67 protein-coding genes, 2 tRNA genes and 3 pseudogenes (2 of these 72 cut by a window edge) are annotated in these 57,671 nt (G+C 31.2%); 59 read left to right on the forward strand and 13 right to left on the reverse strand.

Features of this window, described 5'->3' with window-relative positions; genetic code table 11:
• The 4 genes from KPL54_RS15630 to KPL54_RS15645 form a co-directional block, all read left to right on the forward strand.
• Positions 1-41 carry the 3' end of a cation transporter gene (locus KPL54_RS15630; RefSeq protein ID WP_216107441.1) on the forward strand. Its footprint begins 178 nt before the window's first position, so the window shows 41 of its 219 coding nt (coding positions 179-219); the start codon falls outside the window, past its left edge; it ends in the stop codon at positions 39-41.
• A gap of 143 nt (positions 42-184) precedes the next feature.
• A complete protein-coding gene (locus tag KPL54_RS15635) occupies positions 185-2,068 on the forward strand; it encodes a heavy metal translocating P-type ATPase (protein ID WP_216107442.1) in 1,884 nt (627 codons plus the stop codon).
• Between the two features lie 26 nt (positions 2,069-2,094).
• The gene (locus KPL54_RS15640) at positions 2,095-2,394 is read left to right on the forward strand and encodes an ArsR/SmtB family transcription factor (protein ID WP_169829546.1); all 300 of its coding nucleotides are present in this window, start codon (positions 2,095-2,097) and stop codon (positions 2,392-2,394) included.
• Positions 2,395-2,471: 77 nt separating this feature from the next.
• Positions 2,472-4,109 carry a methyl-accepting chemotaxis protein gene (locus tag KPL54_RS15645; protein WP_216107443.1) on the forward strand — a complete coding sequence of 546 codons (1,638 nt, stop codon included), beginning with the start codon at positions 2,472-2,474 and terminating at the stop codon, positions 4,107-4,109.
• Between the two features lie 81 nt (positions 4,110-4,190).
• Here the strand turns inward: KPL54_RS15645 and KPL54_RS15650 are convergent, their stop codons facing one another.
• Positions 4,191-5,210 (reverse strand): helix-turn-helix domain-containing protein, encoded by a 1,020-nt coding sequence (locus tag KPL54_RS15650; RefSeq protein ID WP_216107444.1) that lies wholly within the window; start codon positions 5,208-5,210, stop codon positions 4,191-4,193.
• A gap of 346 nt (positions 5,211-5,556) precedes the next feature.
• On the opposite strand from KPL54_RS15650, the gene KPL54_RS15655 reads away from it, so the two are divergent.
• The 11 genes and pseudogenes from KPL54_RS15655 (at position 5,557) to KPL54_RS15710 (ending at position 14,388) form a co-directional block, all read left to right on the forward strand.
• A complete protein-coding gene (locus tag KPL54_RS15655) occupies positions 5,557-5,919 on the forward strand; it encodes a C-GCAxxG-C-C family (seleno)protein (protein WP_216107445.1) in 363 nt (120 codons plus the stop codon).
• A gap of 293 nt (positions 5,920-6,212) precedes the next feature.
• A complete protein-coding gene (locus KPL54_RS15660) occupies positions 6,213-6,350 on the forward strand; it encodes a hypothetical protein (protein WP_309245393.1) in 138 nt (45 codons plus the stop codon).
• An 11-nt stretch (positions 6,351-6,361) separates the two neighbouring features.
• Positions 6,362-6,454, forward strand: a pseudogene (locus KPL54_RS26545) (MurR/RpiR family transcriptional regulator); the annotation flags it as partial.
• A gap of 302 nt (positions 6,455-6,756) precedes the next feature.
• Positions 6,757-8,145, forward strand: coding sequence for a 6-phospho-beta-glucosidase (locus KPL54_RS15670; RefSeq protein WP_216107447.1), 1,389 nt, complete (start codon positions 6,757-6,759; stop codon positions 8,143-8,145).
• Entirely contained in the window at positions 8,135-8,335 is a 201-nt protein-coding gene (locus tag KPL54_RS15675) for a hypothetical protein (protein WP_216107448.1), read from the forward strand. The genes KPL54_RS15670 and KPL54_RS15675 overlap by 11 nt, the downstream gene beginning before the upstream one ends.
• Positions 8,336-8,791: 456 nt before the next feature.
• Positions 8,792-10,603, forward strand: coding sequence for a beta-glucoside-specific PTS transporter subunit IIABC (locus KPL54_RS15680; protein ID WP_309245394.1), 1,812 nt, complete (start codon positions 8,792-8,794; stop codon positions 10,601-10,603).
• 167 nt (positions 10,604-10,770) lie between these two features.
• Positions 10,771-12,225 (forward strand): glycoside hydrolase family 1 protein, encoded by a 1,455-nt coding sequence (locus KPL54_RS15685; RefSeq protein ID WP_216107449.1) that lies wholly within the window; start codon positions 10,771-10,773, stop codon positions 12,223-12,225.
• A complete protein-coding gene (locus KPL54_RS15690; RefSeq protein ID WP_216107450.1) occupies positions 12,222-12,530 on the forward strand; it encodes a hypothetical protein in 309 nt (102 codons plus the stop codon). Before KPL54_RS15685 ends, KPL54_RS15690 begins: the two co-directional genes overlap by 4 nt.
• Before the next feature lie 35 nt (positions 12,531-12,565).
• Positions 12,566-13,159: pseudogene (locus KPL54_RS26115) on the forward strand (cytidylate kinase-like family protein).
• Between the two features lie 234 nt (positions 13,160-13,393).
• Positions 13,394-14,173 (forward strand): sulfite exporter TauE/SafE family protein, encoded by a 780-nt coding sequence (locus KPL54_RS15705; RefSeq protein ID WP_216107453.1) that lies wholly within the window; start codon positions 13,394-13,396, stop codon positions 14,171-14,173.
• Between the two features lie 47 nt (positions 14,174-14,220).
• Positions 14,221-14,388 (forward strand): hypothetical protein, encoded by a 168-nt coding sequence (locus tag KPL54_RS15710; RefSeq protein WP_216107454.1) that lies wholly within the window; start codon positions 14,221-14,223, stop codon positions 14,386-14,388.
• Between the two features lie 111 nt (positions 14,389-14,499).
• On the opposite strand, the gene KPL54_RS15715 is transcribed toward KPL54_RS15710, so the two are convergent.
• The 7 genes from KPL54_RS15715 to KPL54_RS15740 all read right to left on the reverse strand — a co-directional run bounded on the left by KPL54_RS15715 (position 14,500) and on the right by KPL54_RS15740 (position 19,213).
• Positions 14,500-15,276 carry an MBL fold metallo-hydrolase gene (locus KPL54_RS15715; RefSeq protein ID WP_216107455.1) on the reverse strand — a complete coding sequence of 259 codons (777 nt, stop codon included), beginning with the start codon at positions 15,274-15,276 and terminating at the stop codon, positions 14,500-14,502.
• 87 nt (positions 15,277-15,363) lie between these two features.
• On the reverse strand, positions 15,364-15,837 hold the full coding sequence (locus KPL54_RS15720) for a GNAT family N-acetyltransferase (RefSeq protein ID WP_216107456.1): 474 nt from the start codon (positions 15,835-15,837) through the stop codon (positions 15,364-15,366).
• Between the two features lie 177 nt (positions 15,838-16,014).
• Positions 16,015-16,521 (reverse strand): cysteine hydrolase family protein, encoded by a 507-nt coding sequence (locus tag KPL54_RS15725; RefSeq protein WP_216107457.1) that lies wholly within the window; start codon positions 16,519-16,521, stop codon positions 16,015-16,017.
• Positions 16,522-16,871: 350 nt separating this feature from the next.
• The gene (locus tag KPL54_RS15730) at positions 16,872-17,306 is read right to left on the reverse strand and encodes an Rrf2 family transcriptional regulator (protein WP_216107458.1); all 435 of its coding nucleotides are present in this window, start codon (positions 17,304-17,306) and stop codon (positions 16,872-16,874) included.
• A 344-nt stretch (positions 17,307-17,650) separates the two neighbouring features.
• Positions 17,651-18,511 carry a radical SAM protein gene (locus tag KPL54_RS15735; protein WP_071613658.1) on the reverse strand — a complete coding sequence of 287 codons (861 nt, stop codon included), beginning with the start codon at positions 18,509-18,511 and terminating at the stop codon, positions 17,651-17,653.
• A 131-nt stretch (positions 18,512-18,642) separates the two neighbouring features.
• Complete coding sequence (locus KPL54_RS26550; RefSeq protein WP_268037572.1) at positions 18,643-18,765, reverse strand: hypothetical protein; 123 nt, start codon at positions 18,763-18,765, stop codon at positions 18,643-18,645.
• Between the two features lie 4 nt (positions 18,766-18,769).
• Entirely contained in the window at positions 18,770-19,213 is a 444-nt protein-coding gene (locus tag KPL54_RS15740; RefSeq protein ID WP_224616895.1) for a MarR family transcriptional regulator, read from the reverse strand.
• Between the two features lie 286 nt (positions 19,214-19,499).
• Here KPL54_RS15740 and KPL54_RS15745 point away from each other — a divergent pair, with 286 nt between their 5' ends.
• Positions 19,500-19,970: a pyridoxamine 5'-phosphate oxidase family protein gene (locus tag KPL54_RS15745; protein ID WP_216107459.1), complete on the forward strand. Its 471-nt coding sequence runs from the start codon at positions 19,500-19,502 to the stop codon at positions 19,968-19,970.
• A 137-nt stretch (positions 19,971-20,107) separates the two neighbouring features.
• On the opposite strand, the gene KPL54_RS15750 is transcribed toward KPL54_RS15745, so the two are convergent.
• The 3 genes and pseudogenes from KPL54_RS15750 to KPL54_RS15760 all read right to left on the reverse strand — a co-directional run.
• Positions 20,108-20,356, reverse strand: coding sequence for a hypothetical protein (locus KPL54_RS15750; protein WP_071613655.1), 249 nt, complete (start codon positions 20,354-20,356; stop codon positions 20,108-20,110).
• Positions 20,357-20,425: 69 nt separating this feature from the next.
• Positions 20,426-20,791, reverse strand: coding sequence for an ArsR/SmtB family transcription factor (locus tag KPL54_RS15755; protein ID WP_216107460.1), 366 nt, complete (start codon positions 20,789-20,791; stop codon positions 20,426-20,428).
• Between the two features lie 146 nt (positions 20,792-20,937).
• Positions 20,938-21,350 (reverse strand): annotated as a pseudogene (locus tag KPL54_RS15760) (P-type ATPase); the annotation flags it as partial.
• Between the two features lie 291 nt (positions 21,351-21,641).
• On the opposite strand from KPL54_RS15760, the gene KPL54_RS15765 reads away from it, so the two are divergent.
• The 9 genes from KPL54_RS15765 (at position 21,642) to KPL54_RS15805 (ending at position 29,154) form a co-directional block, all read left to right on the forward strand.
• Positions 21,642-22,094 carry an Lrp/AsnC family transcriptional regulator gene (locus KPL54_RS15765; protein WP_309245392.1) on the forward strand — a complete coding sequence of 151 codons (453 nt, stop codon included), beginning with the start codon at positions 21,642-21,644 and terminating at the stop codon, positions 22,092-22,094.
• Positions 22,095-22,768: 674 nt separating this feature from the next.
• Positions 22,769-23,545, forward strand: a complete 777-nt coding sequence (locus KPL54_RS15770; RefSeq protein WP_216107461.1) for an MBL fold metallo-hydrolase — start codon at positions 22,769-22,771, stop codon at positions 23,543-23,545.
• Between the two features lie 249 nt (positions 23,546-23,794).
• On the forward strand, positions 23,795-25,102 hold the full coding sequence (locus KPL54_RS15775) for an esterase/lipase family protein (protein ID WP_216107462.1): 1,308 nt from the start codon (positions 23,795-23,797) through the stop codon (positions 25,100-25,102).
• Positions 25,103-25,788: 686 nt separating this feature from the next.
• Positions 25,789-26,025, forward strand: coding sequence for a hypothetical protein (locus tag KPL54_RS15780; RefSeq protein ID WP_216107463.1), 237 nt, complete (start codon positions 25,789-25,791; stop codon positions 26,023-26,025).
• 149 nt (positions 26,026-26,174) lie between these two features.
• Positions 26,175-26,462, forward strand: a complete 288-nt coding sequence (locus KPL54_RS15785) for a hypothetical protein (RefSeq protein ID WP_216107464.1) — start codon at positions 26,175-26,177, stop codon at positions 26,460-26,462.
• On the forward strand, positions 26,459-26,737 hold the full coding sequence (locus KPL54_RS15790; RefSeq protein ID WP_216107465.1) for a hypothetical protein: 279 nt from the start codon (positions 26,459-26,461) through the stop codon (positions 26,735-26,737). The genes KPL54_RS15785 and KPL54_RS15790 overlap by 4 nt, the downstream gene beginning before the upstream one ends.
• 136 nt (positions 26,738-26,873) lie before the next feature.
• Entirely contained in the window at positions 26,874-27,959 is a 1,086-nt protein-coding gene (locus tag KPL54_RS15795) for a Shedu immune nuclease family protein (protein WP_216107466.1), read from the forward strand.
• A gap of 157 nt (positions 27,960-28,116) precedes the next feature.
• A complete protein-coding gene (locus tag KPL54_RS15800) occupies positions 28,117-28,770 on the forward strand; it encodes a hypothetical protein (RefSeq protein ID WP_216107467.1) in 654 nt (217 codons plus the stop codon).
• 189 nt (positions 28,771-28,959) lie between these two features.
• Entirely contained in the window at positions 28,960-29,154 is a 195-nt protein-coding gene (locus KPL54_RS15805) for a hypothetical protein (protein ID WP_216107468.1), read from the forward strand.
• Between the two features lie 83 nt (positions 29,155-29,237).
• Here the strand turns inward: KPL54_RS15805 and KPL54_RS15810 are convergent.
• Positions 29,238-29,324 (reverse strand) — tRNA-Leu (locus KPL54_RS15810).
• Between the two features lie 296 nt (positions 29,325-29,620).
• On the opposite strand from KPL54_RS15810, the gene polA reads away from it, so the two are divergent.
• The 33 genes from polA to KPL54_RS15970 all read left to right on the forward strand — a co-directional run bounded on the left by polA (position 29,621) and on the right by KPL54_RS15970 (position 55,634).
• Positions 29,621-32,236 (forward strand): DNA polymerase I, encoded by a 2,616-nt coding sequence (polA, locus tag KPL54_RS15815; protein ID WP_216107469.1) that lies wholly within the window; start codon positions 29,621-29,623, stop codon positions 32,234-32,236.
• A 78-nt stretch (positions 32,237-32,314) separates the two neighbouring features.
• Positions 32,315-32,923 (forward strand): dephospho-CoA kinase, encoded by a 609-nt coding sequence (coaE, locus tag KPL54_RS15820; protein ID WP_216107470.1) that lies wholly within the window; start codon positions 32,315-32,317, stop codon positions 32,921-32,923.
• Positions 32,920-33,480, forward strand: coding sequence for a lytic transglycosylase domain-containing protein (locus tag KPL54_RS15825; protein WP_216107471.1), 561 nt, complete (start codon positions 32,920-32,922; stop codon positions 33,478-33,480). Before coaE ends, KPL54_RS15825 begins: the two co-directional genes overlap by 4 nt.
• A gap of 116 nt (positions 33,481-33,596) precedes the next feature.
• Positions 33,597-33,678: transfer RNA gene (locus KPL54_RS15830), tRNA-Leu, on the forward strand.
• Between the two features lie 145 nt (positions 33,679-33,823).
• Positions 33,824-33,949, forward strand: coding sequence for a hypothetical protein (locus KPL54_RS26555; RefSeq protein ID WP_264174136.1), 126 nt, complete (start codon positions 33,824-33,826; stop codon positions 33,947-33,949).
• 115 nt (positions 33,950-34,064) lie between these two features.
• Entirely contained in the window at positions 34,065-34,580 is a 516-nt protein-coding gene (locus KPL54_RS15835; protein ID WP_216107472.1) for a hypothetical protein, read from the forward strand.
• Positions 34,581-34,737: 157 nt separating this feature from the next.
• On the forward strand, positions 34,738-35,466 hold the full coding sequence (locus KPL54_RS15840; protein ID WP_216107473.1) for a hypothetical protein: 729 nt from the start codon (positions 34,738-34,740) through the stop codon (positions 35,464-35,466).
• A 112-nt stretch (positions 35,467-35,578) separates the two neighbouring features.
• Positions 35,579-35,839, forward strand: a complete 261-nt coding sequence (locus KPL54_RS15845) for a DUF4321 domain-containing protein (RefSeq protein ID WP_375372998.1) — start codon at positions 35,579-35,581, stop codon at positions 35,837-35,839.
• 10 nt (positions 35,840-35,849) lie between these two features.
• Positions 35,850-36,425 carry a Maf-like protein gene (locus KPL54_RS15850; RefSeq protein ID WP_216107474.1) on the forward strand — a complete coding sequence of 192 codons (576 nt, stop codon included), beginning with the start codon at positions 35,850-35,852 and terminating at the stop codon, positions 36,423-36,425.
• An 11-nt stretch (positions 36,426-36,436) separates the two neighbouring features.
• Positions 36,437-37,123 (forward strand): RadC family protein, encoded by a 687-nt coding sequence (gene radC / locus KPL54_RS15855; protein WP_216107475.1) that lies wholly within the window; start codon positions 36,437-36,439, stop codon positions 37,121-37,123.
• Between the two features lie 20 nt (positions 37,124-37,143).
• Positions 37,144-38,151 (forward strand): rod shape-determining protein, encoded by a 1,008-nt coding sequence (locus KPL54_RS15860; protein ID WP_216107476.1) that lies wholly within the window; start codon positions 37,144-37,146, stop codon positions 38,149-38,151.
• Between the two features lie 2 nt (positions 38,152-38,153).
• Positions 38,154-39,002, forward strand: a complete 849-nt coding sequence (gene mreC / locus KPL54_RS15865) for a rod shape-determining protein MreC (RefSeq protein WP_216107477.1) — start codon at positions 38,154-38,156, stop codon at positions 39,000-39,002.
• 10 nt (positions 39,003-39,012) lie between these two features.
• Positions 39,013-39,504, forward strand: coding sequence for a rod shape-determining protein MreD (gene mreD, locus KPL54_RS15870; protein WP_216107478.1), 492 nt, complete (start codon positions 39,013-39,015; stop codon positions 39,502-39,504).
• Between the two features lie 267 nt (positions 39,505-39,771).
• The gene (gene minC, locus KPL54_RS15875; RefSeq protein ID WP_071613640.1) at positions 39,772-40,404 is read left to right on the forward strand and encodes a septum site-determining protein MinC; all 633 of its coding nucleotides are present in this window, start codon (positions 39,772-39,774) and stop codon (positions 40,402-40,404) included.
• Between the two features lie 13 nt (positions 40,405-40,417).
• Entirely contained in the window at positions 40,418-41,221 is an 804-nt protein-coding gene (gene minD, locus KPL54_RS15880; protein ID WP_216107479.1) for a septum site-determining protein MinD, read from the forward strand.
• Between the two features lie 12 nt (positions 41,222-41,233).
• Positions 41,234-41,497 (forward strand): cell division topological specificity factor MinE, encoded by a 264-nt coding sequence (minE, locus tag KPL54_RS15885; protein ID WP_216107480.1) that lies wholly within the window; start codon positions 41,234-41,236, stop codon positions 41,495-41,497.
• A 91-nt stretch (positions 41,498-41,588) separates the two neighbouring features.
• Positions 41,589-42,704: a rod shape-determining protein RodA gene (rodA, locus tag KPL54_RS15890; RefSeq protein ID WP_216107481.1), complete on the forward strand. Its 1,116-nt coding sequence runs from the start codon at positions 41,589-41,591 to the stop codon at positions 42,702-42,704.
• A gap of 65 nt (positions 42,705-42,769) precedes the next feature.
• The gene (locus KPL54_RS15895; protein WP_071613636.1) at positions 42,770-43,144 is read left to right on the forward strand and encodes a methylglyoxal synthase; all 375 of its coding nucleotides are present in this window, start codon (positions 42,770-42,772) and stop codon (positions 43,142-43,144) included.
• 142 nt (positions 43,145-43,286) lie between these two features.
• Entirely contained in the window at positions 43,287-43,670 is a 384-nt protein-coding gene (locus tag KPL54_RS15900; protein ID WP_216107482.1) for a hypothetical protein, read from the forward strand.
• Between the two features lie 48 nt (positions 43,671-43,718).
• Positions 43,719-44,579: a M50 family metallopeptidase gene (locus KPL54_RS15905; protein ID WP_216107483.1), complete on the forward strand. Its 861-nt coding sequence runs from the start codon at positions 43,719-43,721 to the stop codon at positions 44,577-44,579.
• A 163-nt stretch (positions 44,580-44,742) separates the two neighbouring features.
• Positions 44,743-46,596, forward strand: a complete 1,854-nt coding sequence (locus tag KPL54_RS15910; protein WP_216107484.1) for a TIGR03960 family B12-binding radical SAM protein — start codon at positions 44,743-44,745, stop codon at positions 46,594-46,596.
• Entirely contained in the window at positions 46,541-47,275 is a 735-nt protein-coding gene (locus KPL54_RS15915) for a TIGR03936 family radical SAM-associated protein (RefSeq protein ID WP_216107485.1), read from the forward strand. Before KPL54_RS15910 ends, KPL54_RS15915 begins: the two co-directional genes overlap by 56 nt.
• A 25-nt stretch (positions 47,276-47,300) precedes the next feature.
• Positions 47,301-48,743, forward strand: a complete 1,443-nt coding sequence (locus KPL54_RS15920; protein WP_216107486.1) for an Rne/Rng family ribonuclease — start codon at positions 47,301-47,303, stop codon at positions 48,741-48,743.
• A gap of 128 nt (positions 48,744-48,871) precedes the next feature.
• The gene (gene rplU, locus KPL54_RS15925) at positions 48,872-49,183 is read left to right on the forward strand and encodes a 50S ribosomal protein L21 (RefSeq protein ID WP_171296599.1); all 312 of its coding nucleotides are present in this window, start codon (positions 48,872-48,874) and stop codon (positions 49,181-49,183) included.
• A 2-nt stretch (positions 49,184-49,185) separates the two neighbouring features.
• The gene (locus KPL54_RS15930) at positions 49,186-49,518 is read left to right on the forward strand and encodes a ribosomal-processing cysteine protease Prp (RefSeq protein ID WP_216107487.1); all 333 of its coding nucleotides are present in this window, start codon (positions 49,186-49,188) and stop codon (positions 49,516-49,518) included.
• A 4-nt stretch (positions 49,519-49,522) separates the two neighbouring features.
• Positions 49,523-49,828: a 50S ribosomal protein L27 gene (gene rpmA, locus KPL54_RS15935; protein ID WP_216107488.1), complete on the forward strand. Its 306-nt coding sequence runs from the start codon at positions 49,523-49,525 to the stop codon at positions 49,826-49,828.
• Positions 49,829-50,044: 216 nt separating this feature from the next.
• Positions 50,045-51,328 (forward strand): GTPase ObgE, encoded by a 1,284-nt coding sequence (obgE, locus tag KPL54_RS15940; RefSeq protein ID WP_216107489.1) that lies wholly within the window; start codon positions 50,045-50,047, stop codon positions 51,326-51,328.
• A 42-nt stretch (positions 51,329-51,370) separates the two neighbouring features.
• Positions 51,371-51,661 carry a YhbY family RNA-binding protein gene (locus tag KPL54_RS15945; RefSeq protein ID WP_071613626.1) on the forward strand — a complete coding sequence of 97 codons (291 nt, stop codon included), beginning with the start codon at positions 51,371-51,373 and terminating at the stop codon, positions 51,659-51,661.
• Positions 51,662-51,759: 98 nt separating this feature from the next.
• The gene (gene nadD, locus KPL54_RS15950; protein WP_216107490.1) at positions 51,760-52,359 is read left to right on the forward strand and encodes a nicotinate-nucleotide adenylyltransferase; all 600 of its coding nucleotides are present in this window, start codon (positions 51,760-51,762) and stop codon (positions 52,357-52,359) included.
• A 91-nt stretch (positions 52,360-52,450) separates the two neighbouring features.
• Positions 52,451-53,035: a bis(5'-nucleosyl)-tetraphosphatase (symmetrical) YqeK gene (yqeK, locus tag KPL54_RS15955; protein ID WP_216107491.1), complete on the forward strand. Its 585-nt coding sequence runs from the start codon at positions 52,451-52,453 to the stop codon at positions 53,033-53,035.
• Positions 53,028-54,284 (forward strand): LCP family protein, encoded by a 1,257-nt coding sequence (locus KPL54_RS15960; protein WP_253203496.1) that lies wholly within the window; start codon positions 53,028-53,030, stop codon positions 54,282-54,284. The genes yqeK and KPL54_RS15960 overlap by 8 nt, the downstream gene beginning before the upstream one ends.
• Before the next feature lie 26 nt (positions 54,285-54,310).
• On the forward strand, positions 54,311-54,691 hold the full coding sequence (locus KPL54_RS15965) for a RidA family protein (RefSeq protein WP_216107492.1): 381 nt from the start codon (positions 54,311-54,313) through the stop codon (positions 54,689-54,691).
• Complete coding sequence (locus KPL54_RS15970) at positions 54,684-55,634, forward strand: RluA family pseudouridine synthase (RefSeq protein ID WP_216107493.1); 951 nt, start codon at positions 54,684-54,686, stop codon at positions 55,632-55,634. Before KPL54_RS15965 ends, KPL54_RS15970 begins: the two co-directional genes overlap by 8 nt.
• Before the next feature lie 67 nt (positions 55,635-55,701).
• On the opposite strand, the gene KPL54_RS15975 is transcribed toward KPL54_RS15970, so the two are convergent.
• The gene (locus tag KPL54_RS15975; protein ID WP_216107494.1) at positions 55,702-57,003 is read right to left on the reverse strand and encodes a D-alanyl-D-alanine carboxypeptidase family protein; all 1,302 of its coding nucleotides are present in this window, start codon (positions 57,001-57,003) and stop codon (positions 55,702-55,704) included.
• A 152-nt stretch (positions 57,004-57,155) separates the two neighbouring features.
• Between KPL54_RS15975 and KPL54_RS15980 the strand changes: the two genes are divergently transcribed.
• Positions 57,156-57,671 carry the 5' portion of a helix-hairpin-helix domain-containing protein gene (locus KPL54_RS15980; protein ID WP_216107495.1) on the forward strand. It continues 195 nt past the right edge of the window, so only the first 516 of its 711 coding nucleotides appear in the window; it begins with the start codon at positions 57,156-57,158; its stop codon lies off the right edge, out of view.

The raw sequence follows: 57,671 nt of genomic DNA on the forward strand, positions 1-57,671 counted from the left end.
ACTGTAAAAAGGTAGAAGATGACTGTGAAATCTTCCTTTAATTCAATTGGATAAAAAATAATATGACATATTTGTATGCACCCTTATATTTGGCTAGGCCAGAGGGGTGCAAAAAAAGAGACTTATATATGAACAATTGTTCATGTATTTAATTGATAATTTCAAAAAGAAAGAAGGAATTAATATGAATAAGAAGCAGAAAAAGATGTTAGTAAGAATCATTGTAGCAACTGTTCTTATGATTGCATTGAATTTTATACCAGCGAAAGGTGCTACGAGATTTCTGTTATATCTAATTCCATATATTATTATTGGCTATGACATTTTGATTAAAGCTATAAAAGGAATTAAGAACGGACAAGCATTTGATGAAAGTCTTTTGATGGCGATTGCAACGATAGGGGCCATGGCGCTTGCGATATACGAGGATGGCGATTATATGGAAGCAATTGCAGTTATGTTGTTTTACCAGATTGGCGAATGGTTCCAGAGTTATGCGGTCGGTAAAAGTCGTAGAAATATCAGCAGTCTTATGGATATACGCCCAGATTATGCTAATATTGAGAAGAATGGAAAGCTAGAGCAGGTTGATCCAGATGAAGTTGGAATTGGTTCAGTTGTTGTTGTACAGCCTGGCGAGAAGGTTCCAATTGATGGAACAGTTGTAGTGGGAAGCTCAAGTCTTAACACCAGCGCGTTAACAGGTGAAAGCCTTCCTCGTGAAGTGAGTGTAGGCGATGAAATCATCAGCGGATGCATAAATATAACTGGCGTGCTTAAGATTAAGACATCCAAGGAATTTGGCGAATCCACAGTATCCAAGATTCTTGAGCTTGTGGAGAATGCAAGTTCTCGAAAGTCAAAATCAGAGGACTTTATCACAAAATTTGCAAGAATTTACACACCTGTAGTTGTATATAGCGCAATTGCACTTGCAATTATTCCACCACTTGTCCGCATGTTTGGTATGGGACTTGGCGCTGATTGGGGAACATGGATTTACCGTGCATTGACCTTCCTTGTAATCAGCTGTCCATGTGCTCTTGTAATCAGCATCCCGCTAAGCTTTTTCGCGGGTATCGGTGGAGCAAGCAAAGAAGGTGTTCTCGTAAAAGGTTCTAATTATTTGGAGATTTTAGCACAAACGAAATATGTCGTTTTCGATAAGACAGGAACTTTGACTCAGGGTGTATTTGAGGTAAATGGTGTACATCACAATAAGATGGAGGAGAAAATGCTGTTAGAGTATGCGGCTCTTGTAGAGAGTGCCTCTTCTCATCCAATTAGTAAGAGTTTACAGCATGCTTATGGTAAGGAGATTGACCGCTCAAGGGTCACAGATATTCAGGAAATCAGTGGAAATGGTGTTACCGCAAAAGTAGATGGAACTACCGTAGCAGCAGGAAATGCGAAGTTGATGAAGAAACTTGGTATTAAGTACATGGAGTGTCATGATGTAGGAACAATCATTCATATGGCTGTGAATGAAGAATACGCGGGACATATAATCATTTCAGATATTGTAAAGCCACATTCAAAAGAAGCTATTGCAGCATTAAAGGCTGCTGGAGTAGAAAAGACGATCATGTTGACAGGAGATTCAAAGAGAGTTGCAGACCAGGTAGCAGGATATTTAGGACTGGATGAGGTATATAGCGAATTACTCCCTGCTGACAAAGTGTCAAAGGTTGAGGAACTTTTGTCTTTGAAGTCGGATAAAGCAAAGCTGGCATTTGTAGGTGATGGTATCAATGATGCGCCAGTATTGACAAGAGCAGATATTGGTATTGCGATGGGGGCCATGGGTTCTGATGCAGCAATTGAAGCAGCAGATGTGGTTCTTATGGATGATGATCCACTAAAGATTGTCAAAGCTATTAAGATTTCACGTAAATGCCTTAGAATTGTGCATCAGAATATATGGTTTGCGATTGGTATTAAGTTGATTTGTCTGGTACTTGGAGCGATAGGTATTGCAAATATGTGGCTTGCTATCTTTGCCGATGTGGGAGTTATGATTATTGCGATATTAAATGCAATTCGTGCGCTATTTACAAAAAAACTATAGGAAAAGTTGAAGCGGAGGGGAAGATTTTGATAAAAGAAAATACAGATTTATTAGAAGAATCCTATCGCATCGCAGATTTATTCAAAGTATTTGGAAATACTACTAGGATAAGGATACTACATTATCTTTTTCTAGAAGAAAGTTCTGTGGGTGATTTGGCAATGGCTCTTGAAATGAGCCATTCAGCCATATCACACCAATTACGGGTTATAAAAGAAAGCAGACTCATAAAAAGCCGAAGAGAAGGGAAATTCATTATTTATTTTCTGGCAGATAATCATGTAAGAGCAATTATCTCGCAGGGAATCGAACATATTGAAGAATAAGATGGAAAGTATATGTAACTTCAAAAGGACTATTTCATGATAAAATAGTTCGAAAGACAACAGAGGTGGAGGATTATATGTTTAGTTCTATAAGAAAAAGATTGATTTTTAACTTTGTTTTAATTGCAGCAATAATAATTTTGATTTGTACATCTTTCCTTACATATCAAATGATAAATGGAATACAAAATCAAATGAAAGCTGATGGAATTACTTTGGCAAATAATATAAGAGCGAATATTGAGAAAACAGGAATAAAAAATATAGATAAAATACAGGATATAGTAGATGGTATATACGATTATTCGGATGGGCAATTATGTTATATTGATGTAGTGTCAAAAGATAAAACCCTTGTTGCAGGAACATCAAAGAATTCTATTGGCCAAAAAATTAATTCGAATGAATTAGGAAGTGTATTTGAAGGGAAAACAAGCGGAAACATCTATGAGTGGAAAGGAATATCAGCATATAATGTAGGAATGCCTATTAAAGATGGAAATAGCGTAGAGTATAGTCTTTCGGTTGGTATTTCTATTGATAGTATGCAAAAAGCTATTAAAGATACAATTATAAAAAGTATAATCCATGCTATTACAGTTCTAATTCTAGCTGCCATTGCAGGAATATGTATAGGCAAACGAATTGCGAGGCCTATAGAAAGTCTTAAAGAGACTATTGAAAAAATAGGTGAGGGAGATTTAACTGCTGAGTATAAAGTTACAGGTAAAGATGAAATAGGAAAACTTGCAGCTGTCAGTAAAGAAACTACAAAAAGTATTAGAGAACTTGTTAGAAAAATTAAAGTGATATCAGAAAGTTTAAGTGATTTATCTAAAAATATTAATGAGGGCGGAAATACAGTAGCGTTATCTAGTGAAGAGATTGCTTCTTCAGTAACAAGTGTATCTGAAGAAGGAATAAAACAAACAGAGTCTTTAGAGGATGCAGTTAGATTACTAGAGAATTTTTCGGTAGATTTAGATAATGTTGAAAATGAACTAGCTATATTAGCTGATATAGGAAATACTATAAAAGAAGATACAAATATAGGAGCAGATACTGTAAATAAATTAACCAATACTATTGATGAAATGTTAAATTCATTTTTAATAGGAAAAGCAAAAGTAGATAATTTAGATAAAACTATATTTCAAATTAATTCTATAGTTGATGTTATAAATGGTGTAGCTAGTCAAACTAATCTTTTGGCTTTAAATGCATCCATTGAAGCCGCAAGAGCTGGCCAGGCGGGAAAAGGATTTTCAGTAGTAGCAGAAGAAATACGAAAACTTGCAGAAGAAGTTCTAAATTCATCAAAAAGTATAACTCAATTAATAAATACGGTAATAGAAGAAACGGAAGGTGTTTCTTCTGCAACAAAGCATGCAACTAAGATGGTGGAAGAAAGTAGGAATGAGGTTAATAATGTTGCGAATTCATCTAAGAGAACTATTGAGAAAGTAAATGAGATTTCTAAAGAAATTAATAAAGTGCGTTTAGTAATTAAAGGAACAATGGAAGGCAGAAATAAGATTTTAAATACAGTTGAAAATATAGCTTCAAAATCACAAGAAATTTCAGCTCTTTCAGAAGAGGTAACAGCATCGACAGAAGAACAAACAGCTATAACAAATGAATTAGCCATAACTTCACAAAAAATAGTTACTATATCATCTGAATTAAAAAATGATATTTCAAGTTTTAATGTATGATTTTTAGAATATGATAAAAAACTTATGTAACAACACGATTGATAAATACCTCATTTTTTATAAGTTTATATCAGAATGGAATCATGTTTTCGGAAGATCCGTATTTTTCATTTTGTATCGTGTTCTGTATTCTACAGGAGGAATTTGCATGATTTTCTTAAACGCGGTGGCAAACTTACTCTGACTTTCATAGCCCATCATCTCAGAAATTTCGCCTACCGTCATAGTAGTTTGGCACAACAGATTTGCAGCATGATGCATACGATAATCCTTCATATACTGGGCAATCGGCTGACCATAAATCGCTTTGAATGCTTTCTTTAACGTAGAGGTGTTAATTAAGAAATCTTTGGAAAGCAATTCTATTGTCGGATGTTCTTTTAAGTCGGAAGTTAGTTTTTTATGCATTTTCTTAATCGTGCTTATGATTGCAGCTGGATATGGGTCTTTACCTTTAGACTTTGATAAGTCATATATATTTAAAAATAACAATAATTCTTGTAGTTTAAGCTGCAAATATGACAATTGATAAGCGCTAGGCACTGTATCCCAAAGATGAAATAGTGTGTCCATTTTTGTAGTGGCTGGCAGGACAGTAATCTGACCGGCGTCGCAAAACTTTGTTTTCAATTCAATAGGATTGTATCCTATTGAACATAACGCTTGTGGCAAATGATTTTTAAATTCACCCAAATCCAAAAAAATGGTAATTCCTTTATAATATTCTAAAGGGAGGGCCATAGAAGATGTGGCACAATGATCCATCATATGTATAGAAATATCGCCAGCTCCAAGGTAAATACAATCACCATTATGCAAAGTCCACCCCATCCGTCCCTCAAGGCAAAAGTTAATCTGCATAACTTGATCCATAGGGTCATGATTAAAATCAAAGGCTGTTCCCTTATATTCATTCAATATAAGCTCTGCTCCTGGAAAAACAGGATAGCCAGTAAGTAAACCTACTCCGCTACAAAACATTATCTTATATGTTACACAAGGTAATTGTTTTTGAGTAGTGGTTGGAATTTTTTTTAGAAAATGCAATCTGTCTAACAGAGTCATGTTTTTGTTTGGCATTTCATTATTATCTCGCTTCATTTTAACCATCTCCATTTAAAGATATAACTGTTAAGAAAATTATATAAGATTTTGTCGGATATAGCAAATAAAAAGGCTTGCTAGCACCAAAGTCAGTTTTTTAGAATTCTGGGCTAAATATATCGAAATATTTATTTTATTATTTCACTGTACTGGTGGATGTCAGGTGAATAATTTCAATTGAATATTACTTATGAAATTGGATGCAAAATGCAGAAGGAAAAAATTGAGTGTGCAATTGCATTAAAAGTTGTAGAAAACTAATAAATTAAAGTAAAATCAAGATTTAATTATCAGATCATAGACAAAAAAGTATTAAATATTTAGTTATAGAGGAGAAGATAAAATGGAAAAAGTAGTTAAATTTCATAAAGAAGGTTATAATTGTGCAGAATCTGTTCTTAAAGCATTTAATGATGATACAGGATTAGACATTCCAGTATCGATTGCTAGCCCTTTTGGATCTGGCATGACTGTTGGAAGTACATGTGGAGCGATTATAGGAACACTAATGGCAGTTGGTGCATTAAAAGGAAGAAATACGAGTGAAGAGAAAAATAATTCAAGAGCATTATCAAGAGAAATAATAAATAAAGTTAAAGAAAAATATGGAACTTTAGAATGCATTGAACTTAAGAAAAAAGGTGTAGCTTGTGATGAAATAATAAAATACGCTTATAATACATTAAAAGAATATACAGAGGTATAATGAAATTTATAATAGAAGGTTATAGTTATACAACTCTTTTGGGAAAAGTTTTGTATAAAGGTGAAAGACTTGAAATAATTTGAAAGACTGCCCTTAAATTCCCATACATTTGCCAAGTGTTTTATGCAAAAAAAGTAGTGCAATTAATAAAAATTTAAATTAGTAAAACAGAGTAACCATGGGATTTAAAGAGTTTCTGTGGAAACTCTTACTTATTAGGGGGTGATGCTTTGGATAATTGTAAAACAATATAAATATCAGATACATATGTAATTTTATTTCAAGCAATAAGGATTAGTGCATTGCTACATGATGTTGGACATCCGCTATTTAGTCATGTTACTGAATTTGCATTAAAGGATGTATGGAAAATAATAAATGAAATTAATAAGGAAAATAGAACTGAAAGACAAGAAAAGTATATAGATTAGATCTCGCCGAGAAAACATTTGTGTCAAAATCTGCAATTCATCGTTTTTGCAAAAAGATTGGTATTGATGGGTTTAATGAACTTAAGGTAAAACTTAATTGTTGATGATAGAAATATTAGTGAAGAGAAATAAAATATATTATATTGAATTATTTTAAAGCTCATCAGAAAAAAGCTGATGAGCTTTTGCAGTTGTATATGTGAAGAATAATATAAAGTATCAAAAAGTTTCAATATATTATCAAAATACTAAAAATTTTTAGAAAAAATGACCAGAATAGCTTGATCCCATTGAGTTACTTGGTTATAGCATCTATATTATAAATATAATAAAAGTCTAACGTTTAAAAAATTTAGTCAAAAGCATTTTGAAAAAAGAAATGTGAAATCGATTGGAGGGAAAGAGTGTGAGAAAGGCTATAAAAATAGTAACAATTGGTGGGGGCAGCAGCTATACACCAGAATTAATGGAAGGTTTTATTAAAAGATATGATGAAATGCCAATAAGTGAAATTTGGCTAGTAGATATTGAAGAGGGAAAAGAAAAAGTAGAAATAATAGGAAAACTTGCACAACGTATGTGGGATGCAACACCATATAATGTACAAGTATTCACAACCTTAGATAGGAGAGAAGCATTAAAAGGTGCAGATTTTGTAACAACACAATTTAGAGTTGGTTTACTGGATGCAAGAATTAAAGATGAAAGAATACCATCATTACATGGGATGTTAGGACAAGAAACTAATGGTGCTGGTGGAATGTTTAAAGCATTTAGAACAATTCCAGTAATAAGAGAAATTGTTGAAGACATGAAGGAATTGTGTCCAGTGGCATGGTTGATTAATTTTACTAATCCTAGTGGAATCATTACGGAAGCTGTAATTAAGCATTTCGGATGGAAAAAGTGTATTGGTTTATGTAATGTACCAGTTATAGCTATGATGAACGAACCAAAGGTTATTAGAAAAGAAACTTCAGAATTAAATTATCAATTTGCAGGATTAAATCATTTCCATTGGCATAAAGTGTTTGATACAGAAGGAAATGAAGTAACTGGACAGTTAATAGATCATATTAATGAAAAAAATGGGGGGACACCAGCTAATATTTTTCAAGCTGAATTTTCCTTAGAATTATTACATTCTATGAATTTACTGCCTTGTGGATATCATCGTTATTACTATGTAGAAAGAGAAATGCTTGAGCACAGCATAGAGGAATTCAAAAAAGGTGGAACACGTGCTGAGCAAATGAAAGAAGTGGAAGCATCTCTTTTTGAAATATATAAAAACCCAGATTTAAATAAAAAGCCTGAAGAAATTAATAAACGTGGCGGTGCATTTTATAGTGATGCGGCTTGTGAATGCATAAGTGCAATATATAATAACAAAGGAATTCATATGGTAGTAAGCACACAAAACAATGGAGCTATACCTTGTCTAAATTCAGATTCTATAGTTGAAATTTCATGTAGAATTTCTGCTAAAGGAGCAGAACCAATTGCATGGGGAGAAATGGGTTCATTTGAAAAAGGACATCTTCAAATTATGAAAGCAATGGAAGAATGTACAATAAATGCTGCGTTATTAGGGGATTATGGAATGGCATTACAAGCATTTACAATAAATCCATTGGTTCAAAAGGGAAGTGAAGCAAAACAAGTACTAGATGAATTATTGGTAGCACATGAAAAATATCTTCCACAATTTAAAGAAAAGATAGCTGCGTTAAAGAAACAAGGCGTGGCATCAAAAGATCCTGTAGTAATCGAGTTAATGAAAAATGGACATTAAAAGAGGGTTATTTGGAGCGACGAAAGAAGAAAAAGAAGCCTATATATTTACACTTGAAAATTCAAAAGGAATGAAAGCACAGGTGACAAATTATGGAGCAATACTAGTTTCGTTGTTTAGAGTTGTTTACAAAAAAAATGAGGAGGTTTCTGTATGGAACCACAGTTTTACCACAATAGTATTAATATAGATAACATTAAGTCACCGCTTTTCGATAAAGGAGAAGAATTTAAAACTACAACAATATATCAGTTTTTATAGATAAATTATAAATATTTTAGAAGATTTAAGTTTGTCAAAGGCGATTAAAATAAATGCGGAGGTTTTACGACATAAATCTACTGAAAAACATAAAAAAATAGTTGCTGGAAAGCAGGCTATACCCACCAGATAGGAAGAAGATTTAATTTTTAAATTATCTTTTTTCTACTGGTGGGTTTTTGTTTGAAAAATTTCAATAAAATATGTATTTAGTTGAAAAAATAGTAAAGTGTTTTAGGAATTTTGATATTTATTATCTTACTATTATACCAATTGTAATGTTATGAATTCTAAAAAAATTAATTTGTTGAGGAGGAAAAAATTATGGATTACAAAAAAATTGCATCCACGATTTTAGAAAAAAGTAGGTGGAGAAAAAAATGTTATATCAGTAGGACATTGTGCTACGCGTTTACGTTTTAACTTAAAAAATGATAAAAAGGCAGATACAGAATTTCTTCAAAATCTTAAGGGTGTTGTTGGAGTTGTAAATAAAGGCGGGCAATATCAAGTTGTCATTGGTAGTGATGTTAAAAATGTTTATAAACAACTTTTAGAGTTAGGATCATTCAATAATAATGATGTGTCTAGTGAAAAAGGAGAAGATAAGGGTATTATAACAAAGGCCTTAGATACGATTGCGGGTATATTCTTTCCAATTGTTCCCGCACTAACTGGTGCTGGTATGTTAAAAGCTGTAATGGCTATAGCAGTTGCACTTGGATGGCTTTCTTCTAAATCAAGCACATACCAATTTATAAACTATATTGGTGATACTGCTTTCTACTTTTTACCAATATTACTAGCAAATTCTGCTGCAAAGAAATTTAAATGTAACGAATATGCGGCAATGGCTATTGGTGGTGTATTATTACATCCAACATTTACTACAATGGTGGCTAATGCGAAAAAAGCAGGAGAAGGATTACAGCTTTTAGGGTTACCAGTTTCCTTGGTTTCTTATGGATCCTCAGTTGTTCCTATTATTTTAGCTGTTTGGTTTATGTCTTATGTTGAGAGATTGGCAGATAAAATTATTCCAGGTACTATTAAATTATTCGGTGTGCCATTACTTACTTTAATGATTGTAGCACCAGTAACTTTAATTGCTATTGGTCCATTAGGAAATATCTTAGGCGTAGGATTAGGAGCAGGAGTTACTTTCTTAAATGCATATGCTAGCTGGCTTGTTCCTCTATTAGTAGGTGCATTAACTCCATTAATGGTTATGACTGGAATGCATTATGGATTAATTCCAATTGGAATTAACATGCTTGCAACAACAGGATATGATACAGTAGCAGGTCCAGGAATGATGGTTTCAAATATTGCTCAAGGTGGAGCTTCACTTGCAGTAGCAATACGTGCAAAAAACAAAGATGTAAAACAACTTGCAGGTTCGGTATGGATTACAGCAGTTCTAGGTATTACAGAGCCAGCTATGTATGGTATTAGTTTAAGATTCAAAAAGCCATTATATGCTGCCATGATTGGTGGAGGTGCTGCTGGTCTATTCATAGGTGTTATGGGTGTTGGAAGATATGCTCAGGTTGCACCAGGGTTACTTGCATTACCAAGTTTTATTGGACAAGATGGATTTGCTAATGTAATATATGCAGCTATTGGATGTGCTATTGCGTTTATAGTTTCATTTATTGCTTCTTTTATGCTTGGAATAGACGAACCAGAGCAAGATACAAAAGGATCAGGAGACAAAGCTGAAGTGGTAATAGATGTGGCTTCAAGTGGTGTTATCTATGCTCCTATTAAAGGAAGAACAGTAGATCTTAAAGAAGTTAGTGATCCAGTTTTTGCTGATGGTATTATGGGTCAAGGTGTAGCAATTATACCAGAGGAAGGAGCTGTTTATGCCCCAGTAGATGGTGTGGTTTCAGCATTGTTTGACACTAAGCATGCTATTGGAATTACTGGTGATGATGGTGTGGAAATACTAATTCACATTGGTATAGATACAGTTAAAATGAATGGACGTTGTTATACAGCTCATATTCAAAAAGATCAAAAAGTAAAAAAAGGTGATAAGTTATTAGAATTTGATATGAAGGCAATTAAAGAAGAAGGTTATGATCTAATTACTCCTGTTCTTATTTTGAACTCTTCTGATTATGCTGAAGTTTTAGGTATAACTGATAAAGATATTAAGGTAGGAGATGCTTTAATCAAAATAGCAAAATAAAACCTTCTTATTAAAGATATTAAATAATATGGTTTCGGTTGTTGTGAATCCAATAATGAGACAACAATCGATCCAACTAATTAGGAAATATATAACCTGAAGTTAACTATAAAAGATAGAAATAATATTATTACTACATCATTAAAAAAATGAAAGAGGGTTTGAAGATGAGTTTTTCAAAAGATTTCTTATGGGGTGGAGCAACGGCAGCCAATCAATATGAAGGCGCATATTTATCAGGAGGCAGTGGATTAAGTACTCTTGATGTTCTTACTGTAGGAAGCCATACAAATCCACGTAAGGTAATTTTAAAAACTAAAGAAGGTGAAATAAAAGAAGCAGGAAGACTTGATGCTCTTCCAGAAGGAGCTGTAGGATACATAGATTTAGATACATATTATCCAAGCCATAAAGCTGTTGATTTTTATGGACATTTTAAAGAAGATATTAAATTGTTTGCTGAAATGGGCTTTAAATGCTTTAGAATGTCTATAAGCTGGACAAGAATTTGTCCTAAAGGAACTAAAGAATTAAATGAAGAAGGCTTAAAATTTTATGATGAAGTATTTGATGAATTATTAAAATACGGAATTGAGCCTATCGTTACAATAAATCATTTTGACGTTCCAATGTACCTTGCTGACAATTATGACGGATGGTCAAGCAGAGAAGTAGTTGATTATTATGTATTCTTCTGCGAAATGATCTTTAATAGGTATAAGGATAAAGTTAAACATTGGATGACGTTTAACGAAATAAATTTTCTTAGATGCTGGGTTCATATTGGTATACACAATACTGATGATCAGACTAAATATCAAGCAGTTCATCATTTATTTGTAGCTAGCGCAAAAGCTGTTAAGCTAGGTCATGAGATTAATCCAGATTTCAAAATAGGAACTATGGTAGCGTATATTCCTAGCTATCCAATGACCTGCAAACCAGAAGATGTTATGAAAAATCTAGTGTTCCAAAGACAAGTAGAATTCTACCTAGATGTTCAATGCAAGGGATATTACCCTGCTAATAAGATTAAAGAATTTGAAAGAAAAGGAATTACGATAAAGAAAGAGCAAGGGGACGATGAAATAATCAAGAAAGGTATCGCAGATTACATTGGCTTTAGCTACTATATGTCTACGGCATCAACAACAGATAAAAATGCAGAAAAGACAGGTGGAAATAATATGATGGCATATAAAAATCCATATCTAGAAGTATCGGATTGGGGCTGGTCAGTTGATCCACTAGGATTACGTATTTCGTTATGCCAAATGTATGAACGCTATAATATTCCATTATTTGTAGTTGAAAATGGTTTTGGAGCTGTTGACCAAGTAGAAGTTGATGGTTCAATTAATGATGACCATAGAATTGATTACTTAAAGGAACATATCAAAGCTATGAAAGATGCAGTTGAATTAGATGGTGTTGATTTAATGGGATATACTCCATGGGGATGTATTGATTTAGTATCTTGGAGTACAGGAGAAATGAAAAAACGTTATGGTTTCATTTATGTAGACATGGATGATGCAGGAAATGGAACTCTTAATCGTAGCAAGAAAAAATCCTTTGAGTGGTATAAACAGTGTATTGAATCCAATGGAGAAGAATTATGAAGAAAATGAATATTGAAATTGTAGAGCTTGAAGAAAATTATGAAAAGTCTGAGTTCTGTGGTGTGTTCCGCTATAATCCTATGAAGGAAGGTAATATAAAGATTGCTCCAAATTATTTTGTAAAGCAGATGGAAGGTAAACTTGAACTTCGTACTGAAGAAGAGCAGCAAAAGCTTATGGAAGAACATTGCTCACAGTATACAACAGATAGAGTAGTTTGTTACTGTAATTCTTGTTTAAGAGGTGTTAAGCAAGGTGTGGGAAATGGTGTTCATTTAATGGATTTAATTATGCAGACTGCTTAAATAATTAATTGTTTATTTTTTAGGAGGTATTAGGTATGACAAAAAAATATATAGTGTTTACTAGTGAGTATGCAAGTGCAGCGAGATATATAGCAAAGGAACTAGAAAAAAAGCTTGGAATAAAATTTTATGGTGAAGAAGATTTATTGATTAGGACTGCAAAGGAATCTGGAATTGATGAGAAAGTTTTAAGTGAATATGATGAAAAACTTGCAAATAGTAAGTTTGATGAAACTTTACAGTCGAATGAACTTGATTTAGGACTTAAGATTTATAATGCATACTCAGATACTATTTTGAAAATAGTTGAGGAAGGTCATTGTATTCTTATGGAAAGAGGTGCAGATATAGTCTTAAGGGGTAAGGTAGATTTTTAAAATGTATATGTTTATAGCAAAGATATGGATAAAAAAGTAGACCGATGCGAAAGAGTTGTTGGAATTCCAAAGAAAGATGCACCTGAGTACATTGATAGACAAGTTATGCAGAGAAAAATTTACTACAGTACATTTTCGAGCATTGAAAGAGGCAAGATGAGTGAATATGATTTATGTATTAATACTGATACATTTACTGTAGATTCCTTAGGAATGGAAAAGTGTGCTGAAATAGTAAAAGCAGCTTTATAAAGTGAAACTTGATTTAGGTGGAGGATTCCAGCTAAATCTTAGTTGAACTAATCCAGGAGCGTGCAGCCGTTATCTCACATTGATAAAAGTAGATATTTCAAATTTAAAACTCGGAATAGTCACGTTCACAGTGCACGTGTAAGTTTTACGGATGCTAGCTATCGGATAAATATTTAAAAAATACTTATGCTTCAAATCATGGCGCTAAGTATTTTTAATAAGGGGATAATTGTAATGATAATATTAATGTATGTAAGTATTATATTAATTGCCACCATTTCAGGTGCAACTTCTGGTCTTGGCGGAGGGGTAATAATTAAACCATTATTTGATATGATTGGTTATCATAATGCAGCTGCAATAGGATTTTACTCATCAGTTGCTGTTTTTACCATGAGTATTGTATCAATAATTACACAATTGAAAAATGGTTTTATTTTTCAATTAAAGACTGTTTTATGGATATCTATTGGTTCGCTAATCGGGGGAGTAGCAGGAGAAGGGGTTTTTAATAGAGTTGCTTCTTCTTATGAAAATAGTGTTGTTAAAGTCATTCAAGCATCTTTACTTGCAATTATTTTAATTTGTATATTAATTTATACAATAAATAAAGATAAAGTTAGATCTTTTCATTTAAAAAATTTCCTTTCTATATTCTTAGTTGGTTTTTTCTTAGGTTCAATTTCAGTCTTTTTAGGAATAGGAGGAGGACCATTAAATGTTGCTCTTTTGATGCTTCTGTTTTCTTATACGATTAAGGATGCGACAATTTATTCAATTGCTACTATTTTCTTTGCACAAATATCAAAATTAAGCAGTGTAATAATTTCAAATAAATTATTTGAATATGATTTATCTTTAATCCCATTTATGTGTGTCTCAGCAGTTATTGGAGGGTTTATAGGTACCTTAATTAATCTGAGATTAGAGGAAAGAAAAATTGAAAAATTTTATATATTTCTAATTGGATTATTATTGATTATATCTGGATATAATGTAATTACAAATTTATAATTTGGGATGGTTTTGTTCAATTTAATATACTCATTTGGAGGTAAGTTATGGAGGGAGAAAGTAATATTTATAATCTTAACCTAGAAGAGAAAAATAACAGGAATAGGACTATTAGCTATAGCAATTTCATTATATTAGCAATTACTCCCATAGTTTATGGAATATATAGATATAGAAAAATCAATAAAAAGATAGAGAAGGTAGTTTATAAATAAAAAAGGCTCAACACATATTTTATAAGGCAGTGCAAAATGAACTGCCTTATTTTTAGTCTGCCAATGCTGAATAGCAAATTAGCAGGGATTAATTTTATTGTTTATGGAATATTAAAATGTATAATCTTCTCCATCATCTGGGATCAATACATTGGAAGATATTCCTTTTTCATTAACAAAATTCTTTAATTCTTCTCTTGATAATGTCCAATGGTTTACAGCTTCCATGTGGCTAGCAATAATTTTTGCATTAGGAGCAGCCTTATGAACTTCATAAACATCTTCTTTTCCCATAATTACTGGATCGTAGTCAGTAAACTTATTACGTCCAGCATTTAAAACAATAACCTCTGGTTTATGAGTATCAATTTCTTCTTTTACACCATCATACCATATAGTATCACCAGCTACATATAAAGTTTTTTCAGTGGAGTGTTCGAAGACAATACCACATACGTTACCAGCAGATTTTAGCATTTCACCGCTTCCATGATGGCCTTTTGTTTTAGTTAATTTAATATCATCAAAACTTGTGTCTTCAGTTAAAACTTCTATATTTTTAAAGCCAGCATCTTTTAATTCTTTAGCATCTATTTCGTCTTGAACAAACATTTTCATATCTTTAGGTAAGATTTCTTTGGCAGCATCATCAAAGTGATCAGGATGTAAATGAGTTATTATTACTGCATTGACATTAATAACTTCATTAATTGATATTGGCAAGCTAACTAAAGGATTATTTTGGTCTTGTCTTGGTGCATCTGGGAGGCCAAGACGTGGTCCGAATGGTGGATAACTACCTTTGTCTGCTAAAATTGGATCAATCAAAAATTTTTTACCTGCATATTCAATTATTATTGTAGCATTTCTAATTTGTTTAATATTCATATTTATATACTCCTTTTTAACTATAAAAAAATTTAATATATCTGTTGATATAAATTAACGCTTTTTATTTCAAGCAGAAAAATATTGTTATTTGTTCTCTTCTCTTGATTTCATCATTAAATGTTCAGTTATCCCTTCCATATATAAACTAGGTATAGTACCTACTTGAATGTAACCAATTTTTTTATAAAGTCTTTCTGCATCTGGATTAAAATCTGCAACTACTAAAAATATTTTACTGTAATCTTTCAAACAACTATCCTCAAAGAACTTTAATAGGGTTTTACCTGTTCCTTGATTACGACTTTCTTGCTTTACTGCAACAATATGCAGATAGGGGAATGAATGAAATATTCCATCCAAAATGATCCATATGAATCCTTTATAATTTTGATTAATATCCATAGCAATGTATATTTCTTCTTTAGCAAATCCTTCTTCTAATGCAGTTCTAGCACTTCCTTTTTTAGGAAAATATCTTATCCCTAGTTCAGAATTTACTAATGTATCTTCACAATCATTTATATAATCTATACTTCCCTTTACTATTTTTATTTTCATATGACACCTCTTTCTTAAATTTTATTAACTATATGAAGTATAATTTATTACGCAAAAAAATTACAACTGTTCACGTATTCTATTCAATAGTGCAAGATTGGGAATTTTAAAATATTTATCATACACTTAGTGTAAAGTCCGTAAAAGTCTTTCGGCAGAATATAATTTAGTAACTTTCTATATAACCTCATTATAACTTAATAGTTCCATACGTGTTGATACTCCTTGGAGTGCAATTTGGTGTGTAGGCTCATTTAACGTTGTGCAGCAGTCAGATAGTATTTTTACACTATATTTTTCTGCATTTTTAGAAATAGCGGTAAAAACAACACAATTTTGTGTCATCATTCCACATACAAGAATTTCTTCTACTTCAAGCTGTGATAATACTTCATCTAATTTAGTCTTATGAAAACTATCTGCAAAGGTCTTAATAACTTTCATTGCATTTGGAGCAGCTTTTAATATTCTTGGATGAATTTCTACTCCTTCCGTGCCTTCATTAAAAAAGGGCGAACTACTATCTGCAATATGTTGAATTAAAACTACTGGGATATTAGTAGCAGTTGCTTTTTCAACAGCTTTTTCCACATTATTTAAAGTATTTTCGGCATTCCACAGAGGGAATTTTCCATTTTTAAAGTAATCATTTTGTATATCAATAACTATAAGAGCTTTTTTCATTTTTATAACCTCCTGAATTTAACATCATTTTATGTTTTGAAAAGTATACTATTTCATCTAAATCATTCAAATTTTATTACTACAATTAGTTCATGAACCCTTGTTGTATTAATAATAGCATGGATTATTGTATTGTGAAATTACCCACTTTTTCGTGTGTATTATATAATATTTCGAGTTACCGCTCCGCTGATTGATGTACAACTAGTCGAAACAGCAATTCTCTATTAACTACACGACTAAAGAACTACAACAGTCGGTTATAAAGGATGAGAGGTCGAAAAACAAAAAAATGTTTTCCTCCTACTCGATTCTCCTAAAAATACTGAAATTCAGAATTATTCAGTTTGTTATATATAGAATTGATCTACATTTTTATAGTATAGGTTAATGATATGATCCAAAGTAATTTCTTTCATTTTATGTTCAGCAGTTTCTTGGATTTCATCATAATATTTCTGTAATGAAAGCTGAATATTCATACCCACACCACAATCAGGATTGGTTTGCGTATCAAGGTGCAATAGAGGCTTGGTACCTTCTACGGCACGATAGAGATCTAGAAGTGTGATATCAGCAGGTTCTTTTGCTAACGATGGTTTAGCGTGCCCAGTAACACTGTTTAGTAAACCGGCTTCTCGTAATTTCATCATGATTTGTCTTACGCATCCAGGATTTGTCTGAATGCTCTTGGCGATAGCTGTACTGCTTAAATCATAACTTGGATTAATTTTAATAAAAACTAATATGTGTACTGCATGACTTAGTTTGGTTGAATATTTCATAAAAGTAATACTCCTTTATGTTAAAATATTATTAACAGCTACTTGAGTTTATAGAAGTGTGATGCTACACTGAAGTTGCTGTTAATTAGATTTTATCAGCAATAGAAAAAGAAGTCAAGGTAGCTAATAAAAAAATTTACTTAAGAAAGGAAGAGTGATTAAATGTGATTAAAATAAAAGAAAATTTATGGACTTATGTTTCTAACTATAGTCAGATTAATTCTTCTAAGCTCAGTGACAAACAGTATAACTTTATTATTGGCAGGTGCTTTGATGTATTATACAATTTTGAATAATACTATTTTAAGTGGAGTAGGAACCATCTAATGGACTCCAGACACCTTTCACACATTATCATTTTTAATTCTGATATTTTTATTTTCTAACTTATTTTTGACAAGCTGTTCATGATAAAAGAAATTCACATACTTTACTCCAGCTGCTTTACAATAAATATCAATATCTTTGGATAAAAGTTCCCAATAATTCATGTCTTTCTTAATATAAATTTCTTTATACTTGTCTATAAAGTGAGGATATTTCTCCTCAATATAGTTTAGGATTCTATACTTATAATCCCCTCTTAAATTTAGATTTTCAAACCAATACTCATTAACATAATCTTTACTTGTTTCTATAATACTTTTAAAATCGGTAATGTATGGAAATATTGGAGACATAAATAACACAACATAAATGCCGTTTTCGTGTAGTGTCTTTAGAGTGTTTAGTCTGTCTTTTATACTACTAGCACGATCCATATCATTTTTAAAGTCTTCGTCTAATGTATTAATAGAAATTGCTACTGTAAGATTTTTTATTTGTTTTAGAATATCAATATCTCTTAGTATTAATTTTGATTTTGTAACAATACCTAAAATTACATTTGAACCTTTAAATTGCTCTAAAATTCCTCTAGTGATTTGGTATTTAGCTTCTAGAGGGTTATAGCAGTCAGTTACTGAGGACAGTGAAACTGTCTTATTCTCTAATTTTTTTATATTTATTTTATTATCACAAACTTTAACATCTATAAATGATCCCCAATCTTCTTGATTGTGATTTGTAAATCTCTTCATAAAGCTTGCATAGCAGTATTTACATGCGTGAGGGCAGCCTACATAAGGATTTATAACATAATCATAAGTAGGGAGATTAGATTTTGATACATAGTTTTTTACTTCTTTTATATTTTCTTTTATCATGGAAGTTTCTCCTTTACAAAACAATTTATTTGCGAAAGTCTTTTGGAAGTTCTTGAATCATATTTTCTTCACCTACGATGTCTGCACGATATCCTTTCATAAAAACGGGAATATTTTTTGCTTTAGTTTATTTAGTTAGGTGTTATCTTAAAACGATTGTTAATTCCCTTTGCATAGCAATAATTACAGCCTACTGTACATCCGTTTACAGAATTCAAACCTCGAATTAGTTTTTCTATATCACAAATTTTCATAGCTTTATTCCTCTTGTTTTTGCTTTAAATTTTTTAATATTCTTGATAAATAGTTTTCAAGCTGTAGTATTTCATCATCACTAAAACCATCATAATAAATTTCGTTCATTTGAGATGAGACTTCATCATATTTATTTTTTAGTTTTTTAGCTTTTTCTGTTAAAACAATCAAAACTTTTCTTCTATCTGTTTTGGTGAATGTTCTATTGACAAGCTCTGCTGATTCCATTCGGTCAAGCATACTTGTAAGTGTAGTTAATGCCAATCCAGTCTTTTTGGATAATTCTTTTATAGGAATTGAATCTTCTTGCCAAAGTATGTATAAAATTCTTCCTTGAGGACCATTAAAATCATCTATTTTGTTTCTAACAAGTATTTTTTCGAAAATTCTTCCGCTAATTTGTTTTATTTGTGAAATAAAAAAACCACCTTGTGTATTATTTAACACTGATATCATTCCTTTTTTTATATATTATTTAACATAAATATTATTACTGTTATTTAGGATATTACTATATGGTAGTAATTGTGTCAAGACTAATTATAATAACAATAACAATTTCTATTTTAGATATTAAACATAATTTTTTTAATAAATGAATTTTTAAAGATTTGTTTATTAAATAGCTATTGACACGATATATTACTATATGGTAGTATTCTATATAGTAATATATTCGAAGGTAATATTACTGCATAACAATTTGCAAAAATAAATAAGGTGGTGCAATTGAATGAATAATATTCAAGCAATTAAATTAAGTAATGATCTAATGAACAAAGCGGACGTTGTATATCTATCAACGGTAACTAGTAATAATGCCCCAGAAACAAGAGCATTATTAAATCTTAGAAATGTTAATCAATATCCAGACTTGGTTAATATGTTTGACGAAAATGAATCTAGTTTAGTAACATATGTAACAACCAATACATCATCATCTAAGATGAAAAGTATAATGGAGAATCGTAAAATATGTTTATATTACTGCAAAGCAGATGAACAAAGAGGTCTTATGCTTACTGGAGAAGCAGAGGTAGTAACTGATATGGAAATAAAAAAGGTCCTATGGCATGATATGTGGAAAATATTTTTTCCGGGTGGAGTTACAGATCCAGATTATACAATAATTCGTTTGAGTGCAGTTACTGCTAAGGGATATGATAAAATACAAACATACAACTTAGAATTTAAAGGAAAGTAATTGACTGCCAATAATTTAAACTTAATATGAGTGAATTCGGAAACTAACCCTTAATGTGAAAATATTTCAATTAAATGAAGTTAGATTGTAGAACCATTAAAAAGTGTTCACGACTTACTAGTTATAATATAAAAAGCTTAAAAAAGGGCATCGCCACTTAATTCTGTGGCGATGCCCTTATCATGGTAATCGTAAATAATAGGAATTTCGTCCATACAAATTGGGATACCATCGTCATCTACTTTGATTGGAGGCTCATATTTAAATTTACCTAACCCTTTTTTATTTAAAGGAATTATGGCCGTTATATTCCAAGCATCTAATAGGTCATAAGTAGGGTTATTATCATGAGCACCATCTCCAAGAAATTTATCGAACTTGAACATCGGATAAAGGTTACTTCTACTGCTTTAGTTAGACTTGTTACCATAAAACACAATAGTAACGTGTTTGCATCATATATCTGTTGGACATGATATTTCAAACATAGTATCCATTGTCTTGTGTAGTAAATTTGCCCTCTCATTATCTGATAATTTATAATAGACTTCTTTCCCTGCACGCCTGCTGACAATCAAACCGTTATTTCTCAAGATGCGTAGATGATGTGAAACAGCAGGATCACTCATTCTCATGGTTGCAGCTATGTTGGAGACGCACTCTTCGCTGTGACATAAAAGCCAAAGAATACGCAGACGCGTACCATCACCAAGTTGTTGGAAAGAAGTGGCTACTTCTTGAAATTGTTCTATTTGGGGCATCTTATCTAATATCTTATCTATATTCTGCCCATGATCATGGGGTAAATTATAATGTGCCATGATTTCCACTTCCTTTGACGCTTATTTTTCTCAATGATAATTCAGAAATCAGACTTTGTCAAATGTTATAATCTATATGTGTATAAATACAATAATGGGAAAGTAAAATACAATATAATTTTGTAATCTACATTCCCAGTTACAAATGAAGATGCACCTCCAATACCACCGAAAAAACTAAAAGGTATAGAAATAACAAGTGCACACGAACAGCTTATAACAAGGAAAGTTAATGAGCTTGTAATCCAGTCTGCCCACATAGGTTCAAGTCCAATTGCAGACATTTGTATAATTGGTGGTATAATAGCGAGTAACAATGCACCTATGCACACAATTGGAGTATAGTATTTTGCAAACCTAGTGATGAAGTTTTCTGACTGGGATTTTTTCACCGGGTTGTACAACAATTAATGTTCCTATAGCTACTTCATCTGGATCCACTTGTACAAGTTTACCATGTTTCTCAATATTAGCATAATAAGGACGTATATCCATTAAAGCTGAAATATTTTACGGCTTTTCCGACGGCATAGCTTTCGAAAAGTTCTCCCAACTGATATTGTCTTAGCGTGAGTTTTGTCGACAATGTTGGCGATACACCAGCCTAGTCTCCGATATTACTCAGGGTTAAGCGAAATTTAATTTCACCTCTACGATTTAGGTTATTTTAGTTTGCGTAATATAACCTTGCATTTAAAACCCAATTTAGATTGTTTTAAAAAAATTGAAATACTAAAATGCATTGACAAATTAAATATGAAATGATAGCATGGGCATCAAATGGCATCAAATTATTAATTCAGCGACTGAATGTTTTCAAGGTTACTGTAGTAATAAGATAAATTGAATAGTGAAAGGAATTGAAAAAATGTTAGATAACACGGATAGGCGTATTTTGGCAGAACTGTCTCGAAACAGCCGTATAACTATGAAAGAGTTGGGAGAGAAGGTTCATTTGACAGGGCAAGCAGCCTCAACTAGGGTTGCAAAATTAGAGGATAATGGCGTTATTGAGGGATATACTATTAAAGTTAATCAAGCGAAATTGGGTTACTCTATTCACGTAATGATAAATATCTATACGAAAAGCGAGTATCATCAACCCTATCTGTCATTCATAAGCTCACAAGTAGAATATATAATGCTTAACTATAAAATCAGCGGAGACGGGTGTTATCTTCTTGAATGCAAATTTCCATCTAACGAGCTGTTAGATAAATTCTTGATAGACTTAAACAATTATGTAAATTATAAATTAACTGTTATTATTAACGAAACAACCCAAAACAGGCAATTCCCATAGCGAGACAATTCCTGTTTTATGTTGTTCCTAAAATTTTGTTATTTTAAAATGTGTATTCTTCTTCAACTTCATACCATATAGTATTTCCTGCTACATATAAAACTTTTTCAGTTGGATGCTTAAAGACAACGCCACATACATTAAATTTCTATATTTTTAAAACCAGCGTCTCTTTTTTTTTCTTTGATTTACATATATTTTATACTATTACCAATGAACAGATACATAGATAAAATCAAGTCTTTTTGCAGTTTTACTTGAATAATGAAAGAAGTTGAAAAATATTTATAGAATCAACTATTCCAAAATCATCATCAATAATCATTATCTTTATACCACTATTATTCATGTATTACCCCTACCTCATTAACCGGTATGTTGTATTTGTTTCCCCGAATTTTTATCATAAAATATAATTTCTTTGTTTTCTTTATATGCCCCTAAAGTTATTATACGCTCCTCATCCCTTTCACTGGCTAATCGCAAAACTTTTTCATGGTGATACAATTGTTTAGGGACAATCCGGCTAAAACTCGCTTATCCGAGTTATCTAACATTTTTTAATTACCTTCATTATTCAAGTTATATAGCCAAAAGACTTGATTTTATCCATGTAAAAGTCTCTATATAAAGTATAAACTATATATAGAACCAAAAGAAAAGGAGCTGTAATTATGAATATTAGACAAATTCGAAATGCTACAATAGTAGTTCAATATGCGGGAAAAAAGTTTTTAATTGATCCAGTTTTAGCAGATAAGGGTACTTACCCACCTTTCGGACCGCGTATGGGCTATCCCGATGCAATACGACAAGATCAATTTAATCCTTTAGTTAGCTTGCCAAGATCAATTGATGAAATTATAAATGTAGATGCTGTTATTGTCACGCATCTACATTTAGACCACTTTGATGATGCTGCTAAAGAAATTTTACCAAAAGGTATAAAAATGTTTGTACAAAATGAAGAAGATGCAAAAGAAGTTAGAAAGGCTGGTTTTCAAAATGTTGATGTTTTACAAGAAAATACATTTTTTGAAGATATCCAATTAATTAAAACAAAAGGCGAGCACGGAAGAGGAGAAATATTAAAAGTTGCTGGTGAAGTATGTGGAGTAATCTTTAAACATCCCAAAGAAAAAACACTATATCTAGCTGGTGATACTGTATGGTATAAAGCCGTTAAGGAAGTAATCGAAACGTACATACCAGAAGTCATTGTTGTAAATGGTGGAGATAATCAATTCCTGATAGGCGGCTCTCTCATTATGGGAAAAGATGATATCTATGAAGTACATAAAGCTGCCCCTAACGTAAAAATTATTGTCAGCCATATGGAAGCTATGAATCATTGGACATTATCAAGAAAAGAACTAAAAAGCTTTATTAATGAAAAAAGTATGTCTTCAAATGTTTTAGTGCCAGATGACGGAGAGGATTACACATTTTAAAATAACAAAAATTTTCTAATAAATAAAAAACACCAGATGAAATATTAGCATACAATATATCTGATAGTTTGAGGCAAGGGAAAAATGGTTATATGTTGAATTTATTGGGTAAGAAGTATAATGCCAAAAGCTACGTTAATAATCTATATTGCCAAGGGTTACACGGATGTTAATTTACATTAATTTACTTTTATTCTTTATTTATGCTATAATTAGTTAGAAATATGAATAAAAATAAGGAGTGGAAAAATGAAAAAATCACTAAAAAAAATCCTTTCATGTCTATTATTATTTGTAGTAATGGCTTTTACGTTTTCTGGCAATACTTTTGCTATAACCAATTCTACATCAGCAATGGTACAAGCTAGTTCTTTATCAAAATTAAGTAACAACTATCCTATAGTAATGGTACACGGTCTATTTGGTTGGGGAAATGATGAACTCTTTGGAGTAAACTATTGGGGTGGAAAAGAAAGTTTAAAAGACCTTTTAACTAAGAAAGGTTATACTGTTTACACTCCAACTATAGGTTCTATATCTAGCAATTGGGATAGAGCTTGTGAATTGTATGCTTATTTAAAGGGCGGCACTGTAGATTATGGCTATGCTCATTCTAGCAAAGCTGGTCACGAACGTTTTGGTAGAACTTATCCTGGTGTTTATCCTGAATGGGGTACTACTGATGCAGGTGATATTAAAAAGATTCATTTAATTGGTCATAGCATGGGTGGTCAAACCATTAGAGTTTTAGCTCAATTGTTAGAAAATGGAGATAAAGATGAAATAAATTGCAATAAAGATAGTACTAGCCCCTTATTTATAGGAAATAAACATTGGATTGATAGTATTCTTACTATAGCAACACCTCATGATGGAAGCCAAGAAGATAATAAACAAAGTAACCTTGAACCTTTTACCCATGACTTTTTTGCTGCAATGGCTAGTAATGCAGGAATATTAAATTCAGATAATCCTTGCTTTGATTTCAAAATGGATCAATGGGGACTAAAGAAACAATCTGATGAATCCTATGAAAGTTATTATAAAAGAATTTTTAATAGTAACATTTGGAAAGAAACTAAAGATTTAAGTATTTGGGACTTATCCCAAGAGGGTTCTAAGGAATTAAATAGTTGGGTTAAAGTTCAAAAGGACATTTACTATTTCTCTATAGCCTGTGTAGATACACATAAGGGGTTACTTACACAGTATCAAATACCTAATATTAATATGAACCCACTACTTTTAAAATCCTCCATTTTCATGGGACAATATACCAACTCGACCTATGGCGAAGTACAAGTTGATAAGAGTTGGTGGAGAAATGATGGTATAGTAAGTGTAATATCTGCTATTGGCCCTCATGAAGGCTCTCAGGATAAAATAGTTAGATATGACGCTAATGCTACCACTGAAAGAGGGGTTTGGAACTACATGGGCGAGATTAATAATATAGATCATGTTGAAGTAGTGAAACAATCTGAACCTAGATACCATAAATATCTTCAAAATAAATTTATTGAGTTGGCAAATATGTTAACTAAATTGGATAAGTAATGCATAAAGCATAGCCATAATTTAAGAACAAATTCTCCCTACAATCGAGTATAAATGTTACCCACAGCCACTAGTTAGAGAAAACTAGTTTCAGGCTTTTTTCTTTATGATATTATTAGTATTATTAGTTTAGCTAAAAGTGAAAATTCAATTATAGAAATTTAATTTTATTAAAGCTCCTAATTGAACTATTAAGTATTTGAAAATGGATATCCTTTAAGATTTGAGTATAAAAATACTGCATTCGGGTGGGGGCCTTAATGCAGTATTTTAAATGAATTAGTTAATTAGTTGTAAGGATTGGTATATTTTAATTATAGACTATTTTTTAGCTCTTATTCAATACATATTTGAAAATAAAAGGAATCTAAGAAAGTTTACAGAAGTATTGAGTTATAGGGGATGATATTATGGGTTTCAGAATAAGAAAAAGTTTTGGTACTAAAGGTTTTAAAATAAATGTAGGTAAAAAAGGTATTTCGTCTGCAAGCTTAAAAATAGCTCCAGGACTTACTATTAATTAAAAAAGAGGCACGACTATTGGGGTACCAGGCACAGGCATAAGTTATAATACTGGTGGCAAGAAAAAAGTTAAGAATGTAGTAAGTAGAAAATCAGTTGCGCAAGCTACTAATAATGTAACGGCAGCTGAAAAGAAAGCAATTTATCAACAAAGGCTTACCGATATGAAAGCCAAAACTGAAATTAGAAAAGAATATAATAGAAAATTTAAAGAATTTACTGGTGGGTATAATAAAAAAGCTATTATAGCAATTATTATTTCGTTTGTATTATGCGTAACGCCTTTATGGCCATTAGGACTATTGTTGTCTATTCCTTTATTAGCTTGGCTCGCAATTGATACAATTATAAAAATAATTAAATTTAATAAATACTTAAAGAATCTTAATGGAATACAGTAATGTAATAAGTTAATGTCCTAGGTTAGAGAAATCTAGCTTCAGGGCTTTTTTTATTTAATTCACTTATTTTAAAGTCAATGCTAAAATTGTATGATTATAACTAATATGGTGCTATATAAAAGAAAAAAAGAATATAAGGGGGCATAATTTTGGAAATTAAATCTATGAATAAATCTTATAAAAAGGGGTGGACTTGGCTAATTGCTATTGCAATGGTTATAAGTATGGCTACTGGGTGCAGTAATAATGAGGCAAAAGTTAAAACTGATGCTAAAGCTGTAACTGAATCGTCTAACTCTAAAACTACAGCACCGAAAAGTGAGGTAGCCAAAACAGAAAAAAACACCATAAAAACTGATGCCTTTATATATGCCAAGAAGGTTGATATTACTGATGCTAGAGACATTACCAAGCACGTGCAGCCACAGTATTTATGAGTGATGAGTTAACCCCAGGATTAGCAGTTCAACACGTTTTAAATCAGTCCTATGACTTTTTACAACAAGCCGACCTTAAGGGTACAGATACTGTCACTATCGGAGTTATGCAGGGAGATATGAGGCTCTTTCAATGCACAGTAACTATGAAAAAGTTTGCTCCCAACGATTCTGTTAGTATGTCTGATGTGGTTCTTAAGGCCTCTAAGGTAGAAAAAATGACCCCACAAGTTGAAGAATTTGCAAAGGTAACAGGATGGACGATACTAAAATAAATTTGTATACATAGTTTATAAAAAATTGTTAGCCTTCCAATAAAGGATATTATTTTAACATGCTAAACCATTTTGACAGAAATAGCTTGAAGATTTTCACACGGAAATTTATTAAATAGGAACAGGAGATTATAAAATGAAAATAAGTGATTTCATCTTTCAATACCATACTTATTCAATCACTGGTTGTGATGGTATATGTCGTGTTAGAACATTCCATAAAAACGAAGCGGAATTTAGTGTACTTTTAACCGATCTTGGATATAAAAATACTTCAGCATCAGTGACTAATTCTATTAAGAGTATTTGCAATTCTCTTATAGAAAAAGGAATGATACCTAAAGCATCTAGATTTATAGAACATTATGAGGCTGATTCTTTTCAAGAATCTTCATTTGACTTAATTTCATTTGATAGTAATGGCTTGCATAGCTGGTCTCAACTAAAACAGAAAGACGTTGAAGAGTTAACAGGTTGTAATGAAGAAGAATTCAAAATGCAGACTTTTAAAGATAGACGTTTGCTAAATGAAATTGAAAAATCTCGAAACAAAATTGATCCATACAGAGACTTTCCTTTAAGAGAACATCATGAAGTTATTAATCGGAGAATAGAGATTGAGTCAAAAAAAATTAGCAAGAAAAAAGTTATGGATGTAATAGAAGAAGGATCAAATGAGCAGGATATAGGACGAGTTTTGAAGAATGATTTATCTCTGTTTGCAGAGGTTTATGCACAACCGGATGAAGAATACATATGTTTTTCAGAATTCCCAGTTGATCAAGGATATGTTGATTACGTTGTATTTACAGGAAGGTCAAGAATGAATATTTTTCTTATAGAAGTAAAGGGCGCAGATTTCTATATATTAAATCAAAATAGTTATGAGCAGTTTTCAGCGAAGGTTGAACAGGCTGCTAGTCAGTTTAGAAGGAGGATGACATATATAAATAAGAATTATGAAACTTTTAAAAAGAAGGCACATGAGATTCGAGAAAAAGTTGAATCTGGACAGAGAATTTATAATTCACTCTTGGGGCCGAAGGGGTATTTATCTGTAGATCCGAAAAAAGAAATAAATATTTATGGGGTTTTAATATGTGGAAGAACAAGAGATGATTTAAAGGAAAGTGCAAAACGCCATGAATATGAAAATAGTCATAATCCGTCAATTAAGATTGAAACTTGGGAAACTTGGTTAAGAAAACTAAGAAGAATGTAGAATTAAATATCTAGCTGAGTGAATATATTTAAATTAAAAATTGCTTCATATTCGACAGTTCAATAATAAATACTAGCCTACCATTAATATTAACTAACATATGTAATATATGGTATTATATTATCATTGTGCAAGTGTATAAAAAGGGGGTAGGGAAATGTCGTTTGAAGATATAAAAACTCAGTATCAAAGGTTACAAAGACACTACAAATTTGCAATTACTGATAAAAATGAGGTATCTTTCCTAGATTTAGCTCATTGTTTACGGATATGGGCTGATATGAAAAAAGAAGTCGATTTAATCATTAAAGAAAAAAAGATTAATATCAAGTTCCCTAATAATGTAGTAACTAAAAATTTAAAGGATGCGCTTAAAGGTCATAAATACTATAGCATACCTTTATCTTCAGGGGGTGGATCTAATGAGGGTATCCAAATAACTGGAATGAGATATACATTCGAAGCATTAACTCCAGAAGAAATTATGAAACGGGCTAAATTAGGGCGACCACTCTCTAAAAATGTGGATTTAACATTTTCACAATGGTTAGGTTCTGAAGTTATTGAATTTAATGAGAATGGAAATGAACGGCTAGGTATATCAAGAGAAATGATTATAAGAAGAGTGGCCAATATGCTCGGAGCTAGCCATCCTAAAGGAATGGAAGAACCAAGTGAAGACGGAAATAGATTCGATACACATATTAGTTTTTTACATAGTATGTGTACTGGTGGGGTTCCATTGACTTATTGTCAACTAATTGAAATTGCAGATATAATAATAAAAAAGTTCAAAATAATTTTTAATTAAAGGTAAAAACTAAATAATAAATGGATGTACCGTATTATTCAGAATGGATTTTACGTCGTAATTCAAATAAAGTATAACTAAAATAAGACATGTCAATACTTCGAATGGGGTAATGACATGCTTTTTTAAATTACATGAAAAACAAATATATAACCTTCATTTTAAGCATATCAATAGGAGGATGTTAAAATGGAAAATGCAGACAAGATGAACATAGAAGAAATATGGAATTTAAAAACGGGAGCACATAACGATATATTTAATTATTTAAAATTAAAGGGATTGAATGAGGAGGAATTATTAAAATTTTTAGAGCTGTTAGCCCGATATTCTAATAGCTTCATTAGATTAAATTCTCTGCTTGTAATCCATGCAAATATATAACAAAAAGTTTTGTGCACCTTTCGTGCACCTTTTTGGCGTTTTGGGCATAAAAAAAGACTTTCAAGAAAACCTTGAAAGCCTTGTGGTGCCGGAGGCGGGAATCGAACCCGCACGGTATTGCTACCACTGGATTTTGAGTCCAGCGCGTCTGCCAGTTCCACCACTTCGGCATGCCTGACAAAAAATAGTTTACCATATATTTATGCACATTGCAATAGATATATGTATATTTAGTGTAAAATAAGTACAAATTAATATACAGTTCGTTACTTTTTGGGTATATATTTGTTATAATACAATAGAAACTGTTTTACCTATATTAAGGTAAGAGGCGATTTTAAGAAAGTCATCTTAATGTTATAACAAAAGGAATGTTAGTATTAAGAAGTTGATATTTTTATTTAGAACATATATTATAGAATGTTACATATAAATTTATAAACATAGTAGAAAGAAGGGATTTAAAATGTCTAAGGAAAGACTACTAATTTTAGATGGTCATAGTCTTATGTATAGAGCTTTTTATGCATTACCGGCCCTAACAAATTCGGATGGGATATACACTAATGCAGTTTATGGCTTTACAACTATGCTTTTAAAGATGAAAGAAGAGTTTGAGCCTGATTATATTGTCACAACATTTGATAGGAAGGCACCTACTTTTCGTCATGAGGAATATAAAGATTATAAGGCAGGTAGAAAAAGAATGCCTGATGAACTGCAAGGACAGTTTGCTATAGTTAGGGAACTTTTAGAGAAAATGGCTATAGATATATTTGAATTAGATGGGTTTGAAGCAGATGATTTAATAGGTACATTATCGGTGTTTGCAGAAGAACAAGGACTGGAAGTCTTTATAATAACAGGAGACAGAGATGCACTTCAGCTTGCAACAGATAATGTTAAGGTTGTAATAAATAAAAAAGGAATGTCTGAAAAAGAAATATATGATAGAGACCGTATAATTAACGAATTCGGAGTAACTCCAACAGAATTTATAGATGTAAAAGGTCTAATGGGAGATGCTTCTGATAATATACCAGGTGTTCCAGGAATCGGTGAAAAAACTGCATATAAACTTATCAAAGAATATAAGAGTATAGAAAATCTTCTTATGAATATTGATAAGGTTAGTGGTAAAAAGCTTGTTGAAAATTTAAACACCTATAGTGAACAGGCAATTTTCAGTAAAAAATTAGCCACCATTATTACTTGCGTGCCTATGGAAATGGATCTAAGTTCAATTAAATCGAAAGAAGATTATGATGTTCGCGCTGTAAAAGATTTATTTTATAAATTACAGTTTAAGTCATTAATAGACAGAATATCTGTAGATGATGACTCAGTTGAAGAAATATTTTCTGCAGATTATGTAGTAATAGATAATTTGCAAAAGTTTTCAGAGCTTACTTTGGAAATTAAGGATACCATTTATATAATTTTTGATATAGCGGATACAAATGTTTTTTCTAAAATGTGTCTTAATAACATATACATTAATTATAAAGAAAAAAATTATCTTATCAAGCTTGATGATTTATTTAAGGAAGATGAAGAAAAAACTATAAGTTATTTAAAAACTATACTTGAGAGTAATGATATTAAAAAAGTGAGCCATGCTGTAAAAAATGCATACACTGCACTTAATAAAAAGAAGATCAAATTACATGGAATACAATTTGATACAGAACTTGCGGCATATCTTCTAGACTCTGCAAAAAAAGAATATAGCCTAGAAACTCTTATGGATACTAATCTTAGAATTAGCATTAAGGGCGAAGGTCATGCAAAGGAAATTAATAAAGTTGCATTACTAAAAGGGCTTTATGAGATATTAGAGCCAAAAATTAAAGAGTATGAAATGGAAGAACTTCTATATAAGGTTGAGCAGCCATTAACAGAGGCTATATCATATATGGAGGCTGAAGGGTTTACAGTAGATAAAGCTAATTTAGAAGAGCTTGGAGTTAAATTTGCCGCAGATATAGCAAAACTTGAAAGCACTATTTTTGTTTTGGCAGGAGAAGAATTTAATATAAAATCTCCAAAACAATTAGGAAAAATATTATTTGAAAAATTAGATTTACCTGTTATAAAGAAGACAAAAACAGGATATTCAACTAATGCAGAGGTTTTGGATGCACTAGTAGATAAGCATCCTATTATTGCAGAAGTCACAAAGTACAGACAAGTAACAAAGATTTTTTCTACATATATTGAGGGGTTAAAACCAGTAATTGACACAGATTCTAGAATACATTCAAACTTTATGCAAACAGTCACTACAACAGGAAGATTATCAAGTACAGAACCTAATTTGCAAAATATACCTATAAGGCATGAGATGGGTAGAGCTATAAGGAAAGCATTTATACCACACAATGATAAGTGCGTTATATTATCTGCGGATTATTCACAGATAGAACTTCGAGTATTAGCACATATTGCTGCTGACGATAATCTAATTCAAGCGTTCATTGATCATAGTGATATTCATACTAAAACAGCATCTGAGGTATTTAATGTTCCAATGGATGAGGTTACTAAAGTTATGAGAAGTAATGCAAAAGCAGTAAATTTTGGAATAGTATATGGTATTGGTGAATTTAGCTTGGCAAATGATTTAAATATATCAAGGAAAGAAGCTAAAACATATATAGAAACTTATTTTGAAAGATATCCGAGTGTTAAGAAATACATGAAGGATATTGTTATCGCGGCTGAGGAAAATAATAGCGTAACTACAATTATGAATAGACGTAGATTTATACCTGAAATAAATTCAGCAAACAAAATGGTAAAAGCTGCTGGTATTAGGCTTGCTATGAATACGCCTATACAAGGAAGTGCAGCAGATATTATAAAACTTGCTATGGTTAATGTATTTGATAAATTAAAGGAAGAAGGATTGAAAAGTACTTTAATTCTACAAGTACATGATGAATTAATATTAAATGTATATAGAGATGAGCTAAAACAGGTTGAATTGTTGGTTAAGGATCAGATGGAAAATGTTATTAAACTTTTAGTTCCGCTAGAAGTAGAAATTAGCATTGGAGAAACCTGGTATGAGGCTAAGTAATTGAAACCTACGGGTTTGATGTAAGCCCAGGATGTTATGCATTCAATTTTTAGTTATAAAAAAGTGGGGGAGAAGATAATGCTAAAGGTTGGAATAACAGGTGGTATTGGCAGCGGAAAGAGTACAGTAACCAATATGTTAAAAGAGGATGAGTTTTCAATTATCGACGCAGATATTGTAGCTAGAGAGGTTTTTATAATATATCCCGAAATAATGGGTAGTATCAAAAGTGAATTTGGATATGATTTTTTTGACAGTGAAGGTAACCTTAATAGAAAAGAGTTTGGAAATTATATATTTAAAAGTGATACACGTAGAAAAAAACTTGAAAATATAATGATACCTTTTATAACAAAAGAAATACATCATAGAATAAAAATGTGTGAAGAAAATAACTGTAAGTTATGTTTTCTAGATGCACCTACTTTAATAGAGAACAATCTCCATACTTGTATGGACGTAACTATTTTAGTATGGGTATCTAGTGATGTTCAAATACAAAGGGTTATGCTTCGTGATGATTTAAATTTAGATGAAACAATGGATAGAATAAAAGCCCAAATGCCGATAGACGAAAAGAGGAAATTTGCAGATTTTATTATTGATAATGGAAGAAGTTTTGAAGACACAAAGTTGCAACTAGATTTAATTATTACACAGCTCGAAAGGTTAGATGTGAAGTTATGAAAATTTCAAGAATCATAAAATTATTAATATTAATTCTATTGGTTATTATAGTAATAAATATAAAAAGTATTTTTAAAAATTTTTACCCGATAAAGTATGAAAATAAAATAATTACATATTCAAAAAAGTATAATGTAGACCCTTATTTGGTTGCGGCTGTAATAAGAACAGAGAGCAAATTTGATGATAAAGCTGTTTCAAATACGGGAGCTTATGGACTTATGCAGATAATGCCTGATACTGCAATATGGATTGCTGGTAATATGAAATTAAAAGACTTCAATACGGAAAAATCTTTTGATCCCGAAATTAATATTGCTATGGGATGTTGGTATCTTGACGATTTAAACAGTGAATTTAATGGTGATTTAGAATTGGTACTTGCAGCTTATAATGGTGGACGTGGGAATGTTAAAAAGTGGCTTAAAAACAAGGAATATTCTAGTGATGGTAAAACACTTAAAAATATACCATTTGGAGAAACGGATAAGTATGTTAAAAAAGTAAAGATAAATTACCGCATTTATTCAAAATTGTATGCTAATGAGATTAAATAAAAGAAAATAAAAACTATTGACAATTTGTATAAAACTAATATATAATTAACCTTATAGTTATTAGATTAATAATTCTACATGACTATAAGGTTTGATTCTTTACATTAAAAAAATTTGCGACAGTGGCGGAATGGCAGACGCGCACGTTTAAGGGACGTGTGGGAGACCATACGGGTTCAAGTCCCGTCTGTTGCACCAAACTAAGTATTACAGTATCAGCACTTTGAAGGTGTTGGTACTTTTTTATTTCAAAAAATATTTAATGGGAGTAGATATGAATTTTAGAACAAATGAATTATAAAAAGAAATATGGAAAAACTAACATCTGAGAGAGGTGTTATTTATGAAAAATAAAAATAGTGGTCCTAATGAAAATCAACAGAAGGTAAATAAAAGTAAGGAAGAAAATCCTGTAATTATTAATGGAGATGCGAATATGAGAAAGCCTGTACGTGGATTAAGCAAATAGTGGCATAAAGAGGGTGTAATTGCACCCTCTTTATTTTTTTGTAAAACTAGTATCAAACTCTTATATTTGGCATAAATTATTAATGTATTAATAATATTGGAATGGGAGGGTAATTATGAAAATAGAGGACAGCAATAGTGAAGATATAGACATGATTGAAGAATATGACATGGTGCCATTACAATCTATGATGTATGGATATGACCAAATGAATATGATGTCAAATATGGGAATGCCCGTTGGATATATGCGGGATATGAATTCTAATATGGAAATGAACAAATATAGGGGAATAAATCCTTGGGTGGGTATGGGTCAATGTAATTATGCAAGGTCTATGAATGAATATAATCAATTGGGTAGAATGTATAGAAATGAAGCTATGGACGATTATGAGGAGGTGAATAAAAACAGAAGTTATATTGATAAGTATCAGGACCAACCGGATATACCTACTATGACGGCTTCACCTAGTCTCCAATATAATGAGGTAGATTCGATTGTAAAAAGAATTGAAAGATATAATCCTGCAATATTTAGGCGCTTGACTAGATACGGGAATCCTTATGTAGAAGCAAGAGAAATAGTTTCAAGAATTGTTAAAGTGTCCCTTATGTACAGAGATGAATAGAAAATAATATTTAATCAACATAAAAATAGAATTTATTTTCAGTACAACCCTATAAAATTTATAGGGTTATTTTAATTATATTTATTTTTTTATTCTAAAATAAGTTTTCAAATAATAATATTATAAATAAGTAATTATTAAGTTAGGGGATGTTAGAGTGAGATATACTAGATACAATTACAAAGCACCTAAGAAAAATAACAATTTTATAATTGTTATTACATTAATATTAATAGTTGCAATTGCTTTGGGCACTATTTTTGCAAAGCTATTACCTAATAATAGTAAAATAGCGAGTGCAGATAATAAAGTTACTAAAATAAGTTTGCAAAAGGATACAAAAACAAATAAAGTTAGTGTGGATAGTTCTAAAGATACATCTCAAAATGATATTAAAGAATATGTGGCATTACAATGTGGGGTTTTTACCAAAATGGAAAGCGCACTTGTACTCAAAAAGAGTCTAGCTGACTATGGTACACCATTTATCATTGTGGAAGATAAGTTAAATAAAGTGTTACTTGGTATATATCCTAAAAGTGGGGCTGAGAGCATCATTAAACAACTTACGGCAAAAAAAATAACTTATTCAAAAATCAATTTTCAGCTGGAAGGTAAGGATTTAACAAGCGCTCAAACTAATGAGATGATTAGTGCAGATATTGAAATATTAAATAGACTTTCGGAAAAAGATACTAAATCAGTTCAAACTGTAAAATTAAAAAAATGGATGACGACTTTAACTGGTGCAGATACGAAAAATAAAAATTATGTCTCAATGACAACGATAAAATCATACTTAACCGCCTTACCTGAAGTAGTAAACAAAGAAAAAACAGAGGACGGATATATATATATATATAAATTTATAAAGAAACTGATATAGATATAATTATAAATTTTTTCTGAATAATAATTTTATTCACTTGTGTATGAATTTATTAAATGTTAAAATGTATAAGATGTATAAGATATATAAGTAAGGTGGTGGGTACAATTTGAAGAGTTCAGAAAGAAAAAATCCATATTTTGTTTTTTTTATAATGATAGGAGCTATTTCTGGAAGCTTTATAGGTGAACTATTAGGAGACAACGTGGTTGCACTTAAATTTTTGAAGAGTACGTACACCATAGGGATGAGTAATCCTATGCTTATAGATTTTAAAGTATTCGCAGTAACTTTCGGTATAAATTTTAATATTAATATTATGACTATTATAGGCATTATTTTGGCAATAATATTATATAGAAAATATTAGGAGTGATGTAGTGGATATTATTTTAGCTTCTGCCTCGCCGCGTAGGGCTGAACTCCTAAAAAAAATAACTAGTAATTTTCAGATAATGGCAAGTGACTTTGAAGAGAGTGACATAATGTTTTCTGGGAATTGTGGGGAATATGTTATGACCTTAGCAAAAGGTAAGGCTATGGCTATTTGTAGTAGCGTGAAAAAACCAACTGCTATAATAGGTTGTGATACCGTTGTTTATTTTAAGGGTGAAGTGCTCGGAAAACCTAAAGATAGTTACGAGGCTTTCAAAATGCTTAGTAATCTAAGTAACAATACACATGAGGTATATACAGGAATTGCGGTAATAAATTCGCAAACTAAGGTGATTAATACTGAGTATGTGTGCACTAGAGTGAAATTTTCAAAGTTATCAATCAAACAAATAAACAAGTACATAGAAACAAAAGAACCGTTAGGTATGGCTGGAGCTTATGCTATACAAGGAGGAGCATCTTTATTCGTTAAAGAATTAAAGGGCTGTTACTATAGTGTTGTGGGGTTGCCAGTGAATAAATTATATTATATGTTAAGGGAAATGGGGGTCAATCTATAAAGGAGTTGTTTATGGGTATGACGTTCAAAATTATGGATTTGCCTCAAAATGAGAGACCAAGGGAAAAATTGCTAAAATACGGTGCTGAAACTTTATCCAACAATGAACTATTAGCTATAATACTTAGGGTAGGATCAAAAAATGAAAATATTATAAGTCTTTGTAGTAGAATAATTTCGCAGTGTGGTGGACTAAATGGACTTTTCGGTTCAAGTGCCGAGGAATTTATGAATTTAAAAGGTGTTGGAAATGCCAAAGCGACACAACTTTTAGCACTTGTAGAAATTTCCAAAAGATTTAGAAGCTATAAATCAGGGGAAGAATATAAAATTACATCACCAAAAGATGTTGCAGAATATCTTATGGAGGAAATGAGATACTTAAAAAAGGAATATCTTAAATTAGTTATGCTCAATACAAAGAATGTAATTATTAGCATAAAAGATATCTCAATTGGTAATTTGAATACTTCAATAGTTCATCCAAGAGAAGTTTTTTACGAAGCTATTAAAAATTGTAGTGCTTCCGTTGTTATTTGTCACAATCATCCGTCAGGGGACCCAACTCCTAGTAAGGAAGACATAAGTATTACTATAAGACTTAAGGAATGTGGTAAATTACTAGGAATAGAGCTACTTGATCATATAATTATTGGTAATGGGGTTTATACAAGTTTAAAAGAAAAAGGAATGCTTTAGATACGAAAGGAGAAATTATAATGGGAATATTCGGAACGTCTCGTGATATGGGAATAGATTTAGGAACAGCAAACACATTAGTTTACTTGAAGGGGAAAGGAATTGTTTTACGAGAACCTTCTGTTGTAGCTATAAATATAAATACTAATAAGGTTCTAGCCGTTGGTGAAGAAGCTAAACAAATGATAGGTAGAACTCCAGGTAATATAGTTGCAATTCGTCCTATGAAGGATGGAGTTATTGCAGATTTTGATATTACTGAAAAAATGCTTAGACACTTCATAAATAAAGTTAGTCCAAAAGGATTTACAAGTCCAAGAATTGTAGTTGGATATCCGTCTGGCGTAACTGAGGTTGAGAAAAGAGCAATAGAGGGAGCAACTAAAAGTGCAGGAGCACGGGATGCATATTTAATGGAAGAACCATTTGCAGCTGCTATTGGGGCTGGATTACCTGTAAATGAGCCAACTGGAAGTATGATAGTGGACATTGGAGGCGGAACTACAGAGGTTGCCATAATTTCACTCGGTGGAATTGTAACGTGTAAATCTTTAAGAGTTGCAGGTGATGAGTTCGATCAAGCTATAATAGCTTTTGTTAAAAAACAATATAGTCTTATGATAGGTGAGAGAACTTCAGAAAATATTAAAATGGAACTTGGATCAGTATACGAACAAGAAGACGATGATATGAGTATGGAGATAACAGGAAGAGATTTAATAACAGGACTTCCAAAAGTTATAGCAGTAACACAAAAAGAAGTAAGGGAAGCACTAAGTGAACCAGTTCAATCAATAATTGAAGCAATAATAACAACCCTTGAGAAAACCCCACCAGAACTTGCATCAGATATTATGGAAAAGGGAATTATGTTAACTGGCGGAGGAGCGCTTCTAAAAGGAATAGATGCACTTATCAACAGGGAAACACATATGCCTGTACACATAGCTGAAAATCCACTTGATTGTGTAGCTATTGGAGCAGGAAAAGCTCTCGATAATATAGATGTTATGAGTAAAAGAAGGTAAATATGAAATTTTTAAAAAACAAACTGGCAGTAGTTATTATATTACTGTCAGTTACCTTTTTATCACTAATAGGTTATAGTGTAAATCGAGAGAAAATGTCTTTTGTGGAAAATGGTGTTGGGGTAACAATAAATTCAGTACAGGGTGTATTTTTTAGTGGATTTTTTAAAATAAAAAATTCTTTTAAATTTATAACTAATATTTCAAATGTTAAAACAGAGAATGAAGAACTTAGAAAAACTAATAGTGAACTCCAAAGCAAAGCCCTAGAATATAATACTTCAATAAAAGAAAATGAAAGGTTAAGGAAAATGCTTAATTTTTCAAAAAAAAATGCGAAATATAGTTATATAGGTGCTGATATAAATGGATTATTGGGAAATAGTTTTTCGGATGGGTTTTCAATAAATAAGGGGGAAACGAGTGGCATAAAAAAAGGAATGGTCGCTATTACTGGAGATGGACTTGTAGGACAAGTTAAGTCTGTCAGCAATGATTGGTCGATAGTACAATGTCTATCTAATGAAAATATTGCAGTGGCAGGTATTGTTGATAGCACAAGAGATAATGGTATTGTAAAAGGATATACAGATGCAAATAATAAATCACTTGCACAAATACAGCATCTTTCTTTAGAGTCAAAAATAAAAAAAGGTAATGTAATATTAACTTCTGGACTTGGAGGAGCATATCCATCTGGAATAAGAATTGGAAGTGTTCTAAGTGTTCATGAAGATAAAGGTGCAGTAATGAAAGGGGCTATAATAAAACCATATGTCGATTTTTCAAAGATAGAAGAGGTTTTTATTGTGGTACCAACAAATACAAAAACTGGAGAAATAAAATATTAGGGGTTGTATTATGAAGAGGATATTAACAGTAGTATTTTTATGTATTCTATTTCTAATATTAGATAATACTTTAATGCCTTTACTTAAGATTAATGGTGCATATTCAAGCTTACTATTTACATTTGCACTGTGTTACTCTATTGTTAGTTCTCCAAGAGATGCAGTGATAATTGGGGTTTTCACTGGAGCACTTCAGGATGTGTATTTCTTAAATGTGATTGGAATCAATATGCTAAGCAATATGCTTATGTGTTTTGTTGCTGCAAAAATAGGTAAAAATATATTTATTGAAAAATCATTTTTTCCAATAATATCATCTTTTGTGTTAAGCGTAGTAAAGGGATTAATACTATTTTCTATCTTGTTTATTATAAAACAAGATGTATATATGAGAGTAATAATATATCAGGCAATATACAATTTAATAATTTCTATTTTTATGTATAAGTTTACGTATAAACTATCCCAAAAGGAATATATGAAGAAAGAGTGGGGATTTTAACTTATTATTAAAAGTTTGTAGAATGATTAGCAAATAAACTCTGACAAATTTGTTTGTTGGAGTTTATTTGGTTTTATAAGTAGGAATAATATATATATAAATATTAATATTAAAATTAAGCAGGAATTTACTTGTATTATGTTGAAATAATATGATAAGTTATGTAACAGTTTAATTATGGAGAAAAATAATTAATAATTGATTTAGGGACTTTTTATTTATTTTAGTGTCCCACACACCCCAGATGAGAGCTAGGAGGTTAAAATTATGGTTACAGATAAAATAGTTATTAAAGGAAATAAAGAAGGATTAAATGTAGTTATAAATATGAACCATTTTAGTGATTTTGATGATATGTTAGAGTCTTTAATTGATAAGCTTGCGCAGGGAAGAAAATTCTACAAAGGGAGCACACTAAAGATAACTACTGAGTTAAAATACATAAATGAGAGGGAAAGCAGAAAATTAAAGGAAATATTATTTGATGAATTTCTAATTAGTGATTGTATTTTTCAAAATCAAGAGGAACCTATTGGAAATGTGTTTACTGGCATATACGAGGGAAGAACTAAATTTTTAAGGAAAACAATAAGAAGTGGACAAAGTATAAATTATCCTGGTAATATAATTATAATTGGTGATGTAAATCCAGGAGCAGAAATATATGCAGCAGGAAATATAATTGTATTTGGTACATTAAGAGGAGTTGTTCATGCGGGTTCTAATGGTAATGATAAAGCCATAATTGCTGCGTTTAAGTTAGAACCTCAAATACTCCAGATTGGTGGTATTGTAACAAGGTCTCCTGAAGATGAAGTAAAACCTAAATATCCTGAGGTAGCAAAAATTAAAAATGGAAATATTATTGTAGAACCGTATTTACCTAATAAATATATTTAATGGAGGAGTTCACATGGGAGAATCTATAGTTATAACTTCGGGTAAGGGTGGCGTAGGTAAAACGACGACCACAGCAAATATAGGAACAGCTATCGCATCAATGGATAAGAAGGTTGTAGTAATTGATGGAGATACAGGACTTCGTAACCTTGATGTTTTGATGGGACTTGAAAATAGAGTGGTTTTTACATTAGTAGATGTTATAGAAAAAAGATGTAGATTAAAACAAGCCTTAATAAAAGATAAAAGATTTAATAATTTATTTTTATTGCCAACGGCTCAAACAAGGGACAAAAATGACATTAATATAAAAGATATGCTCATGGTTGTAAACGAGTTAAAGGAAGAGTTTGATTATGTTATTATAGATTGTCCTGCTGGAATTGAGCAAGGGTTTGAAAATGCTATAGTCGGAGCAGATAGAGCTATTATAGTTGTAAATCCAGAACTTACATCCGTTAGAGATGCAGATAGGGTAATAGGAAAATTAGATTCTAAAGGAATTGATAGACATGAGGTTATAATAAACAGGATGAATTATGAAATGACAAAAAATGGCGATATGTTGTCTGTAGATGATATTATAGAATGTCTTGCAATTAAATTAATTGGAGTTGTGCCAGACGATAGGAAAGTTACAATCTCCACTAATAAAGGGGAACCGATTGTTTTAGATGACAAGTCAATTGCTGGACTCGCTTTTAAAAACATAGCAAGGCGAATAATGGGTGAGGAAGTAACTTATGCCTCATTAAATGGATCATCAAGCGAGGCAGGATTTTTTGCTACTATAAAAAGAATGTTTAGAGCAATATAAGGGGGGATATAGATGAATATATTAAAAATATTTTCTAACAAGATTTTCTCGAAGGATATTGCAAGTGACAGATTAAAATTAATTTTAATACATGATAGAGCAGACATTTCACCTGATTTTTTAGAGATGATCAAAAGTGACATATTACAAGTGATTTCAAAATATGCTGAAATAGAAACTGGAGATATTGAGGTTAGATTAACAACAACTGATGAATATGAAGGAAATTCGCCAGCATTGATTGCTAATATACCAATAAAAAAAATAAAAAGGTAAAGTAGCTTAGCTATGTATAATTCTCAACTTATACATAGCTATTTTATTTTTATATGATATAATCATATTTGAGATGGAGGTAGTATAAATCATGAAATTTCTACAAAGCCTAAGACTTAATAAGAAACTTTTAAGAGAATTAGATTATGTTACAATTATAATTGCGATTTGTATCGTGACTTTTGGGTGTATAAACATTTATAGTGCTACAGTGAAAGCCTCTGGAGATTTTTTGATTAAAAAGCAAATAGTGTGGATGATAATTGGTCTTATTACAGTGTATTTTCTTTTAGTATTTGATTATATGGTAATAGAAAATTACGCAGTGATAATATATTGGGCAGGAATTGTACTTCTAATAATTGGTGATTTTGTTGGAAAAGTTAACCATGGTGCGAATTGTTGGATAAATTTTGGACCAATCAGTATACAACCTTCAGAATTTGCTAAAATTGGTATGATAATAATGATTGCTAAGAAGTTGGATGAATTTGAAGGGAAAATTAATGAACCTAAAAATTTATTAACTTTAATGTTTTATGCGGCAGTACCGATGATTTTAATTGTTATTCAACCGGATATGGGAATGACTATGGTTAGTTTTTTTATAGTACTCGGGATATTTTATTGTATAGGATTAAAGCGAAAAATAATAATTGGGGGACTAATTTCACTTTTACTGTTAATTGTAAGCGTATGGAATTCTCCAATTATGAAAACTTATTGGAAGGAAAGACTCACATCATTCTTGAGTACAAAGGGCACTGAAGCATCTTCTGGTTTTCAGCTTGCACAATCAAAACTTGCTATAGGCTCAGGAGGAATATTTGGGATGGGGTTCGGTAAGGGCGTGCAATTTAATTCTGTTCCAGAAAATCAGACGGATTTTATTTTCGCGGTTTTATGTGAAGAATGGGGATTTATTGGTGCATTAATACTACTATTGTTATATGGTATTCTTATATATAGATTAATTAAAATTGCAAAAGAGTCTAAAGATATTTTTGGAACTGTAATATGTGTGGGAGTTGTTTCAAATTTATTATTTTCAATATTTCAAAATATTGGAATGACCATGGGGCTTATGGCTATTACAGGAATAACGCTTCCGTTTATGAGTTATGGTGGAAGTTCACTCCTAACAAGTTTTATATCACTAGGATTAGTGCTTAATGTAGGTATGAGGAGAAATAAAATAAACTTTTGATGATATTTCAGCGCTATATGCGATGATTTAATATATTTTAGAAAATTATACTAGGGGGGAAAGATATGAGAATAGCATTAGTAGCACATGATAAAAAAAAGGAAGATATGATTGACTTTGCAAAACGATATAAGGATATTTTAGCTAAACATGAATTATATGGAACTGGTACAACCGGAAAATTAATAAATGAAGAAGTTGGTCTTCCTGTTACTAGATTTTTATCAGGACCACTTGGAGGCGACCAGCAAATAGGTGCTAAACTTGCACAGGGGGAAATGGATATGATAATTTTCCTTCGAGATCCACTAACACCTCAACCTCATGAGCCTGATATTTCAGCACTTCTTAGGTTATGCGATGTGCATTGCATTCCGCTTGCTACAAATTTAGGTACAGCTGAAGTTTTGATGAGAAGTTTAAAAGATCGTGAATATTAATAATAAATAATTGGGAGCGCTGCATTTATGCAGTGCTTTTCTTGTTTTAGATGATTAATATATCTTTTTTCTTATAATTTGTAATATAAATGCTGAAAATTAAATATATATAAAGAGTAAAAGATTGTATAAGGGGGAGCAAATGGGAAATTATAATACGCAGTACCAAAGCTATTATAATAATTTAGCTAGAAGGCAAAGAGGTACAAAAAAATTTCATAGTGAAAACTATAAACATAGCAGTGTATCAGAGTTATATATAAAGAGATTAACAAGGGAGTTAATTGGAGTGCTTACATTATTCATTATTGTTTTGCTTCTCAAGGTAGTTATTACACCAAAAACACAATTTGCATATAATTATTCTAAGGAAGCGATAAATAAGCAATATAATTATAGTGTATTACTTGAAAAAGTAAGGGACATTAAATTTAATGATGTAAAAACAATTACGATAAAGTTTTTAGATAAGGTTAAAAGCACGATACCTAAGGAAAATGGAATAAATAATAATATTGATTTTTAGTAAATGGAGTGATTTATAACATCTTTAGCAATTGCTTTGGGGGATTAATTGATAAAAATAAGTAAGTTATTTATACCGTATATTATTTTGCTAATAGTATTAGGATTTAAAGGGAAATTAGTAATATCTTTTGTTTTCGTATTCCTCCATGAGTTAATGCATTATTTAACTGCAAGAATTTTAGGGTTTTCTGGTTTTGATATAGAAATACTTCCTGTAGGGGCAGTACTTAAGCTTAAAGATTTAGATGAAGCAAATGCCAAAGAGGATTTAATAATTTCTTTATCAGGACCATTATTAAACTTATTACTTGCATTAATTTTTTATATTCTATTTATAATATTTAAAAGGCCTTATTTTGATTTGATTTGTAATAGCAATTTAGCAATAGGTATATTTAATCTTATACCAGCTTTCCCATTAGATGGGGGGAGGGTGCTTCGTGATATACTTAGTTTTAATAATATCTATAGAAGAGCTAATGAGATCACAATTAGGGTTAGCATGATTCTTGGAAGTATTTTTATGTTTATATATTTTGTAAGTGTATCTGCAAATAGGGGGAATTTTAATTTAGGCTTAATTTCAATATTTATTTTAATATCTTCAATTAAAGAGAAGGAAAGGATAGTATATTTGATTATGGGCTACATTATTAAGAAGAAATATAGATTTATAAAGCGAGGATATGTAGAGAATAGGAGTATATCTATTTTTTGTGAGAAAAGCTTATTATATGTTTTGGGAATAATTGATAAAAATAAATATAATTTGTTTACTGTGCTTGATGAAAATATGTGTGTAATCGAGACATTGTATGAGGAAGAAATAATCGAAGCAATAAAAACATATGGTAATATAAGTTTAAATGAATATATTGATATTAAAAAATTAAAACATATTTTATGACATATCTCGCATCACAATGATCAACCTATTATTAGGTTGGTTATTTTATTTTAAAGGTTGAAAATTTTTAGTTTTGAGATTTAAGACTCATGTGTTAAAATAAAATAATGTAATGTACGTAAATTGTTATTTACCGTAGATGAAAAAACGAGGAGTGGTTTCTATGAATAAAATTTCCGATGATATCTTGTTTAAGGTTGAAAAACCTGCTAGATATATAGGTGGAGAACTAAATTGTTGTTATAAAGATATAGATAAAATTGATATAAGATTTGCTTTTTGTTTCCCAGATGTATATGAAGTAGGTATGTCACATTTAGGAAGTAGAATACTTTATCATGTTTTGAATGAAAGAGTTGACACTTATTGTGAAAGAGCTTTTGCGCCTTGGCCAGATATGGAAAAACAAATGAGAGATAACAATATATCTTTGTACGCATTAGAGAGTAAGGATTCTTTAAAAGAGTTTGATTTTTTAGGATTTACGCTTCAATATGAGATGAGTTATACAAACATTCTCAATATGCTTGATATGTCAGGCATTACTATAAGAGCATCTAAGAGAGGTGACGATGAGCCTATAATTATGGCTGGTGGTCCATGTGCATATAACCCTGAACCATTATATGATATAGTGGATTTCTTTGAGCTTGGAGAAGGCGAAGAGATAATGAATGATGTATTAGATGTTTATAAAAACTACAAAGGCAAGAAGAAAGAATTTTTAAGAGAAATATCTAAAATAAGGGGAGTCTATGTGCCTTCATTATATGAGGTATCGTATAACGAAGATAACACAATTCGTGAATTTAAACCTAAATACGATGATGTTCCTAAAATGGTTAGAAAAAGATTCGTGCCAAACCTTGATGAAGTTGCCTTTCCAGAAAAAATGGTAGTGCCTTATGTTGAGATAGTACATGATAGAGTAATACTTGAGACATTTAGAGGATGCACTAATGGATGCAGATTTTGCCAAGCGGGTATGATATATAGACCTGTTAGAGAAAAAAGCACTGCGACCCTTGTAGATGCAGCAGATAAATTATTAAAAAGTACAGGTTATAGAGAAATATCTTTAAGCTCTTTAAGCATTTGTGATTATTCGGATATACGAAACCTTATAACAACACTTATAGAAAAATATAAAGAAGAGCATATTAGTGTATCTCTACCATCCATTAGAATAAATTCTTTTTCAGTAGACTTGATTAAGGAAATACAAAAGGTTAAAAAAACTGGTATAACTTTTGCACCAGAAGCAGGAACGCAGAGAATGAGAGATATTATAAATAAGGGTGTTACAGAAGAGCAAGTATTAGAAGCTGCTAGTAGTGTTTTTGCTTCAGGCTGGTCAACTATAAAACTTTACTTTATGGTGGGTCTTCCTTATGAGACATTAGAAGATGTTCGCGGCATTGCAGAGCTTGCGGATAAAGTTGCAGGGGAATACTTTAAAATCCCGAAAGAAACACGAAAAAGAGGATTAAGGGTTACTGCAAGTTCGGCTATATTTGTACCAAAACCATTTACTCCATTCCAATGGGCACCACAAAGTACAATGGAGGATGTAGCTGAGAAAATAAAAACGGTTAAGTACGCTATAAAAAGTAGGGCGGTTATTTATAATTATCATGAATCAATAGTTTCATACCTAGAAGCAGTAATAGCAAGGGGAGACAGACGAATTTGTGATGTTATAATAAAGGCATTTGAAAAGGGTGCAAAATTTGATGGTTGGGGCGAATATTTTGACTTTGAAATATGGAAGGAAGCACTGCAGGAATGCGGAGTCTCTGGAGATTTTTATGCTTATCGTGCGCGAAGTTATGATGAAGTACTTCCTTGGGATTTCATAGATATTGGTGTTAATAAAGAGTATTTAATAAATGAAAATGAAAAGGCTAAAAAAGTAGAATTAACTCAAAATTGTAAAGATGGCTGCACGCAGTGTGGGGTTAATGTTAACTTCAAAGAAGGGACGTGTTTTAACGGTGCGTTATTTAATCAAGTATAGTAAGGAAAGTGAGATTAAATTTGTTGCTCACTTAGATTTAATGAGAACTATTCAAAAGATAATTAAAAGATCAGAACTTCCAATTGGTTATTCAAAAGGCTTTAATCCTCACATGGCAGTATCTATCGCGCAACCATTGTCAGTAGGGGTACATTCAAATGGTGAATATATGGATGTAGTACTAGTTGACGAACTAGATGAAAACTATATTATGGATAAAATGAATGAGAACACACCACGTGGAATTAAAATTTTAGATGTTGTAAAAGTAATCCCAGTTGAGGGAACAAAGAAAAAGCAAGCAATGGCAATTATTGATGCAGCTAGATACACTATTAAATTTAAATGTACTAATATAGAAGGTATTAAAGAAAAAATGGATGATCTATGTGCTTTAGACGAATGGAATATTATTAAAACCAGCAAAAAAAGTGGAGAAAAATTGGTTAATATAAAACAATTTATTCATGAGTTCGATTATAACGTAGACAATTTTGTGATATGTATTAAAGCCCTTATTTCTTGTGGTAGCCGAGATAATTTATCTGCTAGTCTACTTTGTGAATATATGGAGCAAAACTTAGAGTTTATTAATAAAGAAACTTTTGTTGATATAACTCGCGAAGAAATGTATGCATATAAAGATGAAAAATTAGTCACTCTTAGCGAGTTTTTCTAAAATAGTAAAATAGGAGTGGGTCAAAATGAAAGAAATATATATTGAAAGACAAGAAGAAATACTTAGGATAGCAATAAAGGAAAACAACAAACTAAAGGAATGTTTTATAGAGGAAGAGAATAGTGGACCAGTTCCAGGAGAAATATATAAAGGTGTAGTAAAAAATATTGTTCCAGCAATTAAGTGTGCTTTTATAGATATTGGTCATAATAAAGATTGTTATATGTATCTTGATGAAAAGTTTCATAATACCAAGATAAAAAAAGGTGATGAACTTATAGTTGAAGTTTTAAAAGAGGCAATAGATAAAAAAGGGGCAAAAGTCACTAGTGCTTTTGGTATTCCTGGTACTTACTGCGTTGTTGTTAATATGAATAAAAATATTAGTTTTTCAAAAAAAATAAATAATAAAGATTTTGAGGCGTTGGTTGAGAGGTCATTAATTAAACCAAAGGATATTGGGGTAATGATTAGAACTAATGCTGCCCAGGTTGATATCAATACTTTAAATGATGAGGTTGAAGCTTTATATGAGATATATAAGAATGTTATTAAACGTTCTGAGTATTCAAGAAACCCTATTTTGTTATTTAGTGATGCAGGGGCTCTAAATAGAACACTGCGTGATATTTTAGATAAAAATACTTTTAAAATAGTATTGAATAATGAAAGTGATTTTGAGTATACAAAAAAAAATACGCAGACTAGATCTGACATTGATGTAAAGGTTGAACTTCATAATGAGAGTAGGATGTTATTCGATTATTATGGAATAGAAAAAGAAATACTAAGTCTACGAAATCACAGGATTACACTGAAATGTGGTGGAAATATTGTTATTGATAAAACTGAGGCAATGTATGTAATTGATATTAATTCAGGGAAAAATATAAAAAGTCGTTCACTTCAAAAGACTGCACAAACTACTAATATTGAGGCAGCAACAGAAATAGCAAGGCAGATAAGACTTCGAAATCTAAGTGGAATCATTATAATAGATTTTATTGATATTGAGGACCCAGATGTTAGAAAAAGCATATTAAGTGTTCTAAGAGATGGATTCGGCGACGACAAAAATAAGACGGTGATTTATCCATTTACAGAGCTTAACCTAGTCCAGATTGCAAGGAGGAGGCGAGGTAAGTCTATATATGAATTCATTGAGGAACCTTGCACGGTTTGCGGTGGAAAGAGTAGTAGGGTTAAATTAGCTTATATGCAATTTTTAATTAGAAATGAAATTTTTAAGATTAACAGTGAACAGGATTTAAAAGACATATATATTGAAATTGGTGAAGTTTATAAGAAAGATATCATGGACAATGTTTTAGAATTTGCAAGACAAATAGGGGCTATAGAAAATAAAATTTATGTCAATTTTATTCCTCATTTGGAAAAATTCAAAGTAGAATCGCTAATTTTTGCAAATCAAATAAGAAATTTGCAAACATATAAGATATATGGGTAAATATACTTTACAAACATGTTCGTATATGTTAAAATGTCCTTTGTAGACCGCACACGTAAGGTTGTAAACATACTTTATTATTAGGTATGTACCTGGGATGGCGAGACTGGATCAAGGAGGTGTATTTTATGTACGCAGTTGTAGTAACTGGTGGAAAACAATACAGAGTTCAAGAAGGAGACGTTTTATTCGTTGAAAAATTGAATGCTGAAGTTGAAACAACAATTGAGTTAAATGAAGTTCTTGCAGTAGGTAAGGAAGATGGTTTGGTAGTTGGAAAACCTGTAGTTGAAGGAGCTAAAGTTGTTGCTAAAGTATTAGCACAAGGAAAAGCTAAAAAGATTATAGTTTTCAAATTTAAGAGAAAGTTAGATTATAGAAAGAAACAAGGACATAGACAATCATATACTAAAATTCAAATCGAGAAGATAGAAGCTTAGTCATGGTTAAAGTTGGATTTGTTCGAAGTCTTGGTAAAATAGTTTCTTTTAAAATAAAAGGTCATGCAATGCCTAAAGAAAAACAGTTGGATGTTGATTTAATTTGTAGTGCTATTTCAGCAATTTCTCAAACTACTATTATTGGGATTGAGGAAGTTTTGAAAATTAAGGTAAAGTATGATATGGATGATGGATTTTTAAATTTAAATTTAGAAGGTCAAACTCTAGAAGATATTGAAAGATGTCAAGTTTTACTTGAAACAATGATACTTGGACTTAAAAGTGTAGAAATTACTTATGGTAAATATATAAAAGTGGAAATAGAGGAGGTGTAAGGCTATGTTAGTTATGAACCTACAATTATTTGCTCATAAAAAAGGAGTAGGTAGTACAAGAAATGGTAGAGACAGTGAATCTAAGAGACTTGGAGCTAAACGTGCAGACGGACAATTCGTTCTTGCAGGTAATATTTTAGTAAGACAAAGAGGAACAAAGATTCATCCAGGAAACAATGTTGGAATAGGTGGAGATGATACTCTTTTCGCTAAAATTAGTGGAATAGTAAAATTCGAAAGAATGGGAAAAATGAAGAAAAAAGCAAGCGTTTATCCTGTTGTTGAAGAAGAAATGTCTATTGCTGAATAATTTAAGGCACCCTTAAAGGGTGCTTTTTTAAAATTCTCTTTTGGAGAATATAAATTAATAAATTAGAGATACAATTTTACATAGAAAACAGAGATAGGTGGCAATATATAAATATAAGTTTAAAGATTTATAGATGCTATTTTGATAATAATAAAACTCTTATTAAAATTAAACAAGATAAAAAAATTGAAAATGCGCTAAGGTAAGGTGAAATATATGTTTATTGATACAGCCAGGATTTTTGTAAAATCAGGAAACGGTGGTAATGGAGCGGTTTCGTTTAGAACAGAGAAATATATACCTCTCGGTGGACCAGATGGTGGAGATGGTGGAGATGGTGGAGATGTAATATTTGTAGTTGATGCTAGTATGACTACATTATTAGATTTTTCATATGCAAGAAAGTTCGTAGCTAAAAATGGAGTAGGCGGTTCTGGCTCTAAGTGTTATGGAAAAGCTGGAGAAGATTTGTATGTTAAAGTTCCCATGGGTACTATTGTACGTGATATGGAAACAAACAAAATAATGTATGATTTAGCTCATGATGGTGAAACTTTTAGAGTTTGTAAAGCTGGACAAGGCGGAAAAGGTAACGTTAAATTTTGTACACCTACAAGGCAAGCTCCTAATTTTTCTGAACCAGGTATGCCAGGGGAAGAAAGATGGATTAAGCTTGAACTTAAGATTTTAGCTGATGTTGGTTTATTAGGTTTCCCAAATGTAGGAAAGTCAACGTTATTGTCAGTAGTATCAAAAGCAAGACCTAAGATTGCTAATTATCACTTTACAACTTTAAAACCAAATTTAGGAGTAGTAAGTGTTAAGGGTGCACAGCATTTTGTTATGGCAGATATTCCAGGAATAATTGAAGGTGCAGCTGAAGGCGTAGGTCTCGGAATAGGATTCTTAAGACATATTGAGAGAACTAGAATGCTTATCCATGTGGTTGATATTTCAGGTATCGAAGGTAGAGATCCTGTGGAGGACTTTATAAAAATAAATAACGAACTTAAAAAATATAGTGTTAAATTATGGGATAGACCTCAAATAATAGCTGCAAATAAAAGCGATTTACTTTTCGATGATGAAGTGTTTGAAAACTTTAAGAAAAGATTAAATGAATTAGGATATGACGATAGTAAAATATTTAAAATATCTGCAGCTACAAATGAAGGCGTAGAAGCTTTAATGAAAGAAGCAGCTAGAATATTATCTACTATTCCAGTTACGGAATTAGTAATAAATGATGAAGAAAAATTCGTAATAGAGGAAAAGAGATTTACGTACACTGTAGAGAAAGATTCTCAAGGGACCTTTGTTGTTGAAGGAACTTTTGTTGATAGATTACTAAGTGCAGTTAATATAAATGAGCCTGATTCTCTTAAATATTTCCATAAAGTTTTGAAGAATAAGGGAGTTTTTGATACTTTAGTTGAAAAAGGAATTAAAGACGGTGATTTAGTAAGATTACAAAACTTTGAATTTGAATATTTAGCATAAAAGATAATTATTATGATTTAAGAAGGCATGTAGGAGGATATTATGATTACAAGTAAGCAAAGAAGTTACTTAAGAACTTTTGGCAATAAATTGCAACCATTGTTTCAACTTGGAAAAGCTGGAATAGAACAAAATTTTTTAAAGCAAATAGAAGAGGCCTTAGAATCTAGAGAAATTATTAAAATTAAGGTTTTAAATAATAGTGGGTTAACTGCTAGAGAAGCTTCTGATATAATTTGCGAATCGATAGGTGCTGAGGCAGTTCAAAGTATTGGTAGCAAATGCGTATTGTACAAAAGGTCTATAAAAAAGCCTATAATAGAATTACCATAAAAGCATGTAATGTTACATGCTTTTTCTTCTATGCAAAGTTGAAAACTTTTTATTGTTTTAGTTAAATTGTCCTATTATAATATAAAGAAGGTGTTACAGTGAAAAAGGCCATTTTTGGAGGTACTTTTGATCCAATTCACATAGGTCACATTCATATTGCCTATGAAGCATTATATAGTTTAAAGTTAGACAAGATTTTATTTATGCCAGCAGGAAATCCACCAAATAAGCTAAACAAACAAATTACAGATTCTAAAATCAGATATGATTTAGTTAATAAGGCAATAGAAGGTGAGATTAACTTTGAAATAAGTGATTACGAAATAAATAAAAAAGAAAATAGTTATACATATGAAACTATTGAACTTTTTAGTAAGCTACAATCTAACACGGAATGGTACTTTTTGATTGGTGCAGATAGTTTGATAGATCTAGATAATTGGAAGAATGTAGATAGACTTTTAAATAGTTGCCGGCTGGTGGTTTATAATAGGGCGGGATTTGCATTAGAGAAAATACTTAAACAGAAAAAATCTCTAGAGAGTAAATATCATAATAAAATAATTTTTCTTGATATGCCAATTATAGATATATCATCAACAAGTATTAGAAAAAGTATAAAAGAAGGTAGGAACATTAATTATCTTCTACCTAAAGGTGTAGAGAAAATTGTTGAGACGCTTAAATTATATAAATAGGCTTTAATTTTACATAAAAGTAAAATATGTTTATAAAATGTGTGCATAATTTTTTTTCTGTGTTAAAGTATTACTAGGGGGTGGGGCTTAAATGTGGAATGAAAAGGAAATACTTGATTATATAAAGAAAAATTTAAAAGAAAGTAGATTTAAACACAGTGTAAGCGTTAGTAAAACTGCAATAGAACTCGCAACTATATATGGGGAAAATATAGAAAAAGCACGGATTGCAGGATTAGCTCATGATTGCGCTAAGAATTTGGGGAATGAGCAACTTATAAAAATGGCTACGGACCATAAAATAGAGCTCGATGAAGTAAGCAAACAAAGCCCACAAATCATTCATGGACTAGTGGGAAGTATAATAGCGAGAGACGTAATGGAAATTCACGATGAGGATATTTTAAATTCTATTAAGTATCATACTACTGGAAGAAAAGATATGAGTATTTTAGAAAAGATAATATTTTTATCAGATTATATTGAACCATTAAGGACATTTAATGGTATAGACGAGGTAAGAAGCTTAAGTAAGATGAATTTGGATGTTGCGGTAATATTGTGTTTGGAGAATACTATAAAATATGTTATAAATCAAAAACAATTATTGCATATAGATACGATTTACGCAAGGAATTATTTATTAAGTGAAAAGGGTAGGAGAAAAGATGAGTAATAATAAAAAACAAAGAAAAACAATCAATTATAAGAGATTTGCAATTAAAACCGTTGCTCTTTTAGTGGCAATTCTTGTGTTAGTTTCTGGAGGACTTTATTTATACTTATCTGGGTTTAATGATACTGCAGTAAATTTATCATCAAAATTAAATAATGATGATATAACAAGGATTCAGACGAGTGGAAAATCTTGTAATATACTGGTCATGGGTGTAGATGTAGGGACTGCTGGTTCAACAAATGCTAATGATCCTAAGAGAACAGATACAATGATATTAGTGCATTATAATGCAAGTGATAAAAAAATTAGTATGGTATCTATTCCTAGAGATACGTTAATAACTATAAATGGTAGGAAGCAGAAGATTAATGCAGCACATGCTGTTGGTGGCGTGACTTCTGCAGTAGCTGCTGTACAAAAATTAATAGGTGTTAAAATAAACTACTATGCAAAAGTCAATTATAAGGGCTTTGATAAATTGATTGATGCTATTGGTGGTGTTGATATTAACATTACAAGAAAAATGGATTATGATGACCCTACGCAAGATCTCAGCATTCATTTCAAAAAAGGGCTAGTTCATTTGGATGGCAAAAAAGCTGAGGAATTTTTCAGGTGGAGAAAAAACACTGATGGTTCAGGTTTGGCAAATGGTGATTTAGGAAGAATAGAAAATCAACATATATTTATCGCAAAGGTTATGGAAAAAGTAAAAAGTCCATTTATAATATTTAAGATTCCAAGTGTTTTAACTGCGGTTAAAAGTGCTATAGAAACTAATATGGATGCTAGTGAGATATGTAAGTTTGGATATATATTTGCTAGTATTGGTAATGATAAACTTTCTATGGAGACACTTAAAGGCGCGGAAAAGTCTATAAATGGTGTATCATATGTAGTGTATGATGAAGCACTTAATAAAAAGGTTATTTCAGAGTTAAGTGATAATAAAGCTCAGGTTGTTAATAAGTCAAAGCTTAAGATAAAGGTGATTAATGGTACCCAAAAAACAGGCTTGGCTAAGGATTTTTCAACATACCTAGTCGAAAAGGGGTATAATGAAGCAAAAACACAAACAGGTAAAGCTACTGTAAAAAGTAAAATTGTAGTATACAATGGTAGTGAAGATATGAAGGCGAAGCTACAAACTGATTTTAAAATTGATAATATTGAATTCTTATCGTCAAGTGATAAAAGTTTTGATGTAGTAGTTACGTTAGGTGATGATCACGAACTAATGCATTAATAATATAAGATTATTAGGAGGAAAAAATGGAAAAAAATATTATAAACACAAATAATGCACCAGCGGCTCTTGGACCTTATTCTCAGGCGGTTAAGGTAGGAAATGTATTATATACTTCAGGACAATTAGCAATAAATCCAGTGACTGGAGAATTTATAAACGATGATATAAAAAAGGCTACAGCACAATCTTTAGATAATGTAAAAGCCATATTAGAAGAAGCCGGGTCTAGTTTAGACAAGGTAGTAAAAACTTTAGTTTTCTTAAAAAACATGGATGATTTTGCGCAAATGAATGAAATATATTCAAAATACTTTACAACAAATCCACCAGCTAGATCTTGCATTCAAGCAGGAAAACTTCCTAAAGATGCGTTAGTAGAAATAGAAGTAATTGCAATTGCTTGATAATAAGTTAACTTATGTAGTTGGCGCAAATATCAAAGATGCAAAATTGAGAGATTATTTAAGGTATACGGAGAATTTATCTGGTAGATTTATAAAAAGCTCAGGCCTTACTGGAAAAATAAGGGTTAACAATAACGTGGCCAAGTTAAATCATAGAATAAGCTCAGATGATGTAATAGATATTGATATGAAGACAGATGAACATCAGAATATTGAACCAGAGAAAATGGAAATAGACGTGGCATATGAGGATATAGACCTTATTATTATAAATAAGAGGCCAGGCATAGTTGTTCATCCAACTCATGGATATCCGAGTGGAACTCTTGCTAATGGAGTTTTATATTATTTTAAAGAAAAAAATGAAAAATGCATTGTAAGACTGGTGAGTAGGTTAGATATGGATACTTCAGGTCTTATAATAATTGCAAAAAACCAATATTCACATATGGCGCTAGCAAGGGACATGCAAAGCAAAGATGTGAGTAGTAAAGAGTCAAATGATAAAGACTTAAATAATAAAACTTTTGAGAAGAGTTATATAGCTGTTGTACATGGTAATATGGAAAATAAGTCAGGGACAATTGACTTGCCTATTGGGAATCCAAATCAGGATAGTGCAAGGAGAGAAGTTTGTGATGAGGGACAAAGAAGTATAACCCATTATGAAGTTGTTGAGTCTTTTAAAAATGCTGATTTATTAAAAGTTACTTTGGAAACTGGTAGAACACATCAAATTCGTGTTCATTTAAGTCATATTGGTCATCCACTTTATGGTGATAGTCTTTATGGAACAGCTGAAAGCGAGTATATTGATAGGCAAGCGTTACATGCTTATAAGCTAATCATCCCACATCCGAGAACTGGTGAGCAGCTTACAATTGAGTCAAATCTACCAGAGGATATAAATAACTTAATAAGTAAACTAAAATCTGAAATATAAATTAGAAATTAAGATATAAAAAAATACCAGATGTAAACTATTAAGTTAGTTTGCATCTGGTGTTTTTTTACCATCTTCTATTTCTACTATTATATATAAAATTATTTGTTCTTTTTCTTGCTTTTCTTCGCCTAAGAGTTCTTATTCTTAAAAAAACTATTAATAATACTAAGACAATAAAAACATATTTTATTATGTTTATAAAACCAGAAGGTGAATTAGTACCTACTAAAGAATTACTTGAAATATTATTTTTAAGAGACACGTTTTTTTTGGTATAGTCAATTCCGCTATTTAAATCTAGAGGGTAGGTATCCCCACCAAAAGAAATTACAGCTGTATTTACTAATTCGCCTTTCTTAATAGATGAAAGATTTAATTTGTTTTGAGAAATTTTAGTAGTTGCTTTTGAAGTTGAGTTTTTAGCTTTAAGAATATATAAATCCTTTGAGGCAAGTAGTGGAAGCACTGTGCCATCATCTAAGGTTAATTTTGATACAACATCATTTTTACTAAATTGTTTTACAATCTCAAAATTATCAAATCCATAATCTAACAGTTTTCTGCTATCTGGGAAAAAAGTTTTTTTAGAGTCATGTACAAGAGCTACTATAAGCCTTTGGCCGTTTCTTGTAGCTACGGCAATATAAGAATGTTCTGATTCGGTAGTATAACCTGTTTTTCCACCTTCAGAACCTGAATAATAGTTAGGGTCACCTTTATGTATTAGCCTATTCTCATTCCAAAGAGGGCGACTTACCTTTGATTTATTTGTTTTTGCCATTTTATATGATGGAGTTGTTGAAATCACCTTGTATTCGGGATGTTTTATAAGCTGTTGCATAATCAATGATAAAGCATAAGCTGAAGTTTTATGCTTTATATTATATAAACCATTAGGATTTACAAAATTGGTGTTTTTGCAACCTAAAGCATCTGCCCTAGTGTTCATAAGTTTTGCAAATTTTTCTGTGGAACCACTTACATGTTCAGCTAGAGCTACAGCGCAGTCATTAGCTGAAGCTAATATTAATCCGTATAACAATTCTCTTACAGTGATTTTTTCACCCTCAACTAGGTATATACTAGAGCCATCAGCAAGTGATGCATTTTTACTTACTGTTACAACATCGTTTAGATTAGATTTTTCTAAGACTAAAAGTATAGTCATTATCTTAGTTGTTGATGCTGGTGGGTAAGCAGAATCTTTATTTTTCTCATAAAGTATTTTACCAGTAGTGGCATCAAGTAAAACTACACTATCAGCGGAAATTCCTGAGGGGGGAGATTTTACTATTGCGTTTACCTTTATTGGTATATTATAAAATAAAAAAAGTGACATAAGTAATATTGCAGTTAACTTCTTCATAGGTACCTCCAAGTTTTTCAATATTTACAGTATATCAAAAAAATCCTTTCTTAGCGATAGTATTCATGTAAAGTTGTCAATAATTCTATATGTAAGGGAAAAATAGGAAAAAGTTATTTTGTGATTAAAGGTGTTGATTACTAGGAGGAATTATGAAAAATAAAGAAAAAATAATTGGGTCTATAGCTATTTTATGCATAAGTATTATCTTTATAATTATTGGCTTTGTTTTGTCAGGCCCAAAGGAAACTACTAAGACTTCCGATTATAAAGATGTATTCATTGAAACTGATAAAACTTCACAAAAAAACAATACAGGCGAAGTTAAGGCCTCTTTATCAAAAAAAGTAGAAGATAGTAATGTAAAGTCAGAAGATAGTACTATTAAAGTGGATATAAAGGGTGCTGTAAACAGCCCTGGTGTTTACGAAATAAAAAAGGGAAGTCGAGTAACTGATCTCATAAAACTTGCAGGTGGGGGTACAAAAGATGCAGATCTTAATGCTACGAATCTTTCAAAAAAACTAAATGATGAAGATTGTATTGTAATTAATAAAAATGGTGAGGTTATCAAAACACAAACGCCTAATGGTAGTACATCCAATAGTGCTACTACAAATCCTATTAAAAGCACTACTGTTTCAAGTTCTGATAATAAAGGGAAAGGT

Origin of the sequence: Clostridium estertheticum (assembly GCF_018861295.1) — a bacterium.
Classification (GTDB): Bacteria; Bacillota; Clostridia; order Clostridiales; family Clostridiaceae; genus Clostridium_AD; species Clostridium_AD estertheticum_D.

Coding starts and splice junctions, on each gene's coding strand:
- KPL54_RS15635 (WP_216107442.1), top strand. CDS start 185: ATGAATAAGAAGCAGAAAAAGATGTTAGTAAGAATCATTGTAGCAACT.
- KPL54_RS15645 (WP_216107443.1), top strand. CDS start 2,472: ATGTTTAGTTCTATAAGAAAAAGATTGATTTTTAACTTTGTTTTAATT.
- KPL54_RS15650 (WP_216107444.1), bottom strand. CDS start 5,210: ATGAAGCGAGATAATAATGAAATGCCAAACAAAAACATGACTCTGTTA.
- KPL54_RS15655 (WP_216107445.1), top strand. CDS start 5,557: ATGGAAAAAGTAGTTAAATTTCATAAAGAAGGTTATAATTGTGCAGAA.
- KPL54_RS15675 (WP_216107448.1), top strand. CDS start 8,135: ATGGACATTAAAAGAGGGTTATTTGGAGCGACGAAAGAAGAAAAAGAA.
- KPL54_RS15685 (WP_216107449.1), top strand. CDS start 10,771: ATGAGTTTTTCAAAAGATTTCTTATGGGGTGGAGCAACGGCAGCCAAT.
- KPL54_RS15690 (WP_216107450.1), top strand. CDS start 12,222: ATGAAGAAAATGAATATTGAAATTGTAGAGCTTGAAGAAAATTATGAA.
- KPL54_RS15705 (WP_216107453.1), top strand. CDS start 13,394: ATGATAATATTAATGTATGTAAGTATTATATTAATTGCCACCATTTCA.
- KPL54_RS15710 (WP_216107454.1), top strand. CDS start 14,221: ATGGAGGGAGAAAGTAATATTTATAATCTTAACCTAGAAGAGAAAAAT.
- KPL54_RS15715 (WP_216107455.1), bottom strand. CDS start 15,276: ATGAATATTAAACAAATTAGAAATGCTACAATAATAATTGAATATGCA.
- KPL54_RS15720 (WP_216107456.1), bottom strand. CDS start 15,837: ATGAAAATAAAAATAGTAAAGGGAAGTATAGATTATATAAATGATTGT.
- KPL54_RS15725 (WP_216107457.1), bottom strand. CDS start 16,521: ATGAAAAAAGCTCTTATAGTTATTGATATACAAAATGATTACTTTAAA.
- KPL54_RS15730 (WP_216107458.1), bottom strand. CDS start 17,306: ATGAAATATTCAACCAAACTAAGTCATGCAGTACACATATTAGTTTTT.
- KPL54_RS15735 (WP_071613658.1), bottom strand. CDS start 18,511: ATGATAAAAGAAAATATAAAAGAAGTAAAAAACTATGTATCAAAATCT.
- KPL54_RS26550 (WP_268037572.1), bottom strand. CDS start 18,765: ATGAAAATTTGTGATATAGAAAAACTAATTCGAGGTTTGAATTCTGTA.
- KPL54_RS15745 (WP_216107459.1), top strand. CDS start 19,500: ATGAATAATATTCAAGCAATTAAATTAAGTAATGATCTAATGAACAAA.
- KPL54_RS15750 (WP_071613655.1), bottom strand. CDS start 20,356: ATGTTCAAGTTCGATAAATTTCTTGGAGATGGTGCTCATGATAATAAC.
- KPL54_RS15755 (WP_216107460.1), bottom strand. CDS start 20,791: ATGGCACATTATAATTTACCCCATGATCATGGGCAGAATATAGATAAG.
- KPL54_RS15770 (WP_216107461.1), top strand. CDS start 22,769: ATGAATATTAGACAAATTCGAAATGCTACAATAGTAGTTCAATATGCG.
- KPL54_RS15775 (WP_216107462.1), top strand. CDS start 23,795: ATGAAAAAATCACTAAAAAAAATCCTTTCATGTCTATTATTATTTGTA.
- KPL54_RS15780 (WP_216107463.1), top strand. CDS start 25,789: ATGAAAGCCAAAACTGAAATTAGAAAAGAATATAATAGAAAATTTAAA.
- KPL54_RS15790 (WP_216107465.1), top strand. CDS start 26,459: ATGAGTGATGAGTTAACCCCAGGATTAGCAGTTCAACACGTTTTAAAT.
- KPL54_RS15795 (WP_216107466.1), top strand. CDS start 26,874: ATGAAAATAAGTGATTTCATCTTTCAATACCATACTTATTCAATCACT.
- KPL54_RS15800 (WP_216107467.1), top strand. CDS start 28,117: ATGTCGTTTGAAGATATAAAAACTCAGTATCAAAGGTTACAAAGACAC.
- KPL54_RS15805 (WP_216107468.1), top strand. CDS start 28,960: ATGGAAAATGCAGACAAGATGAACATAGAAGAAATATGGAATTTAAAA.
- polA (WP_216107469.1), top strand. CDS start 29,621: ATGTCTAAGGAAAGACTACTAATTTTAGATGGTCATAGTCTTATGTAT.
- coaE (WP_216107470.1), top strand. CDS start 32,315: ATGCTAAAGGTTGGAATAACAGGTGGTATTGGCAGCGGAAAGAGTACA.
- KPL54_RS15825 (WP_216107471.1), top strand. CDS start 32,920: ATGAAAATTTCAAGAATCATAAAATTATTAATATTAATTCTATTGGTT.
- KPL54_RS26555 (WP_264174136.1), top strand. CDS start 33,824: ATGAAAAATAAAAATAGTGGTCCTAATGAAAATCAACAGAAGGTAAAT.
- KPL54_RS15835 (WP_216107472.1), top strand. CDS start 34,065: ATGAAAATAGAGGACAGCAATAGTGAAGATATAGACATGATTGAAGAA.
- radC (WP_216107475.1), top strand. CDS start 36,437: ATGGGTATGACGTTCAAAATTATGGATTTGCCTCAAAATGAGAGACCA.
- KPL54_RS15860 (WP_216107476.1), top strand. CDS start 37,144: ATGGGAATATTCGGAACGTCTCGTGATATGGGAATAGATTTAGGAACA.
- mreC (WP_216107477.1), top strand. CDS start 38,154: ATGAAATTTTTAAAAAACAAACTGGCAGTAGTTATTATATTACTGTCA.
- mreD (WP_216107478.1), top strand. CDS start 39,013: ATGAAGAGGATATTAACAGTAGTATTTTTATGTATTCTATTTCTAATA.
- minC (WP_071613640.1), top strand. CDS start 39,772: ATGGTTACAGATAAAATAGTTATTAAAGGAAATAAAGAAGGATTAAAT.
- minD (WP_216107479.1), top strand. CDS start 40,418: ATGGGAGAATCTATAGTTATAACTTCGGGTAAGGGTGGCGTAGGTAAA.
- minE (WP_216107480.1), top strand. CDS start 41,234: ATGAATATATTAAAAATATTTTCTAACAAGATTTTCTCGAAGGATATT.
- rodA (WP_216107481.1), top strand. CDS start 41,589: ATGAAATTTCTACAAAGCCTAAGACTTAATAAGAAACTTTTAAGAGAA.
- KPL54_RS15895 (WP_071613636.1), top strand. CDS start 42,770: ATGAGAATAGCATTAGTAGCACATGATAAAAAAAAGGAAGATATGATT.
- KPL54_RS15900 (WP_216107482.1), top strand. CDS start 43,287: ATGGGAAATTATAATACGCAGTACCAAAGCTATTATAATAATTTAGCT.
- KPL54_RS15910 (WP_216107484.1), top strand. CDS start 44,743: ATGAATAAAATTTCCGATGATATCTTGTTTAAGGTTGAAAAACCTGCT.
- KPL54_RS15915 (WP_216107485.1), top strand. CDS start 46,541: ATGTTAACTTCAAAGAAGGGACGTGTTTTAACGGTGCGTTATTTAATC.
- KPL54_RS15920 (WP_216107486.1), top strand. CDS start 47,301: ATGAAAGAAATATATATTGAAAGACAAGAAGAAATACTTAGGATAGCA.
- rplU (WP_171296599.1), top strand. CDS start 48,872: ATGTACGCAGTTGTAGTAACTGGTGGAAAACAATACAGAGTTCAAGAA.
- KPL54_RS15930 (WP_216107487.1), top strand. CDS start 49,186: ATGGTTAAAGTTGGATTTGTTCGAAGTCTTGGTAAAATAGTTTCTTTT.
- rpmA (WP_216107488.1), top strand. CDS start 49,523: ATGTTAGTTATGAACCTACAATTATTTGCTCATAAAAAAGGAGTAGGT.
- obgE (WP_216107489.1), top strand. CDS start 50,045: ATGTTTATTGATACAGCCAGGATTTTTGTAAAATCAGGAAACGGTGGT.
- KPL54_RS15945 (WP_071613626.1), top strand. CDS start 51,371: ATGATTACAAGTAAGCAAAGAAGTTACTTAAGAACTTTTGGCAATAAA.
- yqeK (WP_216107491.1), top strand. CDS start 52,451: ATGTGGAATGAAAAGGAAATACTTGATTATATAAAGAAAAATTTAAAA.
- KPL54_RS15960 (WP_253203496.1), top strand. CDS start 53,028: ATGAGTAATAATAAAAAACAAAGAAAAACAATCAATTATAAGAGATTT.
- KPL54_RS15965 (WP_216107492.1), top strand. CDS start 54,311: ATGGAAAAAAATATTATAAACACAAATAATGCACCAGCGGCTCTTGGA.
- KPL54_RS15975 (WP_216107494.1), bottom strand. CDS start 57,003: ATGAAGAAGTTAACTGCAATATTACTTATGTCACTTTTTTTATTTTAT.